General features: G+C 44.6%; 47 protein-coding genes (2 of these 47 running past the window's edge). 42 read left to right on the forward strand and 5 right to left on the reverse strand.

Features of this window, described 5'->3' with window-relative positions:
* Together AC50X8_RS13330 and mutT are read left to right on the forward strand one after the other, a co-directional pair.
* Positions 1 to 753, forward strand: the end of a protein-coding gene (locus AC50X8_RS13330; protein ID WP_494880049.1) for a DEAD/DEAH box helicase. It extends 2,406 nt beyond the left edge of the window; 753 of the gene's 3,159 nt are visible here — the last part of the coding sequence; the start codon falls outside the window, past its left edge; the stop codon is at positions 751 to 753.
* Positions 754 to 768: 15 nt separating this feature from the next.
* A complete protein-coding gene (gene mutT / locus AC50X8_RS13335) occupies positions 769 to 1,167 on the forward strand; it encodes an 8-oxo-dGTP diphosphatase MutT (RefSeq protein WP_056034467.1) in 399 nt (132 codons plus the stop codon).
* Between the two features lie 77 nt (positions 1,168 to 1,244).
* Here the strand turns inward: mutT and AC50X8_RS13340 are convergent, their stop codons facing one another.
* On the reverse strand, positions 1,245 to 1,853 hold the full coding sequence (locus tag AC50X8_RS13340) for a transglutaminase-like domain-containing protein (protein WP_494880050.1): 609 nt from the start codon (positions 1,851 to 1,853) through the stop codon (positions 1,245 to 1,247).
* A gap of 528 nt (positions 1,854 to 2,381) precedes the next feature.
* Here AC50X8_RS13340 and AC50X8_RS13345 point away from each other — a divergent pair.
* The 28 genes from AC50X8_RS13345 to AC50X8_RS13480 all read left to right on the forward strand — a co-directional run bounded on the left by AC50X8_RS13345 (position 2,382) and on the right by AC50X8_RS13480 (position 39,458).
* Positions 2,382 to 3,326: an ABC transporter permease gene (locus tag AC50X8_RS13345; RefSeq protein WP_494880051.1), complete on the forward strand. Its 945-nt coding sequence runs from the start codon at positions 2,382 to 2,384 to the stop codon at positions 3,324 to 3,326.
* A 15-nt stretch (positions 3,327 to 3,341) separates the two neighbouring features.
* On the forward strand, positions 3,342 to 4,214 hold the full coding sequence (locus tag AC50X8_RS13350; RefSeq protein WP_494880052.1) for a carbohydrate ABC transporter permease: 873 nt from the start codon (positions 3,342 to 3,344) through the stop codon (positions 4,212 to 4,214).
* Positions 4,215 to 4,291: 77 nt separating this feature from the next.
* On the forward strand, positions 4,292 to 5,971 hold the full coding sequence (locus AC50X8_RS13355) for an ABC transporter substrate-binding protein (protein ID WP_494880053.1): 1,680 nt from the start codon (positions 4,292 to 4,294) through the stop codon (positions 5,969 to 5,971).
* A gap of 210 nt (positions 5,972 to 6,181) precedes the next feature.
* Positions 6,182 to 9,673 (forward strand): glycoside hydrolase family 2 TIM barrel-domain containing protein, encoded by a 3,492-nt coding sequence (locus tag AC50X8_RS13360; protein WP_494880054.1) that lies wholly within the window; start codon positions 6,182 to 6,184, stop codon positions 9,671 to 9,673.
* A 141-nt stretch (positions 9,674 to 9,814) separates the two neighbouring features.
* Positions 9,815 to 10,522: a DNA alkylation repair protein gene (locus AC50X8_RS13365; protein ID WP_494880055.1), complete on the forward strand. Its 708-nt coding sequence runs from the start codon at positions 9,815 to 9,817 to the stop codon at positions 10,520 to 10,522.
* 242 nt (positions 10,523 to 10,764) lie between these two features.
* Positions 10,765 to 11,343, forward strand: a complete 579-nt coding sequence (locus AC50X8_RS13370) for a DUF4256 domain-containing protein (RefSeq protein WP_494859035.1) — start codon at positions 10,765 to 10,767, stop codon at positions 11,341 to 11,343.
* Between the two features lie 65 nt (positions 11,344 to 11,408).
* On the forward strand, positions 11,409 to 11,591 hold the full coding sequence (locus tag AC50X8_RS13375; RefSeq protein WP_494880214.1) for a hypothetical protein: 183 nt from the start codon (positions 11,409 to 11,411) through the stop codon (positions 11,589 to 11,591).
* 430 nt (positions 11,592 to 12,021) lie between these two features.
* The gene (locus AC50X8_RS13380; protein ID WP_056034496.1) at positions 12,022 to 12,591 is read left to right on the forward strand and encodes an SF0329 family protein; all 570 of its coding nucleotides are present in this window, start codon (positions 12,022 to 12,024) and stop codon (positions 12,589 to 12,591) included.
* A gap of 103 nt (positions 12,592 to 12,694) precedes the next feature.
* Positions 12,695 to 13,843: a response regulator gene (locus AC50X8_RS13385; RefSeq protein ID WP_494859039.1), complete on the forward strand. Its 1,149-nt coding sequence runs from the start codon at positions 12,695 to 12,697 to the stop codon at positions 13,841 to 13,843.
* Between the two features lie 56 nt (positions 13,844 to 13,899).
* Positions 13,900 to 16,917, forward strand: a complete 3,018-nt coding sequence (locus AC50X8_RS13390) for an ATP-binding protein (RefSeq protein ID WP_494880215.1) — start codon at positions 13,900 to 13,902, stop codon at positions 16,915 to 16,917.
* Positions 16,918 to 17,184: 267 nt separating this feature from the next.
* Positions 17,185 to 21,723 carry an S-layer homology domain-containing protein gene (locus AC50X8_RS13395; protein WP_494880056.1) on the forward strand — a complete coding sequence of 1,513 codons (4,539 nt, stop codon included), beginning with the start codon at positions 17,185 to 17,187 and terminating at the stop codon, positions 21,721 to 21,723.
* Positions 21,724 to 22,006: 283 nt separating this feature from the next.
* The gene (locus tag AC50X8_RS13400) at positions 22,007 to 22,240 is read left to right on the forward strand and encodes a GNAT family N-acetyltransferase (protein ID WP_056034505.1); all 234 of its coding nucleotides are present in this window, start codon (positions 22,007 to 22,009) and stop codon (positions 22,238 to 22,240) included.
* 361 nt (positions 22,241 to 22,601) lie between these two features.
* Positions 22,602 to 23,513: a sensor histidine kinase gene (locus AC50X8_RS13405; RefSeq protein ID WP_494880057.1), complete on the forward strand. Its 912-nt coding sequence runs from the start codon at positions 22,602 to 22,604 to the stop codon at positions 23,511 to 23,513.
* A 1-nt stretch (position 23,514) separates the two neighbouring features.
* Positions 23,515 to 24,210: a response regulator transcription factor gene (locus AC50X8_RS13410; protein ID WP_056034511.1), complete on the forward strand. Its 696-nt coding sequence runs from the start codon at positions 23,515 to 23,517 to the stop codon at positions 24,208 to 24,210.
* Between the two features lie 102 nt (positions 24,211 to 24,312).
* Complete coding sequence (locus AC50X8_RS13415; protein WP_494880058.1) at positions 24,313 to 25,239, forward strand: ABC transporter ATP-binding protein; 927 nt, start codon at positions 24,313 to 24,315, stop codon at positions 25,237 to 25,239.
* On the forward strand, positions 25,232 to 25,996 hold the full coding sequence (locus tag AC50X8_RS13420) for an ABC transporter permease (RefSeq protein WP_494880059.1): 765 nt from the start codon (positions 25,232 to 25,234) through the stop codon (positions 25,994 to 25,996). Before AC50X8_RS13415 ends, AC50X8_RS13420 begins: the two co-directional genes overlap by 8 nt.
* Before the next feature lie 258 nt (positions 25,997 to 26,254).
* The gene (locus AC50X8_RS13425) at positions 26,255 to 27,217 is read left to right on the forward strand and encodes a helix-turn-helix transcriptional regulator (RefSeq protein ID WP_494880060.1); all 963 of its coding nucleotides are present in this window, start codon (positions 26,255 to 26,257) and stop codon (positions 27,215 to 27,217) included.
* Between the two features lie 117 nt (positions 27,218 to 27,334).
* On the forward strand, positions 27,335 to 27,961 hold the full coding sequence (locus AC50X8_RS13430) for a type 1 glutamine amidotransferase family protein (RefSeq protein ID WP_056034523.1): 627 nt from the start codon (positions 27,335 to 27,337) through the stop codon (positions 27,959 to 27,961).
* Between the two features lie 71 nt (positions 27,962 to 28,032).
* On the forward strand, positions 28,033 to 28,437 hold the full coding sequence (locus AC50X8_RS13435) for a DUF3224 domain-containing protein (protein ID WP_056034526.1): 405 nt from the start codon (positions 28,033 to 28,035) through the stop codon (positions 28,435 to 28,437).
* A gap of 140 nt (positions 28,438 to 28,577) precedes the next feature.
* Positions 28,578 to 28,982 carry an SMI1/KNR4 family protein gene (locus AC50X8_RS13440; RefSeq protein WP_056034528.1) on the forward strand — a complete coding sequence of 135 codons (405 nt, stop codon included), beginning with the start codon at positions 28,578 to 28,580 and terminating at the stop codon, positions 28,980 to 28,982.
* Between the two features lie 228 nt (positions 28,983 to 29,210).
* Positions 29,211 to 29,924, forward strand: a complete 714-nt coding sequence (locus AC50X8_RS13445) for a DUF7832 domain-containing protein (RefSeq protein WP_056034532.1) — start codon at positions 29,211 to 29,213, stop codon at positions 29,922 to 29,924.
* A 346-nt stretch (positions 29,925 to 30,270) separates the two neighbouring features.
* Positions 30,271 to 30,912 (forward strand): endo-1,4-beta-xylanase XynA, encoded by a 642-nt coding sequence (locus tag AC50X8_RS13450; RefSeq protein WP_056034536.1) that lies wholly within the window; start codon positions 30,271 to 30,273, stop codon positions 30,910 to 30,912.
* A gap of 126 nt (positions 30,913 to 31,038) precedes the next feature.
* Positions 31,039 to 31,947: a formylglycine-generating enzyme family protein gene (locus tag AC50X8_RS13455; RefSeq protein ID WP_494880061.1), complete on the forward strand. Its 909-nt coding sequence runs from the start codon at positions 31,039 to 31,041 to the stop codon at positions 31,945 to 31,947.
* 343 nt (positions 31,948 to 32,290) lie between these two features.
* The gene (locus AC50X8_RS13460) at positions 32,291 to 33,856 is read left to right on the forward strand and encodes a response regulator (RefSeq protein WP_494880062.1); all 1,566 of its coding nucleotides are present in this window, start codon (positions 32,291 to 32,293) and stop codon (positions 33,854 to 33,856) included.
* Positions 33,857 to 33,916: 60 nt separating this feature from the next.
* On the forward strand, positions 33,917 to 35,623 hold the full coding sequence (locus tag AC50X8_RS13465; RefSeq protein ID WP_494880063.1) for a sensor histidine kinase: 1,707 nt from the start codon (positions 33,917 to 33,919) through the stop codon (positions 35,621 to 35,623).
* A gap of 102 nt (positions 35,624 to 35,725) precedes the next feature.
* Complete coding sequence (locus tag AC50X8_RS13470) at positions 35,726 to 37,429, forward strand: type 2 periplasmic-binding domain-containing protein (protein WP_056034550.1); 1,704 nt, start codon at positions 35,726 to 35,728, stop codon at positions 37,427 to 37,429.
* Between the two features lie 93 nt (positions 37,430 to 37,522).
* Positions 37,523 to 38,497 (forward strand): ABC transporter permease, encoded by a 975-nt coding sequence (locus AC50X8_RS13475; protein ID WP_235533132.1) that lies wholly within the window; start codon positions 37,523 to 37,525, stop codon positions 38,495 to 38,497.
* 16 nt (positions 38,498 to 38,513) lie between these two features.
* Positions 38,514 to 39,458, forward strand: coding sequence for a carbohydrate ABC transporter permease (locus tag AC50X8_RS13480; RefSeq protein WP_442952529.1), 945 nt, complete (start codon positions 38,514 to 38,516; stop codon positions 39,456 to 39,458).
* 116 nt (positions 39,459 to 39,574) lie between these two features.
* Here AC50X8_RS13480 and AC50X8_RS13485 read toward each other — a convergent pair whose 3' ends face one another.
* Positions 39,575 to 40,141 (reverse strand): TetR/AcrR family transcriptional regulator, encoded by a 567-nt coding sequence (locus AC50X8_RS13485; protein ID WP_494880064.1) that lies wholly within the window; start codon positions 40,139 to 40,141, stop codon positions 39,575 to 39,577.
* A 210-nt stretch (positions 40,142 to 40,351) separates the two neighbouring features.
* On the opposite strand from AC50X8_RS13485, the gene lpdA reads away from it, so the two are divergent.
* The 5 genes from lpdA (at position 40,352) to AC50X8_RS13510 (ending at position 45,077) form a co-directional block, all read left to right on the forward strand.
* Positions 40,352 to 41,752, forward strand: a complete 1,401-nt coding sequence (gene lpdA, locus AC50X8_RS13490; RefSeq protein ID WP_494880065.1) for a dihydrolipoyl dehydrogenase — start codon at positions 40,352 to 40,354, stop codon at positions 41,750 to 41,752.
* A gap of 36 nt (positions 41,753 to 41,788) precedes the next feature.
* Positions 41,789 to 42,421, forward strand: a complete 633-nt coding sequence (locus AC50X8_RS13495; protein ID WP_494880066.1) for a biotin/lipoyl-containing protein — start codon at positions 41,789 to 41,791, stop codon at positions 42,419 to 42,421.
* The gene (locus tag AC50X8_RS13500; RefSeq protein ID WP_494880067.1) at positions 42,405 to 43,577 is read left to right on the forward strand and encodes an ABC transporter permease; all 1,173 of its coding nucleotides are present in this window, start codon (positions 42,405 to 42,407) and stop codon (positions 43,575 to 43,577) included. The genes AC50X8_RS13495 and AC50X8_RS13500 overlap by 17 nt, the downstream gene beginning before the upstream one ends.
* Before the next feature lie 370 nt (positions 43,578 to 43,947).
* A complete protein-coding gene (locus AC50X8_RS13505) occupies positions 43,948 to 44,634 on the forward strand; it encodes a nuclease-related domain-containing protein (RefSeq protein ID WP_056034565.1) in 687 nt (228 codons plus the stop codon).
* A gap of 80 nt (positions 44,635 to 44,714) precedes the next feature.
* Positions 44,715 to 45,077: a hypothetical protein gene (locus tag AC50X8_RS13510; protein WP_056034568.1), complete on the forward strand. Its 363-nt coding sequence runs from the start codon at positions 44,715 to 44,717 to the stop codon at positions 45,075 to 45,077.
* 222 nt (positions 45,078 to 45,299) lie between these two features.
* Here the strand turns inward: AC50X8_RS13510 and AC50X8_RS13515 are convergent, their stop codons facing one another.
* Genes AC50X8_RS13515 through AC50X8_RS13525 form a run of 3 tightly spaced genes read right to left on the reverse strand, consistent with a single transcriptional unit; the run spans position 45,300 to position 46,573 of the window.
* Complete coding sequence (locus AC50X8_RS13515; protein ID WP_056034575.1) at positions 45,300 to 45,695, reverse strand: hypothetical protein; 396 nt, start codon at positions 45,693 to 45,695, stop codon at positions 45,300 to 45,302.
* A 43-nt stretch (positions 45,696 to 45,738) separates the two neighbouring features.
* Positions 45,739 to 46,134, reverse strand: a complete 396-nt coding sequence (locus AC50X8_RS13520) for a hypothetical protein (protein ID WP_494880068.1) — start codon at positions 46,132 to 46,134, stop codon at positions 45,739 to 45,741.
* Between the two features lie 43 nt (positions 46,135 to 46,177).
* Positions 46,178 to 46,573: a hypothetical protein gene (locus AC50X8_RS13525; protein ID WP_494859079.1), complete on the reverse strand. Its 396-nt coding sequence runs from the start codon at positions 46,571 to 46,573 to the stop codon at positions 46,178 to 46,180.
* Positions 46,574 to 46,880: 307 nt separating this feature from the next.
* Here AC50X8_RS13525 and AC50X8_RS13530 point away from each other — a divergent pair, with 307 nt between their 5' ends.
* The 7 genes from AC50X8_RS13530 to AC50X8_RS13560 all read left to right on the forward strand — a co-directional run.
* The gene (locus AC50X8_RS13530; RefSeq protein WP_494880069.1) at positions 46,881 to 48,041 is read left to right on the forward strand and encodes a leucine-rich repeat domain-containing protein; all 1,161 of its coding nucleotides are present in this window, start codon (positions 46,881 to 46,883) and stop codon (positions 48,039 to 48,041) included.
* Between the two features lie 162 nt (positions 48,042 to 48,203).
* Complete coding sequence (locus tag AC50X8_RS13535; RefSeq protein ID WP_494880070.1) at positions 48,204 to 49,760, forward strand: glycosyltransferase family 39 protein; 1,557 nt, start codon at positions 48,204 to 48,206, stop codon at positions 49,758 to 49,760.
* A 30-nt stretch (positions 49,761 to 49,790) separates the two neighbouring features.
* Positions 49,791 to 49,931, forward strand: a complete 141-nt coding sequence (locus tag AC50X8_RS13540) for a hypothetical protein (protein WP_155973113.1) — start codon at positions 49,791 to 49,793, stop codon at positions 49,929 to 49,931.
* Positions 49,915 to 50,181: a hypothetical protein gene (locus tag AC50X8_RS13545; protein WP_494880071.1), complete on the forward strand. Its 267-nt coding sequence runs from the start codon at positions 49,915 to 49,917 to the stop codon at positions 50,179 to 50,181. Before AC50X8_RS13540 ends, AC50X8_RS13545 begins: the two co-directional genes overlap by 17 nt.
* Positions 50,182 to 50,410: 229 nt before the next feature.
* Positions 50,411 to 54,928, forward strand: coding sequence for an Ig-like domain-containing protein (locus AC50X8_RS13550; protein ID WP_494880072.1), 4,518 nt, complete (start codon positions 50,411 to 50,413; stop codon positions 54,926 to 54,928).
* A gap of 409 nt (positions 54,929 to 55,337) precedes the next feature.
* Positions 55,338 to 57,413: an AAA family ATPase gene (locus AC50X8_RS13555; protein ID WP_494880073.1), complete on the forward strand. Its 2,076-nt coding sequence runs from the start codon at positions 55,338 to 55,340 to the stop codon at positions 57,411 to 57,413.
* On the forward strand, positions 57,398 to 57,671 hold the start of the coding sequence (locus AC50X8_RS13560; RefSeq protein ID WP_494880074.1) for a UvrD-helicase domain-containing protein. It continues 1,685 nt past the right edge of the window; only the first 274 of its 1,959 coding nucleotides appear in the window; it begins with the start codon at positions 57,398 to 57,400; its stop codon lies beyond the right edge, outside the window. The genes AC50X8_RS13555 and AC50X8_RS13560 overlap by 16 nt, the downstream gene beginning before the upstream one ends.

A 57,671-nucleotide genomic window follows, 5' to 3' on the forward strand; every position in this document is an offset into this window, starting at 1 on the left:
CCTGCCTTGCTAAGCCTTAACTCGCGTAGGCTATTAAAATTCCTCATTGCGTTCCTATCCGGTGAAAAAAGCGTGGCTACAGACGAAGAGCAGCTTATGCTGAATCTTTTCTACTACACGTTCTACTCATCTGAGCCGAACAAACAAGGCTTTACAAGTATGGAGCAGGGTATTCAATTCATTATTTCCTGCCCAGCCTTCCGGGAAGAAATCATTGATATTTTATCCTATAATGAGAAGCATATAAACTTTGTTGACGAGTCCAATGCTTTTCCATACGCGTGTCCATTGGATTTGCATTGCAGGTATTCGACCAATCAAATATTAGCCGCTTTTGGGGTTTGGAACGAAGATAAGGCGCCAAGCTTCCGTGAAGGCGTGAAGTATTTGGAGGACAAGAGCACGGATATTTTCTTTATTACGCTCAATAAATCAGATAAGGATTTCTCGCCGTCCACCCTGTACGAAGACTATGCGATCAACGAGCGATTGTTCCATTGGCAGACACAGAGCCGCATCTCGGAGGAGACGAAAACCGCTCAAAGATATATTCATCATAAGCAGCTTGGCCATCGCATTGCCTTATTCGTTCGGGAATACAAGGAAGAGCATAACTTTACGTCGCCGTTTATGTTTCTAGGGGAAGCGGAGTATGTTAGACATGAAGGAAATAAGCCAATGAGCTTTGTGTGGCGCTTGAAGAAGGAAATGCCTCCTGCCTTAGTGCCGGCAGCGAATAAAGCTATTGTTTAGGAGGATGTGATTGGAATGCTCGAGGTGGCTGCGGCAATTATAAGCAATGAACAGAATCAGCTCTTAATCGCTCGGCGCAAAAAAGGAAAATCGCAGGAAGGTCTATGGGAGTTTCCTGGCGGGAAAATCGAGCAGGGAGAATCGGCGCAGTCCTGTCTCCGCAGAGAGCTGTTGGAAGAGATGCAGATTGAAATCCTTCCTCAGGAATGGTTTGGTGTGAACGACCATTATTATGGTACTACTCATATCCGGCTAATCGCGTATAAAGCCAAGTACGTGAGCGGTGAAATTATTTTAGTCGATCATGATGACTATTGCTGGGTTCGTCGTGAGGAGCTGAAAGGGTATAGCTTCGCGCCAGCCGATATTAAGTTTGTTGAGATGCTGGAGCAAGGGATGAATGGAATGGCTTAATGTTGATTCTTGAACAAAAATATGACCGCGATTTAGGTATAGGCGGTCATATTTTTGTTGCTGTATAGAAGCTGCTCCTACAAGCTTGAAGGCAAATCATGTAGATACATGGTAGTACAATCTGTATTTTGAAGTAATGAGTTGATTGTTTTTGTGTTGGGCTTCGTGTAAATTACCGGATAATCGATTTCATCGTATATTTCACGTATTGGAAAAGCCAATTTTTCTTCTTCTAGTGAGAACTGAGCATCTACCCCCAATTTATTCCCACGTGCATCTAAACGAATCCATTTTCCAATTGACCTAAGAAAAACAGCGTTTAACGCATGGATAACGTGACCCGTATCAGGTGTATCTCCCAAGGTTAGACGTTGGTAACAGAATCCACCCGGTATTCCTTGGCACCTTAATAATGCACACAAAAGGTTCGATTTTGCATAACAAATTCCTTCTTTGAAGAAAAGGACTTCGGATGCTCTGCATGTAATGCGAGAACTTTGAATATCCACTGAATGAGAGATGTGATCACGAACAAATTCAAAGGCCGTTTTAACATAATCCATTTCATTTAATGATTGACTATATAGTTCCGCCGCTAAAGCTTTTATCGAAAAATGACCATAATCAACCTCTGTAGTTTCTTCTAAATAATCATCCAGATTACTGGATTCGCATGTAAATGTCATTCTATTTCCCCTCAAATGTTTATTTGTATTATGATTTTATAATTATGCATTATATTGAATGTTTATTCAATATAAGTTTTCCTTTGAAGTTAGGTAAACAGAATAAAAGACGACTTCCAAACACCCGGAAGTCGTCTTTTTCCATGTCACAACTCCAAAATTCGGGAAACGGTCAATCCGTTTCAAATTGTAAATCGTCTATTTTCCGTAATTGGGCATCCTTTTTGGTTATTGAACATTGAGGATCGGGGGCGGTTTCGATAAATTGATGGAGTGACCGAACGGGGAGCACATAAGCTTCGGAGGTTCATAATGTGCAGGTGAAGATAGCGAGCTGCAAGGTACACACGCCATCCATTGTTGCTCCAATTAGTGAAAGCGGTTACGAAGCTGAAAAGATCATTCGAACGGTTCGCCGAATAACGTTTCGGGGGTTTGCGTTTAGGGAGGGCAGATAGACGATCAGCATCAAGCTGTATAAAGATTCATTTTCATAACATACAAAGTAGAAATTCTCATAAGGAAGGGATGACGCTAGTGGCAGCTCATGCACGAGCCAAGGCTGTAGATACAACGCCGCTTTGGAAACATGTGAAAAAGGAATGGAAGCTGTATTCGTTCCTTATTATACCGGTAATCTACTTCCTCATTTTCAAGTATGCGCCGATGCTTGGGAACATTATTGCCTTCCGGAAGTATAGGGGCGGGCCGAATATTTTGGGCTCGGAATGGGTGGGGTTCACTTATTTCGAAATGTTTATGAAGGACCCAACGTTCTGGAGAGCCTTCTTCAATGACTTGAATCTCAGCGTGAGCTATCTGCTCGTCAAATTTCCGATTACGTTGATATTCGCGCTGCTGCTGAACGAATTGCGGAGGGTCAAGTGGAAGAAGTTTGTGCAGACGGTATCGTATCTTCCCCATTTTATATCGATGGTCATCGTGGCGGGGATGGTGAAGGAGATCGTTTCCTTAACGGGACCGATCAACAGCGTATTGAACTCGTTTGGCTTTGAACAAATTTCATTTATCTCCTTGCCCGAATGGTTTCCGGCAATCTACGTCACCTCTGGCGTCTGGCAAAGTCTAGGCTGGGGAACGATCCTGTATTTGGCGGCAATGACGGGCATTAATCCGGCACTTTACGAAGCGGCGAAAATCGATGGTGCCAGCCGTTTAAGACTCGCGATGCACGTCACGATTCCTGGCATTTTGCCAACCATTATGGTGCTCTTGATTTTGGATATCGGCAGCATTCTAGGGTCGAATTTCGAGAAAATCTTGCTTTTGTACAATCCGCTAACCTATGAAACGGCGGACGTCATCTCCACCTATGTTTACCGAATGGGTATTACCGGCGGCAACTTTAGTTATGCGACGGCGGTAGGGCTGTTCGAAGGCATCATTGGTTTAATTTTAGTGACGACCGCAAATGCAGTATCGAAGCGGACGACGAAATCCAGCTTGTGGTAGAAAGGAGCCGTTCAAGTGAAACGAACCTCGGGCTTTAGCACTTTTAACATCTTAAACGGACTATTTATGATTCTGGTTGTCATTTTTACCTTATATCCATTCGTCTATCTCGTGGCCCAGTCCTTCAGCTCGGAAGCTGCTATTTATGCGGGTAAGGTGACGATCTTTCCGGTGGAATTTACGACCAAAACCTATGAGGTCATCTTGAGCAAGCCTGACTTCTTCCGTTACTACTGGAATACGATTGTTTATTCGGCCATTGGAACGTTTATCGCGGTGGCTGCAACGGCTGTTATGTCTTATCCGCTTTCAAAAGAAAAGCTGCGCCTTAATAAATTTTTTATACCGTTCGTGCTGTTTACGATGTATTTTGGCGGCGGTCTCATCCCTAACTATATTCTGATTGCAAAAACGTTAGAAATGAGAGATACGATCTGGGCCATCGTCATTCCAGGGGCGATCAGCGCGTTCAATGTCATCTTGATGAAAACTTTCTTCGCTGGCTTGCCCGGCGAATTGGAGGAGGCGGGGCGCGTCGATGGCTTAGGCGTGTTTGGAATTTTCACTAGAATTATTCTTCCGTTGTCCAAGCCTATTCTAGTCACTATTATGCTGTTCGTCATCGTCGGTATGTGGAACAACTGGTTCGGACCATCCCTCTATTTGCAGTCGAAGGAAAAATGGCCGATTGCCTTGTATTTGAAGCAAATTATCGACAACGCGGTCAGTCCGACTGAAATCGGGGCTACGTCCGAGCAGACAAGCCAAATCGCGGCAAGCGTCAAATCAACAGCTATGGTTCTGACCTCGCTGCCTATTATTTGCATCTATCCGTTTGTACAGCGGTATTTTGTGCAGGGGATGATGATTGGGGCTGTTAAAGGTTAAGCGATATAATGGGGAGCGCTTCAGGCGTTTCCGTTATATATAAAAAAAAGCTCGAACCAATAAGGGGAGGCAAAACGATGAAATTTGGTAAATCAGTTGTAATGGGATTGCTGGCGCTGCTGCTCGTGTTTATGACGGCATGCACGTCTGGAAGCGAAGGGACTTCGGGCGGCAATAACAAGCCCGCAGCCTCGAACGCGGCAGGCACGACCGAATCAGCAGCAGGCGAAGCTAAGGATTATACCTTTGGGGAAGACCAGACGTTCCACTCCAATGAAGCGGTGTCCTACTCCATGATGTACAGCGACCATGAGAATTACCCTTATAAAAAGGACTGGAGACTGTGGAGCGCGATTCAGGAAAAAACGAATGTGACCTTCGATTTGTCGATTACAGCTAGAACCGAATATGAAAATCAGAAGTCTTTGCTGGTAAATAGTGGCGATGCGCCTTATATTATTCCTAAGACGTATGATGAATCCGCTTTCGTGGCAACAGGCCAAATTGTACCCGTCAGCGATTGGGTGCAATACATGCCGAACTATATGAAAGCCGTGAAAGACTGGGGAATGGAAGAGGATTTGAAAGCCAAGCTGAAGGAAGACGGAAAATATTACGTCCTTCCAGGCATGTGGGAGATCGCTGGCGGCGGTTATTCCTATATTATACGTAAAGACGTGTTCGAAGCGGCGGGAGTTGACGTCGAGGGCCAGCAAGGAAATTGGACGTACGAGGATTTCTACGCAGCAATGAAGAAGGTTAAAGAGCATACGGGTGCAAAATACGTCATCTCCGATCAATTCAAGGGCGAATCGGCTCTGGGCATTACCGGCGTGCAATATGGCGTTACTGGAGGATGGGCATTGTCTAACGGTCTGAGCTATGACCACGACAAGCAGCAGTTCTCATTTGCCGATAGCTCGGATGACTTTAAAGAGTATCTTGGTTATTTTAATAAGCTGGTTACCGAGGGCATTATGGACCCTGAAACCTTTACACAAGAAGACGATGTGGCAAAAGCGAAATTTTTCAAAGGCGACACTTACGTGATAAGTGGGATCTATCAGGTATTGGCTGATTTTAAGAGCAAAATGCAGGATCCGAACAGCGAATTATATATGATTACCCAGCCCGGCGGGCCAAAAGGACAGCTCCAGGTTGAGACCTCCCGTCTGGAGAACGGCATTATGATCAGTCAGAACGCGCTTGATGATTTGGGCGAGGAAGGTTTTATTAAAATGCTTCGTTTCATAGACTGGTTCTGGTACTCCAATGAAGGACAAATGCTCAGCCTATGGGGCGTAGAAGGCGAGACGTATACGCTTGATGCGGAAGGAAATGTCGTGCTGAATCCAGACATTTATTACAACGGGATGAATGAAGGCGCAGCTAAGCAGCTGAACGTCGATTACGGCTTTGCTGGTGGGATGTTCGCCTATGGCGGCTCTGAGAAGCTGAGAATGTCCAAGATGACCGAAGGTGAGCAGGACTTCGTGAAGCGTGTTCAGGATACACGAGAGCAGCGCAAGCTGGCACCACCGATCATGGCCACTACGGAGGAAAATGAACAAATGAAATTAATCTCGACGCCGCTTATGGATTACGTCAAGACGATGACATTAAAGTTTATCCTTGGCCAAGAAAGCTTTGACAAGTGGGACAATTATAAGGCTCAGGTTGAAGCGAATGGCAGCACGCGCTATACGGATATGGCAAATGATATTTTCCAGAAGACGAAAAGCGTATTAGGTTATTAATTGCTAAAAATAAAGGGCTCGGTGTGCAGTCTTCCTAAGGAGGCTGCACCTAGCCCTTTTTTAAAAATATAGGAAAGGGTATCATTTCTTTATCCTATCGCTATATTTCTCGGAATGAAACGCGCCGCGCCTCCAAGGACGGCGACAGCCGTTTCGCCTTGAGCTATTACCATGTCTATCTCAAAACCTATGAAAGTGAGCTGTTCGACCATGAATATGAAAACACTTTTCAACGATGGATGGGAATTTGCCAAAAGCGCTCTGGACGTTGCCGAGCATGCCGGGCTCGACTTCGAACCGGTGGATCTTCCTCATGATTGGTTGATTTATAATACATTGGCACTTTACGAGAATAGTATTGGCTGGTATCGCAAGACGTTTATAAGGTCGCGGAGTGATCGTGAGCTCTTGCTCTGCTTTGACGGTGTGTACATGGATTCTACCGTATACGTAAACGGCCAGCCTGTAGGCGAATGGAAAAACGGCTATGCTTCCTTTGAACACAATATCTCGGCTGCGGTCATCGATGGGGAAAATGAAATTGTCGTGAAGGTGGTGCACCAGAGCCCGAACAGCCGCTGGTATTCGGGAGCGGGCATCTACCGCAACGTCTGGCTCAAGGAGCGGGGCAACAATCACATTGTGACGGGCGGTGTTTATGTTGCAACCAAGCTGCAAGATGGCGGCAGCGGTGGCAGCTGGCTGGTGGAAGTGGACACAGACGTACATATTGAAGAAGATGTGCTGCTGTCGCATGATATCCTCTTCCAAGGAAGGACGGTCGCAGCCACTTCGGAGCGGATAGAAGCTGGACGCGGCGTTGTTACGAAAAATAGCCAAACGTTAACCGTAAATGATCCTCTCTTATGGAGCACGGACGAACCGAATTTGTATCAGATCGTCACGCGAATGCAGCGACAATTGCCGGAATTGGGCGGGGAAGAGCGCTACGAAGATGAAGGTGAAGGTGAAGAATTGGAGATGCTCACACAGCCTCTGGGCTTCAGAAGCATCATCCTTGATCCGCAGCAGGGGCTTCAGGTCAACGGGAAAAAGCTGAAAGTGAATGGGGTTTGCGAGCATCATGACTTTGGTGCGTTAGGAGCAGCATTCAACATCTATGCGCTGCGAAGAAGATTTGAGCTGCTGAAGGAAATGGGCGTGAACGCGATTCGCACAGCGCATAATATGCCAGCTCCTGAGCTGATGGATTTGGCGGATGAGATGGGATTATTCGTCGTAACGGAAGCGTTCGATATGTGGGAGCGATCCAAGACGGCTTACGATAACGCAAGATTTTTCAAGGATTGGGCGTATGCAGATGTAAAAAGCTGGGTGCTCCGGGACCGGAATCATCCAAGCCTGCTCATGTGGAGCATCGGGAACGAGATTTACGATACGCATGCGGACGAGCGAGGACAGGAAATAACCAGAATGCTCATGGACTATGTATTGGAGTTCGATCCGAAGCAGAATGCCCGGGTTACGATTGGCTCGAATTATATGCCTTGGGAAAATGCGCAGAAATGCGCCGATATCGTAAAGGTTGCTGGCTATAATTATGCGGAAAAATATTATCACAAGCATCATGAGGAGCATCCGGATTGGATCATCTACGGCAGCGAGACCGCATCGGTCGTCCAGAGCAGGGGGATTTATCATTTCCCATTCGAAAAATCAATCCTTGCCGACGATGATGAGCAATGCTCGGCCCTGGGGAACAGCTCGACAAGCTGGGGAGCCAAGTCGGCGGAGGCTTGTATTTTGGCGGAGCGGGATACGCCGTTTTCGCTTGGCCAGTTTTTGTGGACTGGATTCGATTATATCGGGGAGCCAACACCTTATCATACGAAAAACGCTTATTTCGGCCAGATCGATACGGCTACCTTCCCGAAGGATTCCTATTATATCTATCAGGCCGCTTGGACAGATTATAAAACGAAGCCGATGGTGCATCTCTTCCCCTATTGGGATTTTAATGCGGGGCAAATGATTGATGTCAGGGTTTGTTCGAATGCCCCGAAGATTGAATTGCAGTTTAATGGGGATACGATTGGAGCTTACGATATTGATCACGAGCATGGAACGGAGCTTGTTGGCTGGTGGAAGGTGCCTTATGCGGAAGGGGAAATGAAGGCCATCGCTTATGACGAGCAGGGCAACGTGATCGCGACCGATGTTCGGACATCGTTTGGGGATGCGACAAAGCTTCGTCTTGAGGCTGATAAAGCGGTGCTGACGGCGAACGGTACAGATTTGGTTTTTGTGGAAATTGGTATGCTGGATGATCAGGGGCATTCGGTAGACAATGCGAACAATCGTGTTCACGTAGAGGTGACTGGCGCAGGCCGCCTGCTGGGGCTTGATAATGGCGACAGCACGGATTTTGATCCGTATAAGGGAACAAGCAGAAGATTATTCAGCGGCAAGCTGATGGCAATCATCGGGTCGACGCTTGAGCCAGGGAAAATCCGAATCGAGGTGTCCTCCAAGGGGATGCAAGCTCAGGTGGCGGAATTCGAGTCGTACCCTGCAAGCGAGATGAACGATGTGAACGATGTAAGCTTGAAAGGTATTTCAGCAAATACGAGCAATCAAGAGCTAGCATGCGTGACGGGAACGGATGAAGAAACGCCGCTTCGTAAAATCGAAATGATTAGCGACTCTGGTCAAATTATAGATGAATCGACCAAGGAAATTGTTGTTCGAGCTAAGCTATGGCCGGAAAATACGTCGTATCGAGACGTGGAATGGCGTGCCGTAACGGACGAAGGGATTGATTCAAATATTGCCAAGGTCGAAGCGAATGGGCTTGAGGCGAAAATATCCGCTATCGGCGACGGTGCCTTCCGTCTTCGTTGTACGAGTAAGAACGGCACGGACAAGACGAAGCTGATTTCCCAGCTGGAGTTTAAGGCAGCAGGTCTCGGAACTGCTTACAAGGATCCATATGGCTTCATCTCGGCTGGGCTTTACGATTACAGTAAAGGCGAGGTTGGGAACGGCAACGAAAGAGGTGTAGCGACAAGCCGGGATGGCGAGACGCAAGTAGGCTTCCACGATATCGACTTCGGCCCTTATGGCTCCGATACCATTACGATGTCGATCTTCGCCTTGTCCAGCGAGGAGTATGCGCTGCAAATTTGGGAAGGGATGCCCGGTGTGGAGGGAAGCAGCTTAGTTGCCGACGTCATTTATCAGAAGCCGTCCAAGTGGAACGTCTATCAGGAAGAAACCTATCGTCTGACCAAGAGGCTTCGCGGCATTACGTCGATTTGCTTCGTGCTTCGCCAGAAGGTGCATATTAAAGGATTTTCTTTTGAACGCCAGAATAGGGCTTTCGAACAAAATGCGGCAGCCTCCTGCGATCGGGTTTATGGCGATACCTTTACCTTCGCAGATGAGCGTGTGGAAGGCATCGGCAATAATGTTTCACTCGAATTTGCCCATATGGATTTTGCGGGTGAGGGCGTTTCGAAGCTAGTCATCAATGGGAGCTCGCCAATTGACAAAAATACGATCCATATTCGATTCGCTGGCGAGAACGGCGAAAGCAATCAGCTCGTCGAATTCGAGAAATCGGAGGGATACGAAGAGCGGACATTTGAATTGGAGCAGATAACAGGTCTGCAAAAAGTGACCTTCATCTTCCTGCCGGGCAGCAGCTTCGACTTTGGCTGGTTTCGCTTTTTGCATCTATAATAGAGGAAGCACGAATAAAACTTCATTTCAGTCATTGGACTAGCTGCGTTCCATATTAAAACAGGGGTATAGCGGGGATGCTGAATAGGAAGAGACGATAGCGTAGCAAACTTTACTATAGAGCAGAAGGCAGGGATTCGGATGAATGTAGAAGAGGTTATGCAGGAGCTTGAAGCTCTCGGCAAGGAGCGCACCAAAAAAATATATGTTTCCAATGGAGCTCATGAGCCGTTGTTTGGCGTGGCGACAGGTGCGATGAAGACGATTGCCCGGAAAACGAAAAAAAATCAGCCGCTGGCCGAGCAGCTTTATGCGACCGGAAATTACGACGCAATGTATTTTGCCGGCGTTATTGCGGAGCCTAAGGCGATGACGGAGGCTGACTTCGATCGCTGGCTGGACGCTGCCTATTTCTTTATGCTGTCTGATTACGTCGTAGCGGTAACGCTGGCGGAAACGGATATTGCACAAGAGGTGGCCGATAAATGGATTTCAAGCGGCGAGGAGCTGCGCATGTCGGCAGGCTGGAGCTGCTATTGCTGGCTGCTTGGCAGCCGCCCGGACAGTGAATTTTCCGAGAACAAGCTGGCTGGGATGCTGGCAACGGTCCGCGATACGATTCACGATGCTCCTGAGCGCACCAAATATGCCATGAATTATTTCGTCTATACGACAGCGGTATCCTATGAGCCGCTGCATGCCAAGGCGGTCGAAACCGCCGCAGCTATCGGGCCTGTGGAGGTGACGGATGCGAAGTCCAAGAGCAAGCAGCTCGACGCAGCTGGCAATATTCAGAAGGCTGTCGATAAAGGGCAGATCGGCTTCAAGCGCAAATACGTAAGGTGCTGATAAAGCACGGCTTGTCTCAGGTCTCAACGGAAAAGCGAGAGTTGAGGCCTTGATGCGAAACGGGAGGAGAGGCAGGAAATCGCGCATCGAATGACAAATGAAAGGAAGAAGCACATGTAAGGGCGGAGGCATAACAACAGGATTGCCCAATTAAAAATTCGCATCCTCCTATTACGAAAATCCTTGATGTCTCGGCCAAAGCTGATGCGCAAGCTCGATATGGGTTGAAGGGAGAAATGAAGATGACAACGAGTCCAAACAGCCCTGCAAAGGAGCTATCTACGGAGCAGCGTGAGGAATTACTTAAAGCCTTGAAAGCCCGTTTTGATAAAAATAGGGATCGGCATAAAGATCTTGAATGGGCTAATGTACAAGCAAAGCTTGAAGCTCAAACCGAAAAGCTATGGTCGCTTCATGAAATGGAGAGGACCGGTGGTGAACCGGATGTTGTTGATTATGACAAAGAGACGGGCGAGTTCATTTTTTATGATTGTTCGGCGGAAAGTCCTAAAGGTCGAAGAAGCATTTGCTACGATCGTGAAGCTCTGGAGTCACGCAAAGAGCATAAGCCGCAAAATAGTGCGATGGAAATGGCAGGAGACATGGGTATTGAGCTTCTAACAGAAGAACAGTATCGGCAGCTGCAGGAGCTTGGAAAATTCGATTTAAAAACGTCCAGTTGGGTGAAAACACCCGCTAATATTAGAGAGCTCGGCGGTGCTGTTTTTTGTGATCGTCGCTATAACACGATTTTCTTGTATCACAATGGAGCAGAATCCTATTATGGCGCTAGAGGGTTCCGGGGCTGGTTAAGGGTCTAGCCTTGCAGGTGAAGGGCGATTGTTTTTTACATTAGACAGCAAGGAATAGGTTGACCTCTCTCCACATTAAGCCAGTTGCTTTTAATGATCTAGAGAAACTTATTAAGCTCACAGGAGATCGCGCTAAGCTGGATGCAAAAGCTAACGACACATATATTGTATATAAAACATCGGAAGGCCAAATTGTTAAGGAATACAACAATGGAGATATTGTCCCGATTGCGAATTTGGATGCCTCTCATGGATGAACAGAAACCGATTAGGTATGTATTTGCCGGTAATAAAAAAGATACTTAAAGTGAGAAGAACACCTGTACTCTATGGGCTGTTCTTCTTTTAATTTAGTAGGGAAGTGTGAACATTTACTCGCGTATAAATAGATGTCTAAATGATTGCTTGCTATTATGATTAGAGTTGAAAATTAAGTGGCAGGCATCAGGCTTGACTTGCTTTGTAATTTTCTCCTGCCTTGGCAACTTTAAATTCTTCCGTCAACATTAGGATGGTTTGCAAGGCAAACCACGTTGATAGCAAGAATTATGTTAATCTCCTCCCGTAGCAGTGGAGGTTTTTTTATTTGAACATAGAGGATTGAGGATTGCTTATTGTATGATAGATGATAGAAAGACTGCCACTGCCTTAAGAGGCAGTTATTAATAGAGAACATAGGAGGATTACATGTCCTGGAGCAAAATGAAACAAAATCTGGAGAGTTTTCTCTGTCCAGCGTTAAATGGAAGGGTCGAATACCGTTCAACCAGCTATCGATATTTGCCTGATAAAGCAGGTCTTTGTTATATTGCGGTAGATAAAAAGAACGTGCTTAATATGAGTGATACAACTAACCCAATCAGATGGTATCAGACGGAGCTGGAAATTAAAAATGATTCAGCTATCCAAATTCCGATCAGCCATGAAGAAATGGAAGCAGTCAGAAAAGATACCAAGGGCACCGTCCCGGAGGATCGTCTAATCGTAATTGCGAGAAGCAGAAAAATAACAGAATATGCAAAGGAGCTTATGTCGGCACAAGCCTCACTAAGTAAATCAAATTTTATCGTTGCAGCTAATAAGTTTTTATCCACTTCTATAGAGGAAAGCATAGAGAGCCATGATATTTTATTGAATGTTTTAGCTTTGGTGGACAGACGCGTTGGAAAAAAACGAATGTTAAACATGACCGATAAAATAAAGCTAAAGCATCCCATTGTGCAGTATTTTTATGAACTACGGCTTAGTACATTTTAAAAATATATAACTCATTCAACTCCATCTTTATTGTGCCTATTTGAGTTAGTGTTCTCCGTGCAGAAAAGGATATTTGCAAAAATGTTTAAGGAGACAAGAACCGATGATTCGTGTAATGCTCATTGATGATGAAGAAGATGCGCTGGATTTGTTGGGCATTTTGCTCGGACAAATCGGGAGTGTTCAGGTAGCAGGAAGATATATCAATCCGCTTCAAGCAATTGAGGCTTTAAGTTATACTCCCGTAGATGCCGTCTTCCTAGATAATCAGATGCCTGGAATGAAGGGCACGGAAGCTGCCAGAATAATCAGGAGCATGTTCCCGCATATGCCGATCGTATTCACAACGGCATATGCAGAATATGCGGTCGAAGCATTTGAAATTCAATCGACCGACTATCTATTGAAGCCATTTACAATAGAAAGATTGCAGAATGCGGTTGCGCGCATTAAACAATCTTTATCCGAGTCCGTTTTTCAGGCACGCCAAAGAGCAAGCATGACCCCAACCGTCAAATGTCTGGGAGGCTTCCAGCTAGTATTGCCGGGTGACACGAACAAGGGGCTGACATGGAAAACGAAGAAGGAACGGGAGCTCTGCGCGTTTTTGATCCATTATGCCGGAAAGACTGTGAATACCGCATCGATCATTGAGGCCATATGGCCGGGCTACGATCTGAATAAGGCGAAAACTTATTTGTATACGTGCCTGTCCTATTTACGGAAAAGCTTGGCGGAACATCATATTCCGATACATATTACGAAAGCGGATCAAGGGTTCGGCGCTGCATTGGACGGGGTAACGGTCGATGTAATCGAATTTGAGCAGTTGCTGAGCAGCACATTGGCTGAAGCGGAAATGGATGAAAGGTCTTACGATAAAATGAACCAGATGTACAAAGGCGAATATATGGAAGCCTGCGATTTCGGTTGGGCCACCGCCAGACAGCTCGAGATCAAGGCCTCGTATGTCCGCGTGCTTCGTAAATGGCATGCGTATTTTCAAAGTCAGGGCAATCGTACGCATGCGGTGGACAGCTTGCAAAACCTATTGTCGCTGGCCCCTGATTCCGAGATTGACGGACGTGAGCTGATCAAGCTGCATCTGAAGATTGGCAATCGGAATGAGGCGTATCGTGTCTGCCTGCAATTGGAACAAGCGGTGCGCCTGCAATTGGGAGCTGAGCTGGAGGAAGAGACATTGCGGTTAATTGAGAAAACGAAAGACAAGACAGAGCGGCAAGCAGAATGAGAAAAAAAGTTTCCGCGGCCCTCATCACCTTATCTCTATTGCTTGCAACCTACGTGATGTTGTTGACTTACTCCTCTATGTATCAGAAGCCTATGCCAGCGGCCGTAAATGGGGTCATGGACTTGACCGCATGGAAATTCGAGGAGGATGGGGTCGTTCGGCTGGACGGACAGTGGGGATTTTATCCGAATCAATTGCTCACTCCTCAGCCTGCTCTCCCTTCTGCCGCTACGGGGGATTTGTCACCGGCGCTGATTCAGGTTCCTGGATCATGGTCAAAGCAGATGGACACCCTTGGCATGGCGACCTATCGCTTGCAGCTTCAGATGGATGATGCAGGTGCAGTCTACGGCTTGAAAACAGCGTCGATCCTAATTTCCAGTCGGCTCATTGTTAACGGCGAAATCGTCGGATCAAGCGGGAATCCCGCTGAGCAAGAGCATTACAAAGCACTTAATAAACCATATGTAAGCTATTTCACACTGCAGCCAGGGTGGAATGAAATTCTGGTACAGGTAGCCAACTACGAATTCCGGGTTGGCAGCGGGATCGGTGAATCCCTTCTCTTAGGCAAGGCTGAGCAAATTGCCGAACTTCGCGATCAGGCGACTGCTCATGATTGGGTTTCGTTAACTGCCTTCCTGATTATTGGATTGTATTTTATTGGATTGTTTTCGCAGAGAAGAGGCGATTTGTCACTTGCAGTATTTGGCGCAGTGTGCCTATGTATCGCCATATTTACAAGTATCAGCGGCGAAAGAGTGCTATTCAATGCGGTTGGCCCATTGCCGTTCTGGCTTTATTTCCGTATTCAAATGGTCGCGTCTGTTGGTGGTAGTCTAGGATTTTTCCTTTATATATATATTGCGTTCCGGCCCTACTGCTTTAAATGGCTCAATCAAGGCGGGCTGGTTCTCGGGGTGATCCTTGCCTTGCTTAATATGGGCTTCGCCTCTCAGCTTTCAACAGGACCTTTTCGCCAATTGACGTCGCTTTATGTTACGATTTCGTTGCTGTACGCCACGTATGTATTCGTATATACGGCACTACACAAAGTAGCGGGCAGCGGGTATTTAGCCGTAGCGGCAATGGCATTGAATGCGCTAGTGCTGAACCAGAATATGAATATTTATTTTGGCGTGCCGATCTATTTGCTTCCTCCGATTGAGCCTTTTCTTGTTTTGCTGATGCTCGCCTTGCTGATGTCGCTCCGTTTCTCGAACGCTTTCCAAAAAATTGAGGAGCTGTCCGGGCAATTGCTGCAAGCGGACAAGCAAAAGGATGATTTTCTCGCTCGAACCTCGCATGAATTCAAGACACCGCTTCACGGTGTAATGAATATTTCTCACTCCATGTTAAGCGATGCCGTGCATCCGCCAAATGCGGAACAACGGGAAAAGCTTCAGTTGATTACCGACATTACAAGGAAGCTTTCGCAGCTCGTTTATGACATCTTGGACTTATCCAAGCTGAAGCAGGGTGAAATGAGAGTGGTTCCGGTACCGCTCGACGTTCGTTCGGTAGCGGAGGTGCAAGTGCGCTTTTATTCCTATTTGTGCACGGAAAACCAGATTGGGCTTGTGAACCATGTGCCGGCGCAGCTGCCTTCTGCTTTTGCCGATGAAATCCGCTTGAGTCAAATTATCGGAAATTTGCTGGATAATGCGATTAAGCATACAAAAAACGGGGAGATCATCATTACCGGAAGAGAGCGGGGAGGAAGGCTCGAAATTTCGGTGCAGGATACAGGAGAAGGCATTGAGCCGCAGGACCTTCCATTTATTTTTGAACCATTCAAATCACTTGAGGGAGCACAGCATCGCGGCTTTGGATTAGGGCTGCCAATTGCGAAGCAGCTGGTCGAGCTGCAACAAGGAACTATTGCGGTTGTTTCCACGCCGGGAGTCGGTTCGACCTTTACATTCACGCTTCCGATTGCCGAAGAGCGGGGAGAAGCAACATGGCCCTCATCCAAGTCAAATCCCCAGGCTATGCTCAAGGAACCCGATTATTCCTTCGTTACGCCGTACTATTCCAATCTGAGCGGGAAGCATACGGTACTAATCGTCGACGATCAGTATGTGAACTTAAAAGTTTTAATAGACGCCCTTCAAGCTCTCGACTATCACGTCATCGCGGTCAAGAACGGGTATGAGGCGCTGGAACAGCTGGATCAATCGGGCAGAATCGATCTCGTTATTCTTGATTTAATGATGCCAGGCATGTCTGGCTATGAAGTGTGCCAGGAGATTCGCAAACGATATTCGCTGCTGGAGCTGCCCGTTCTAATGGTGACGGCAGCTTATCAGCCTCAAGATAAGGTGGCAGCCTTCCAAGCGGGGGCGAACGATTATTTGCCGAAGCCGTTTGATCTCGAGGAGCTTAAGGCAAGAATCGGCAGCTTGCTCGCCATGAAGGAATCGCTGGGCCGGGCAGTTAACCTCGAAGTGGCGTTTTTACAATCGCAGATCAAACCGCATTTTTTATATAATGTGCTGAATAGTATTGTGGCATCAAGCTATACGGATGTGGAGCGCGCGCGGAAGATGATTGTTGATCTGGCCGATTACTTGCGAGGCAGCTTTCGGTTCAGCAACGCGGAGGAACGCATAGGTTTTTCAGAAGAGTTTAGTCTCATTCGGACGTATGTGGAGATTGAACGAGCTCGCTTCAAAGAGCGTATTCGCTTCGAATATGTAATTGAGGAAGCTGCCTATAGCTTGCAAATGCCGCCGCTTTTGTTGCAGCCGCTTGTAGAAAATGCAATCCGTCATGGCATTGGCGATCGAATTGAAGGCGGCACAGTGACAGTGACGGTGGAAAAGTTGGATGGGAATTGGCACTTTGTTGTAGCCGATGATGGAGCAGGGATCGCGCCTGAACGATTGAAGAGGCTGCTTGAACGAGCCGAGCCGGATGAGTCGCAGGGGGTCGGCTTGCGGAATATTAACAAGCGCTTGAAATATGAATACGGGATTTCGTTAGAACTGGAAAGCGAACTAGGTCGCGGCACGAAAGTCATCATATGCATCCCTGCCTCGCGGGTAAACAGGCTGTTCCGCTTAACGCTATAGGATCTCGCAACAGGCTCTCATCGTTTTACGATGAGGCCTGTTTTTTTAAATATAAGCCCAGTATAAATTCTACACTTATACTGGGCTTATTTCATCGCGAAACATCAGCTTTGCCGCCAGAGGACGGCGACAGCCGTTTACGCTTGATGTAGAAAATTGTCGATTTTTAAGGTTTTTTTAAGGTGATTTCCTATATGCTGAGCTAGATAATGTGGGCTATGTGACAGAATGAAAATGCGGAGAGGAAGATGAAGATTGGTCCCAGTAATGAATAAGCGTAGAAATAACGATAAAATCCGAAAAACGGTACATCTTTTACTTGCCGTTATGCTTTTAATGCCGCTTCTAGCAAGCGGAGGTACGGCTTGGGCAGCAGCCGGCTGGTCGCCGGTGGATGGCGGCGGTACGAATGGCTTGAACGTGAACCCTGTAAGAGATGGCAACTACACTGCATTAGCTGTATTCAATAACGAAGTATATGAAGCATGGCAGGAAACGAATGGAACGGCGAGCCAAATACGTGTTAAGAAATATAACGGCACGAGCTGGACGAGCGTCGACGGTAACGGGGCAAATGGAGTGAATGTAGATCCTTCCAAAGCGGCGATTACCCCTGCTATGGCTGTTTTTGAGGATGAATTATATGTCGCGTGGGTTGAAAGAAACTCAGTCTCCAGCATTAATCAAATAAAGGTGAAGAAATATAATGGCGCGAGCTGGACGAGCGTTGATGATGGCTCAAATGGGATAAACGTCAATGCCTCAAGAGGAGCATCAAACCCTATATTGCTTGTACACGACAATGATTTGTATGCAGCGTGGAGTGAGGTTAACGACAACAACGCAAGTCAAATCCGAATAAAGAAGTATGACGGCACTGCTTGGACAAGCGCTGACGGCGGCGGTATGAACGGTTTGAACGTAAATACTTCAATGAGCGCGGCTGCCCCTAAAATGGCTGAATACAATGGTTCTTTATATTTGGCGTGGTATGAAACCAACGGAAGCGCTGTTCAAGTTCGGGCCAAAAAATATGATGGGGCGAATTGGACGTCCATTGACGGCGGTGGCACGACCGGTTTGAATGTGAATGTGGCAAAAACCGGAGCCAATACTTCATTGGCTGTATTCAACAATGCCTTATATTTGGCGTGGGACGAAATAGCCGAAACGACGGATAATCAAATTCGAGTCAAGAAATACGACGGAAGCACTTGGACGAGTGTGGACGGCAACGGGATGTACGGTATAAACAAGCAGACTGATTACAGAGCAAACTATGTTGTGTTAACGGCACTCGATAACGCTTTATATGCAGTGTGGCAGGAGTACAATGGAACGGCTTTTCAAATCCGGGTCAAAAAGTATGACGGTACGAGTTGGACGAGCGCAGATGGAAACGGAGTCAATGGTTTGAACGTAAATGTCTCGAGAGCTGCACAATATCCTGCGGCAGCAGCGTTAAACAATGTTTTATATGTTGGGTGGCAGGAGACGAACGGAACGGCTGTTCAAATTCGGACGTCCAGTTATGTGCCACCTGTGCCTCCGACAATTAATAGCGTAACTGTAAGTCCAAGCACTGCAAGCGTTGTGCAAGGAGGAAGCAGACAGCTCACGGCTACGGTGGATGCAGCAGGTGGAGCAGCGACGACGGTGACTTGGACGAGCAGCGACTCGAGCAAGGTCATGGTGAACAGCACGGGGAATGTAACCGTAGCAGCGGATGCCCCGCCGGGTGATTACACAATCACAGCAACGTCGACGGTGGATAGCAGCAAAAAAGGAACGTCGACGATTACCGTCACAGTGGCGCCGGCTATCAATAGCGTAAGCGTGAGTCCAAGCACTGCAAGTGTTGTGCAAGGAGGAAGCAGACAGCTTACGGCTGCGGTGGATGCAGTAGGAGGAGCAGCGACGACGGTGACTTGGACGAGCAGCGATGCGAGCAAGGTGACGGTGAACAGCACGGGGAATGTAACCGTAGCAGCGAATGCAGCGCCCGGTGATTACACAATAACGGCAACGTCGACGGTGAATAGCAGTAAAAAAGGAACGTCGACAATTACCGTAACGGCGGCACCAGCAGTTAACAGCGTAAGCGTGAGTCCAAGCACTGCAAGCGTTGTGCAAGGAGAGAGCAAGCAGCTCACAGCATCAGTAGATGCAGTGGGAGGAGCAGCGACGACGGTTACTTGGACAAGCAATGACGCGAGTAACAAGGTGGAAGTAGACAGCACAGGGAATGTAACCGTCGCATCGGACGCCGCGCTAGGCGATTACACGATCACGGCAACGTCAACGATAGATAACAGCAAGACAGGAACATCGACGATTACCGTCACAGTAGCGCAAGCCATCAACAGCGTAACCGTGAGTCCAAGCACCGCAAGCGTCGTACAAGGAGGAAGCGAGCAGCTAACAGCTACGGTAGATGCAGTAGGAGGAGCGGCGACGACGGTCACTTGGATAAGCGATGACGTGAACAACAAGGTGTCGGTAGACAGCACGGGGAATGTAACCGTCGCACAGGATGCCACGCCTGGCGATTACACAATCACGGCAACATCAACGATAGATAACAGCAAAACAGGAACATCGACGATTACCGTCACAGCAGCAGCTTCCTATTCAATCGCTGCAATCACGGATCAAACGTTAGCTGCACTAGTTCAGGGATACGAATCAGGTACCCAAGAGACTAAAACCATTCCAGTCATGAATACTGGAACTGGAGATTTATTGAACCTGTCGACAGCGCTTAGTGGCGCAAACGCTGATGATTTTGTAGTGACACAGCCAGATTCTACTTTAACAAGCAGCGCATCAACAAGCTTTGACATTCATGCGAAAGATGGCTTGCCAGCAGGCACCTACACGGCAACGGTAACCGTAACTGCAGATCATATGACACCTGTAATATTTAACGTTACGCAAGTTGTGAACTTGCCGAATGCTCCCGAAAATCCGCAAAATCTTGTGGCCGTCGGCGGCGACCGTCAAGTTACGTTGAACTGGGGTGCAGTATCGGATGCAGTCCAATACCGTGTTTACATGGCAACGGATCCTAACCCAAATAACCTCGTTGAAGTGGCGATTGTCACATCACCTACTTACAGCGCACAAAATTTGGTCAACGGTACGACCTATTACTTTGTAGTAAAATCAGAAAACGTAGGCGGCTTGAGCGGGGGGTCGAACCAAACAAGCGCGACTTCATCAACCATCCCGGGAGTGCCAGCTAACGTATCCGCAGTAGCGGGCAACGGACAAGCTGTCGTAACCTTTACGGCTCCTGCTGATAATGGCGGAAGTGCGATTACAGGATATGAAGTGACCGCTTCACCGGGAAATATCAGCGTGATCGGAGGAGCAAGTCCAATTACGCTCACAGGCTTGACGAATGGAACAAGCTACACCTTTACGGTAAAAGCGATTAATGATGCGGGCAGGAGCGCTGCTTCTGCGGAATCGAATACAGTCATTCCAACAGCATCAAATACGCCATCTCAGCCTTCTGCTCCATCGACATCGGGAAATACGAACACTGCAAACAACGGTGTGAATATTCTGGTTAACGGGAAAGTTGAGAATGCGGGTACCGCTACGGTTACAAAGCGAAACAATCAAACCGAAATAACGGTGATTGTGGATCAGAAAAAACTGGATGAGAGACTTGCTGCGGAAGGGCAGCATGCCATAGTCACGATTCCGATTGACCAAAAATCCGACATCTTCGTTGGAGAGCTGAATGGCCAAATGGTGAAAAACATGGAGGACAAACAAGCTGTTCTGGTGTTCAAAACCGAAAATGCAACATACACGCTTCCAGCAGGCCAAATCAATATCGATGCTATATCCAAGCAGGTTGGCGAATTAATAGCCTTGCAAGACATTAAAGTGCAGATTGAAATTGCCATCCCGACAACGGATACGTTGAAGCTTGTGGAGAACGCAGCAGCCAAAGGCCAATTCACCCTTGTCGGCCAGCCGCTGAGCTTTACGGTGAGAGCTGCATATGGAGATAAGATCTTCGAAGTAACGATTTTTGACGCTTATGTGGAGAGAACGATTGCGATTCCGGATGGCGTTGATCCGGGCAAGATTACGACAGGAGTTGTCGTTGAGCCGGATGGCTCCGTACGCCATGTGCCGACTAAAATCCGAAATATGAACGGGAAATATGAGGCTCAAATCAATAGCTTGACCAACAGCGAGTATGCGGTCGTATGGCATCCGCTCGAATTTAGCGATATGATAAATCATTGGGCGAAAAATGCCGTTAACGACATGGGGTCCCGGATGGTTGTCGACGGAACGGGCAACGGGATGTTCAGTCCTGATCTGGAAATTACCCGCGCCGAATTTGCAGCGATCATCGTTCGCGGATTAGGACTCAAGCTGGAAAATGGAGCAACACCATTCTCGGATGTGTTGTCGTCCGATTGGTATAGCAGCGCGGTCAATACGGCGTATTCATACCGGCTTATTAGCGGCTTTGAAGACGGCACGTTCCGGCCGAATGACAAAATTACGAGAGAACAAGCAATGGTTATTCTATCCAAGGCGATGGCGATAACTGACCTGAAGGACACGCGGCTCGAGCAATCGGCAGATAATGCCCTTCGTCCGTTTGAAGATGCAGCGAAAGTGGCCGCATGGGCACAAAGCAGCGTTGCGGACAATGTGCAGGCTGGCCTTGTATTTGGAAGAAACGGGGCTTTACTTGCTCCGAAGGGGAACATGACCCGAGCCGAGGTTGCAACTATCATCCAGAGATTATTGCAAAAATCGGATCTGATTTAAGCAGCCATTCCTTAGAATATCCTGCCATCTATCAAGCTTCCTGCTGGATGATGGCAGGATTTCTTATTTTTCTGGAGCAAATACAAGTCATTCTGCCAATAAACTATGTTAGGAATCATGGTATGATTACGGGATGTAGACAAATAAATGGGAGATGTATGAGTGGATGATCCCTCTTTTTTCATGCACTTGATTCCTATACAATAAATATGTTTAGTTCTAAGCACTTTGTTTCAGGGTGTTATGAAGTTCGGTTAAAAAGCGTAAAAGCGAGGAGAATACGATGCAGATCCATGTCTCCTACGAGCATCGAAGTAAGGGAATAGGAAAGAAGCTGTTTGAGCGATGCGCTGACAAGGCTAGAGCAATGGGAGCGCGGAAACTGTATATTTCGGCGCATTCATCAGAGGAGTCCCAATTGTTCTACACGAATGTCGGATGCATCGATGCCGTAGAGATTGATAAGAAGTTAGCCGAATACGAGCCTTATGACCGTCAAATGGAATATGTCCTCTAGCAAACCAGATATCAATCGCGAACTAAGGTACAGTGACTGACACTCAAGTCATGTGGAGTGCTGTGTGTTGTTGGTAAGAATTTAGCAGCTAAGAGCCACATTTTCCTGCAAGTTGAAGCCCGGCAGTATACTGTCTGGGCTACATGTACTGTATAAACTATTATTATGTGGTTTATTGCTTTAATGGTACCTTCTTGAGACAATAACTAGTGTATAAATTTGAATGTTGTCGAAATAGACCGTTATTGAAGGATATAATTATAAATTATTGAATATAGTCTTCAAGTACAAATTTCCAAGAGTTAGAGAGTTGAAATACAGGAGAACGAGATGGTTCAAGTGTCAGAAAGGAAGTGATTCTATGTTTTATATTGTTTTAATCGTCATACTGGCTGCTTTAATCATTCAATCCGTTTACCTTGTGTATTACAAAAACCAAATTAAGGATATCGGCAACCAATTATCTTTTATATCAGACCATCATTCATTCAAAATGATACAAACACAAATTAAGCCAAAAGAAATTCATCGGTTAATCGATTTATGTAATGCAATGCTTCGTGATCAACGAAAGTTGAAGCAAGATTTTATCGAACAAAAGGAAGAAATTCACGCGACCATTATGAGCTTGTCCCACGATATACGAACCCCGCTGACTTCACTTGACGGCTATCTGCAATTGGCGGAACGATCCGAGTATCTTAAAGAAAAAACAGAGTATGTTAGTCTGGCACAGACTAGAATGAAACAGATTATTACACTTGTTGACGAGCTGTTCCTATATACGAAACTGAAAAACCCAGATTACATCTTGGAGCCTGAGCCAGTTGATGTGATAAAAGTGTTAAATAAACGTCTGTTTACCTTTATCGACGATTTTTTGCGATGTGGCTATGAACCAAACATCTGCATGGTGGAAGCACCGCTATTTATAGTGGGAAATGAAAGTGCGTTGGAAAGAGTATTTGAGAATGTGATCAAAAATTACTTTATGCACAGTGAAGGTGCTCTAAGCATTCGTTATGAGGAGAAGCAGGACGAGGTTTTGTTTCATTTTTCCAATGTACTGAAGCGAAATCATCTGCTGAGCCTTGACAACATATTTACTCGCTTTTACAAAGCAGATCCGTCGCGTACGAACCAATCTTCAGGACTGGGACTTTTTATCGTGAAATCACTGATGGAGAAAATGAATGGTTATGTGCAAGCTGACCTGAACGATGAGCAGTTTTGCATCAGCTTAGCTTTTAAGAAAATCGTAAAGGAGAGTTGACGTGTACAATGACACGAACCACCCCAAAATTCTAATTGTCGAGGACGACGTGCATATCAACAATATTATTTATGATGTGCTTCGAAAAGAGAAGTTTCAATGCACGCAAGCGTATTCTGGCAGTGAGGGAATCATGAACGTCACTCATCACGAGTATCAGCTTATTATTTTGGACCTCATGCTTCCTGGCTTCTCGGGGGAAGATTTTATGCATCGGCTAAGAATAGAATTAAGCTCTGACACACCAGTTATAGTTCTATCGGCCAAGGACAAATTGGATAATAAATTAAATCTGTTTAAGTTGGGAGCCGCTGATTATGTTACGAAACCGTTTGAGGTGGAGGAATTGCTTGCCCGAGTCAATGTACATGTCAAACGAACCTCCCGAACGGATTCTGCCACTCGCTATCGACATAAAAATCTACTTTTAGATAGCGGAACGATGAACGCTAGCGTCAATCAAGCTGATTTGAAACTTACAAGACAGGAATACAAGATCCTTGAGCTGCTGCTTAAGAATCCTACCCGAGTGTTTACAAAGCAGGATCTGTATGAGCTTGCATGGGAAGATATATACATAGGTGAGGACAAAACCATTACCGTTCACATTAGCAATATTCGCAATAAAATCAAAAGGGTTGACGAGGAGGCTTATATTGACACCATTTGGGGCATTGGTTTCAGGCTGGCACCATAGGGAGTGCCTTAAACCGGCCCTAATCTTCTTTGAACTTTCTTAATCTTTTATTGACGATATGTTAGCTTCTTTTTGTTATTTTATTGACAAGGAGGTGCGAATATGGCTGAAGCAATTATTGAAGTAAGTCAATTAACCAAACAATTTAAAGGGAAAACAGCAGTGCGTAAGGTAGAGTTTAAAATAGGCAAAGGTGAAATCTTCGGTTTGATAGGCCAAAATGGAGCAGGAAAATCCACCTTGCTAAAGATGATTGCTGGATTGATATCCCCGACTTCAGGAGAAATTAAATTATTTGATCGTCCAGTGAAGGATAATCACCCTTATTTTGAACGAATAGGCGTACTCATTGAAAATCCAGGGTTATATCCCCATCATACTGCCTATGAAAATTTGGAATTAATCGCGATCTCTTATGGATTGACTAATCGGAAAGAGCATATTAACAAGCTGCTGAAGCTTGTCGGATTGGAAGATTCGAACAAGACCAAGGTGAAAAATTATTCAATGGGCATGAAGCAAAGGCTTGGAATTGCAGCTGCATTAATTGGAAGCCCAGATGTCTTGATTTTGGATGAACCGATCAACGGTTTGGACCCGCAAGGAATTGCTGAGATTAGAAACATGATTTTGGAATTGAATAAAACGGGAATGACCATCATTATTTCAAGTCACATTTTGGAAGAGTTGTCGAAAGTAGCGACGCAATATGCAATCGTACATCAAGGAGGAATCATCGAACACCATTCAAGGGAGCAACTGCTGCTTCAATGCGAAGATCGTATTGAAATAGAAGTGGATAAAGCAAGCTCGGCTGTTCCCATCTTAGAACAAAAATTGCATATTAATCATTACAAAGTCATTAGTGAGCGTGTGGTGTATGTATATGATGCTCATCTTGAGAACCAACATATCATCAAGACCTTAGTTGAAAGCGGCATAACTGTTCATTCGATTATCAAGCATAAACAAAGCCTAGAACAATATTTTTTGGCGCGGATAGAAAGTGAGGGTGGGAGCCGTGATTAATATTCTCAAAATGGACTTTCACCGTTTTAAATCAAATAAAATGATTTATATATTACTGTTAATTTTTTTTGCTTTTCAAATATTCGGTATATTTATGTTGGGGAAATACGAGCAGCCCGGAGAAAGTGGGGTTATGCTGATCAGCTCGATGAACGAAAGTCAGTTCATCCAAGTCATGATGTCTCAAATCCCATTGTGGCCGCTGATTTATATTGCTGTATTCGTTGTTTACTTCTATATGAGTGAACATAACTCTGGGTTTTATAAAAATTACATTTCGATGAAGCGTGCGCGGATGTACACTGTTATTTCAAAAATATTAATTGCAGGCCTATTCACTTTGCTTACATTTATTGTCATGATCGCTGCGGATATGATCGGAAGATCAATTTTCTTTAACCATGCAATGATTGGAGATGGGGGTTATTTTGCGAAATTGTTGATCGGCCAATTTTTACTTCATTGGGCATTTTCAATTGTAATCTTATGCATCTCCATTATTAGTAAAAGCTTGATTGCTAGTATTGTAGTTGGATTTGTTCTATCGTTGAATGTTTTTGGAATGATTGTAACTGTCTTGGAATCCATCATTGATGACGTTCATTTGTCCTCTTTCTTAATAGTTAATACGATCTTAAGCGCAAGAGATTTTGATAATATAAATGATCTTGTTCATGTAGCTAGCGTGTCGATTGTTTTTATAGTTATATTTTCATTTATAGCCATCAAATATAAGATCAAAGAGGATCTGAAATAGTATTTAGGGCTGTGCAACTAACAATGATGGGAGGACGAACTGGTTGGTTACACTCCCCAAGAAAAAAATGAATACTTGAAGTTAGAATAAGCACGGGGGCTTAGATTAGTTGGCGCTTCGATTCCGCCTAGCTCCACCATACTTTTAATTAAGAAACGGACAGAGGTGCAGTTTTTTGATTGGGTTGTGGTACTCCGCACATGTGGGGTGCATGGTAAGACTATTTTGAGATTTATATAGAAACTGAGGGTTCCTGTTATGCCAAAAAACGATAATATGCTGGCCATTCTCTGGATGCTGAATTCGGGCGTGAAAATGACTGCAAAACAAATATCCGAGAAGCTGGAAATAAATATAAGGACCGTTTATCGGTATATAGATGCATTATGTGCTAGTGGAGTGCCGATCATATCCGACACAGGTCATAATGGCGGGTATCGCTTGCTCAATCAATTTATCAGATCCCCTCTGCTATTTGATATGGAAGAGAAAAAGGCGCTCCTTCATGCGGCTGCTTTTGCCAAAGAAGCCGGATACCCTTTAAGCGAGGCATTAGGCAATGCGACCTCCAAATTGAGAATGTATTCAAATGAGGAGCAGGAAAGTATGCTTAGCCGCCAGTTAGCCGGTTTTGAAGTGATAAACCGCAGCGGATACCCTTCGGTTCAGCCGATATTGGCGGAATTGGAGCAGGCTGTAGCAAATGAATACGCTGTAGAAATCGATTATCGCACAGGCCGTGAAGATCAACCTAAGAACAGGGTGATAGCCCCCTATGGAATGGTTAACTGGAACCATAAATGGTATACGGTTGGATTTTGCCATCTAAGGAAGGAGATTCGCAGCTTCCGGGCAGATCGGATTGTGCAAATCAAGCGGACTCCCCTTCTTTTTAAGCGTCCCGAAGCTTTTTCGGCCCGTGAATTTTTTATGCAAAATCTATTGCCGGATTTAGTGGGTAAGGCTGGGTTGATTTCTTTAATGATTGAAGGCAGATCAGAGGCATTGGATGACTTATGCTTGCATTGGTTTTTGGGGCATCATCTGCAAGAGCGGACAGCCAATCAAGCCATCTTCTTACTTGAGGAAACATCCATTCAGACACATGTCCCTTATTTTCTGCTATCCTATGCGAAATCCATTAAAGTCATCGAACCACAGAGTTTGAAGGACAGGCTTGTTGCTGTTGCGTCGGAGTTAATGGAATATTATCGGCTTTAATAGCTTCACTGACAGCAGCTGTCAGTGAAGCTATTTTATAATGAGGATAATCATGGATTGCCGATGCATGGATGGGTGGTATTCCTTGATGACTTGTAAAATAAGGGGAACTTGCAAATGACGAATACGGTCTATCTTTATGTGTTTGACACGATGTCAGACTGGGAAATCGGTTATTTAACTGCCGAACTGAACTCGGGAAGATATTATAAAAAAGGGCTGGCTCCATCCAAAATCATTACTGTGGGAATGGACAAGACGCCTGTAACGACAATGGGCGGATTGAAAATACGGCCAGACATCAGACTGGATGAGTGCAGCATCGAAAGCACGGATACATTGATTTTACCCGGTGGAGATACTTGGACAGAAACCTTTCACCAACCCATTTTAGAAACGGCGGAAAGGTGTTTAAAGGCAGGGACATTAGTGGCAGCGATTTGTGGGGCTACAATCGGGCTTGCCCAGACGGGGCTGTTGGATTCACGCTGGCATACAAGCAATGATTTGGAGTATCTTAAAATGATCTGTCCCAATTATACGGGCGAAAAATATTACAATATGGAGCCAGCTGTAACGGATGGAAAACTGATCACAGCATCTGGTATAGCACCATTGGAGTTTTCTGTACATGTCTTGAGAGCGCTCGATGTGTTTTCATCAGAAACATTAGATGCCTGGTATAGTCTAAATAAGACGCAGGAATCCAAGTATTTCTATGAGTTGATGAATGCCATTCTGTGAAGATATAAGAATTGTCTTGTCTCAATTTCAAACTAATTTTAATGATCCTATTTTGAGGAAAGAGTGATGATATGAAAACAGCCATTTTTACTGTAACAAAGTGGGAGGAACAACCCATTGAAAATAATCTTAGCAACTTCCCCGTTAATACTGCAAAAGTTGAATACGAAATTAAAGGTATTTTGGAAGGGAAAGCAACTTTAGAATATTTGCTGTATTACTTAGATAGTCATATGGAGGATGCTGAAAAGGCCAAATCCAAAATTGCGGGGTTCCTGCACTTTGAAGGTCATTACGATGGACATTATGGAACGTTTACAGCTTGTGAAAACGGTATGTTTGATAACGGTACTCTTGATAGCCCCGCTCAAATCATTAACGGCACAGGAGAGCTGGAAAAATTAATCGGAAGCTATAACTATCATTTTCTCGGTCACACGAGTGAATTGGTATTAGATTTCGAATTAACAAAATAGTAATCGGGGAACTTCCTGGACAGGAGGTTCTTTTTTTCATTTTCCGACTTATTTATATATTAATTTGGTGGGAATTGGTATGCTTATTTTACAACATGGATTCATAAATAAAACTAATTATAGGGGGTAGCTATAAGCCTATGAGATATAACAACATTAAGAGTCTAATTAGAGATAATGCCTCAAGTCATAGCTTTGAAGCTTTATCTGAAGCTGAAATAAAAAGAGAGCTAGAAGTAGAAGGCATCCCCGAAGATTATATTGCGTTCCTAAGGGAAGTTGGCTATGGGACAGTTAACCGTAACGATTTTAATTTTTATAGCGGTTTGGTTGAGGTGGACGAAATTTTAGGCCATCTTTACGACGAGGACTCGCATCCAGAACTGAAGGATGTGTTATTGTTTGGGGATAATTTTGCTGGAGATGCCGTAGGTTTTTTAATAACGGATAATTGGGCTATTGTTGAAATATGGCATGATGATAATTTATCCATCAATCCAAGAGAGGAAGCCACCTTCGAGGAATTCGTCATCACCATATTTTAAAAAATAGGAGAGATAGGAAATCGGCACATATTGGACGCTCCAAAGAGAAGAAATTTGGAACATATTTGAGAATCAAGGGTATTTAGAAGGCTCTGAAAAACATGCCATGTTTCCACAGGAATAGATGTTTTCAGGGGGTTGCAGGTAGGATTGATATAGGAAGAGTCAATAAGGTTGAGCATTTTGTGACAAGGAAGCAACCTGAAATATGATGAGGTGATCGATAAGGTGAGCAAGATCGAGCTGGTTTTAACCAAACAGGGAAAGACGTTTAAAGACTATCGGCATTTAACGATTACGGAAGGAATAGAAGTTTATATTCTTAATATCATTAAAGGCCGGCTGTATCCCGACAAGAAGACGATGAACCCGACATACGAGCCGTATCCCGTCAAACAGGAAGCGATCGATCGACTGAACGAATTGGCTGATGAACTGAGGGATAAAGGTTTTGTGGAAGAACCGCGAGATATTTTATTTCAGATCGCAGAAAAAGAAAAATACGTCTACGACAAAGCGAAATGGCATTACGATGGCGATTTTCCGCAAGAGTTGGAGCACCACCAAGCTTACGTTCCGTCGGGCATGTTCATAGCTTGGATAATCAAAAATGATCTGCTCAGCAAACGAAGCCGCAAAGAAGATGCAGCGGAAATTGAGCTTGTCAAAAGGGATGAGATGACCGGAGCTCAATTTTATCGTAAAAACTGGGATGGCGTGCTTAGCTCGAACGAATTGTCGGATGAGGCAGATGCGTTTGCCCGCGAATATCTTAATATCCAAAACGACATCTATACGGCCGTTGATTTCACAAATGGATTGGCGGCCGGCTTGCCGACAATCTACCATGTAGAAGATTCGATTGAAAACTATCACATCATCGAGCCGATCATTACGGAGCGTTATCAGGACTGGAAACGTCGCAAAAAATCGGGAGGCTAGTAATGTAGTTTTACGGTGCAAAAGGAGGGCATTAAAGTGCCGACTCCTTTTTTTTTTGATACAAAACGCATATAGCCATGGCGACCGAGAAAAGCAAGGCAACGGGCATGGAGGTCAGATCTGTAATCGGCGACACAGCCTGCTCAGTTAATAATAAGCTTAGAAAATGAAGGGAAAACCTATAATTTACAATGTATTAATGTATGCGCTTACTTGCTATAATTTACCTTAAGAAGGAGGTGATAGTAAGATGATGGCGAGACATGACACAGGATAAGTGTTGTGCTGCATAGAGAAGAAACCATAACACATAGGCAAATAACGATAAAAAATGAGGAGGTATCTTATGTTCAAATTAAAGCTGAATAAGAAAATTTTGACGGTATGCCTTGCAGCTTCTATGAGCTTGGGCTTGTTTTCGGCAACCTCAAGTGCAGCGACAGACTATTGGCAAAATTGGACTGATGGCGGCGGAACAGTAAATGCTGTCAATGGATCCGGCGGCAATTATAGTGTTACATGGTCAAATGTCGGGAATTTCGTTGTTGGAAAAGGCTGGATTAACGGATCGCCAAACCGGACAGTTAACTATAATGCCGGCGTCTGGGCGCCGTCTGGCAATGGATATTTGACTCTCTACGGGTGGACAAGAAACTCGCTAATTGAATATTACGTCGTTGACAGTTGGGGCACGTATCGTCCTACCGGAACGTATAAAGGAACCGTGTCCAGCGACGGAGGCACATATGACATTTATACGACTATGCGATACAACGCGCCATCCATCGACGGTACACAAACCTTCCCTCAGTATTGGAGTGTCCGCCAGTCGAAGAGAGCAACTGGGGTCAACTCCGCGATCACGTTCAGCAACCACGTTAATGCATGGCAAAGTAAAGGAATGTATCTGGGGAGCAGTTGGACTTACCAGGTATTTGCGACAGAGGGGTATCAAAGCAGCGGCAGCTCTAATGTAACGGTGTGGTAACAGGCATCATTTCATTATAAATATTGCTTGCTAAGGCCTGCCGGTCTCACAGCTGGCGGCCTTATCTATTTCAACAATAGATATTTGCCTGCATCCTTTTCCTATTCGTTTAAAGGAGAAATAGTAATGAGAAAACGATTTATTTTCCTTTTGCCAGCAATATTATTGGTAGTCATTGCTTGCTCGCAAGAAATGCCTGAAAAGACCGAGAAGGCTGAGAAGACCGAAAACAATGAAAATAATGAAAACAATAAAAACAATAAAAACAATGATAATCTTGTCTTTGTAGAAGGTGGGATTTTTGTGAATACGAAGTCCAACTTTTATGGAAAAAGTGTAACTATATCGAGCTTTTATATCGACAAATATGAGGTAACTCAAAAAGAGTGGGTTGAGGTTATGGGAAGCAACCCCTCGGGCTTCAAGGGCGACAATTTACCGGTAGAAATGGTAAGTTGGTATGATGTTGTTGAATACTGTAATAAACGAAGTATAAAAGAGGGCCTGAAACCGTATTACGAGATAGACAAAAATAAAAAAGATCCGAATAATAAGAGTGATCACGATAATCTAAAATGGACAGTAACGATCAATGAGGGAGCGAGTGGTTACCGATTGCCGACGGAAGCGGAGTGGGAATACGCCGCAGGTGGAGGCCAGGTGAGCAACAGTTACACCTACAGCGGGAGCAATAATATAGATGAAGTAGCTTGGTATTGGAAAAACGCTGGAGACAAATACTTATCAGGAGAATGGAACTGGACTATTATAGAAAGCAACAAAAATAAAACAAAATCTGTCGGTGCCCATAAACCCAATGAGCTAGGCCTTTACGATATGTCAGGTAATGTAAGGGAATGGTGCTGGAACTGGTACGGAGATGGGGACTTGGATAGCGAGAGTGGTTCTTTCCGGGTTGTAAAGGGCGGCGGTTGGATCGGCGACGTCAGAAACAACGAGTTATCTTATCGGGGAAAGTTTGAGGCAAATGGGATTGGCCCGGATCAGGGTTTTCGTGTGAGCCGGGCCCAATAAAATCGGAAAGTGGATACCATATATTAGGCAGAATCAGGCCGAAGTTCGCAAGTGTATAGAGCCTGGCAAGCCACGATTTTTGAAGCAAAGGGAAGGAAAGATGACCCTTTGCTTTCCTTTGCTTCTCTTATGTAAAGACTATGTGCTCCTAGTACGCTCTGATATAATAACCCCAGTCTTGCTTTATGTTCTGCTCATTCTGTACATATATGAAAATGTTCCGACCTATAGAGGAAGATTTTGAGCAAGTAGTCGATGGAAAACTCACGATATTCTTTTTGAAAATTATATTCTATAGTTAGTATCTAATTGGAATGAGCTTCAGTAAGGGAGTGAGATTACGATGTACGGAATCATTATTGTCGACGATGAATTATTTGTCCGCAAGGGCTTGATTGAAATGGTGGATTGGGCAAGCAGTGGTTTTGAGGTGATAGGTGAGGCAGACAACGGAGAAGACGCTCTGGATCTTATCTGCAAGAAGCAGCCGCATCTTGTCATTACGGATATCCGTATGCCAATTTTAGACGGAATCGGGCTAATTCAAGCCGTAACGGAGGCGAAGCTTGAAACCGAATTTATTATTATCAGCGGTTATAATGACTTCCGTTACGCCCAGCAGGCGGTTCGGTACGATGTACTGGATTATGTGCTTAAGCCTATTAATGAGAACGAAATTGTGAAAGCGCTTCATAAATATCGCGACAAGTTTTCTGCACAGAAACAGCTAAAAGAGAGGCTTATTATTCACGAGGAAGAGAAACTGATTGAGACGCTCATTCGTGGTGAAGCCAAGGACGATGCTCTTGAGGTCTGGGAAAAGCAATGGACTGGAATGGGAGCGAAGGAGTTTATGTACGTATTGCTGGAAATTAATAATGTGTTTCCGTGGGGAGACAGGCTTATGCCTCCTAAGGCAGAATTCAAAAATGCAATCCAGCAATCGGTTCAGCAGCTTTGTTCGGAAACCCCGATTGTGCACGAGCATCGGCGCGCATTCGGATTTATTATACCTGATCTCTACTTAAGAGGACATAATGGTGATGCCCGGAGCTTCATGGCAGATTGTCTGCTTCAGCTCAGTAATCTGTTCTCCTTAGACCTTCAAGCCTATGTGGGCAGAACGGTAAGCTCCTTCATGCTATTGAAGCATTCTTACGTCAGCGCTAAGGAGACCGTGCAATATAAATACTTCAGGCACACCCAGCGAATCCTGCTGCATTCCGATATTGCCGATAAGGATCTCCGTTATGTCCATATCAAGGACGAGGTGTACCGTACAATCATTGAAGCCATTGAAGAGAACAACGAGCAAAAGCTTGTTTTGGTTATCGACCGGATGTTTGCGGAGTTTGCAGAAAAGGCTGTATCGCAGGAAGCTATAAAAGCGGCCACGATTCAATGTGTCCACAGTGTGCTGAATACGATTAGAAGTATGGAAGGCGATGAAAAGCGGCTGGCAAGTCTTATGCCTATCATGAACTGGCAGGATCATAACATCACATTTAGCGAGCTCCGGGCCTTGTTTGAAGCCTTTGCGCTGGAGGCTGCCAGGTTGATTCAGAGTCTCTATCAAAGCTATGGAAGTGGCGGGCTTTATAAGATTAAGTGTTATGTAGATAAAAATTTTCATGAAAATCTCAATCTGAAAAGTATGGCTAATCAGTTTTACATGAGTTCTGCCTATCTCGGACAAATATTCAAAAAAAACTATGGGATGTATTTCAATGACTACTTGCTCCAGCTGCGTATTACGGAAGCCAAGAAGCTTCTAAGACAGACCGACATGCGGATCTATGAAATTGCCGAGCAGGTGGGCTTCAAAAATGCGGATTATTTCGTGACCCAATTTGAAAAGCTGGGACAGATGACCCCTACGGAATATAGAAGCCGAATCGGCAAGCGCTAAAGCGAGGAGGGGGAAGGGGAAGCTATGCATTTTCTGAATAATATCCGGTTGAGGAACAAAATGTTTTTGGTATATTTCCTTGGTGTCATTGCTCCAATCATTCTGACGAATGCGATTTTTTATAATATCATTACCGAGAATGTAAAAGAACAAAGAATCAATGATATTGACCGTGCCGTGGAGCAAATTAAAAATGAGTTCCAGTTAATGGTTGATCAAGGTGTAGGGTTATCCTCCTTTTTTTATGCGGATTACAAAACCAATGAAGTGTTAAATATGAATTTCACGCATACGGAAGACTATGTAGAGGCCTATGATCTCTATTTAAGATCGATTCTGAACAATTACTCTCCGTTCTCTTCTTCTCTTCAGAACAAAACGATATATGTAGACAATCCCACGCTTTTGAATTCAGGAAATATCGGCATATTATCCGATGAGGTTCGTGAAGAAGCATGGTATAAGCTTTGGCTGAAGGATGCGTCATCCCAGCCTGTATTCGTTCGCATCGAAGACCCGGAGGGCCAATTTCAATCTTTTTCGCTGCTCCGGCGAATGGATTATTTTGCGGATCGGATGGCCAAGGAGAAGCTCATTAAACTTGATTTCAAGACGATTGATATCATGGAGATTTTTTCTAATTTGAATGTAAAGGGAGATATGTACCTGCTGAGTCCAGGAGACCGAATAGAATACACAACCAACCGGGCAATCGACTGGCAGGCGAATACCAAGCATCTGTACAGCTCCCTGAAATCGGATAATCTCATTCAATTTGAGAAGGGATATGGCAGCATCAGTTATCTGCGCGGCTGGAAGGTCGTGGGTACCATTAATGAGCATGAGATTATTAAGGAGGAGTTGAAGTCACGCTATTTCATTGTTTGGTCCGGATGCGTGATGATGATTTTTCCTACTATAATCATCTTAATTATTACAAGGTCTATTAACGTACGGATTATTGAAATCCTAAAGCATATGAAGAAAGTAAAAACACAGAATTTTCAGATGATCAATTATGGGGAAGCCCGTGATGAAATCGGTCAGCTGACACTCGAATTCAACAATATGATTATGCAGATTAAGACATTAATTAACGATGTGTATATGACGGCTATCCAGAAAAAATCACTTGAGCTGGAACGGCGGAAGGCGCAGCTGAATGCTCTTCAAAGTCAGATTAATCCCCATTTCCTGTTCAATGCGCTGGAGACGATACGGATGCGAAGTCTGCTTAAGCATGAGAAGGAGACAGCCAAAATGATTCAAAGTATGGCGATGATTTTACGCAGCTCTTTAACCTGGAATAAGGAATGGGTAACGGTGGAGGAGGAACTGGGTTTTATCATGTGTTTTTTAGAAATACAGAAATATCGTTTCGAAGACAAATTGAAATACCATGTCGAGGTGGAGCCTGAAGCCCGTGCCTGTGTAATCCCGAAGATGGTGTTTCTTCCCTTTGTGGAGAACGCTAGCATTCATGGGATTGAACCGCTGAAAAAAGGCGGGGGAATTGATATCCGGATTGGAATTGAGGAGGATTTTGTCGTTTTCTCAGTCAAAGACAACGGAATCGGCATGAACGGGAAGCTGGTCAGCAGGCTGTATGACTACCTTAAGGCGGAAGAACTTATTGGCGACCGGATTGGGATACAGAATGTAATTTACAGGGGCAAAATGCTTTATGGCGACCGAATTGTATTTGAAGTACACAGCCGCCCTGGTGAAGGAACACGAATCGTGCTGAAAATTCCATCGAATCCATAGTTTTCAAAGAATAAACCATAATTTAAAGGGTAACGATGAAATGAAAACGCTTTTATACTAAGGGAGTAACACACCATTCATATAAAAGGGGGAGTAAAAGCAATGAACAAAATCAATAGAATTTGGCTTCTCTGTTTAACAGCAGTATTATCATTATCTGTGATTACAGCTTGCTCTGGCAACAATAATACGAAGGAGAATACAGGAACGGCGGAGCAGAGTGGCAATGCAACTACAGGAGCCAAGCAGGATAAAGTAACATTTAAAATTTTCAACGGGGTAGCCGGTTCGAAGGATGGCAATACCAATCAAACTACAATCGGCAAGCTCCTTGAGGATCAAACCGGCGTGAATTTCAAGCTGGAGTTTGTAGTCGGCGACTTAAATACAAAGATTGGAACGATGATTGCCGCTAACGATTACCCTGATGTGCTAATCCCGGATGCAGCAATAGAAGAAGTGCTGAATGCAGGCGCTTTTATACCGCTCGATGATCTCATTGAGCAATACGGTCCGAATATCAAGCGGGTTTATGGAAAATCGCTGAATCAAATGAAAGCTAAAGATGGAAAAATCTATTTCCTCCCTATTGCTGCGCAAGTGAACGATTTTATTCCCGAGCCGGAAGCCGGAGCAGCTTTCTGGGTGCAGCGTCGTGTGCTGGAGGAAGCCGGATATCCCAAGATCAAAACTTTGGATCAGTACGTCGAGCTAATCACGAATTACCGAGATAAGCATAAGGACGAAAATTTGACTGGATTAGTATCACTTACACATGACTGGCGTTTTTTTGCCACCTCCAATCCGCCTATGCACCTTATGGGTTACCCGAATGACGGCAACGTTACTGTAGATACCAGCACTTGGGAAGCAAAAACGTATGCTGGTTCTGACGCTACTAAGAGGTGGTTGAAAGAATTAAATAAACTGAATGCAAATGGACTTTTTGACAAAGCGTCCTTTGTGGACAACTACGACCAGTATATCGCCAAATTAACTTCCCATAAGGTACTCGGCTTTTTCGATTACCGCTGGCAGGTAGATAATGCGCTTAATGTCCTGAAGGATGCGGCAAGAAAGGATCCTTCCCTGGACGGATATAATTACTTCCCGCTGCCCATTACCTTTGATGAAAATACCCCGGATGCTTATCTGGACCCTCCGGGCGGACTAGTAACCAACCGCGGAATCGGGATTACGGTCAGCGCCAAGGACCCGGTCCGAATCATCCAGTACTTTGACAATATGCTCACAGAAGAGAATCAGACGCTGTTGTCATGGGGAATCAAGGGCGAAACCTATGAAGTAAATGAAGAAGGCCGCTACTATCGTACTCAAGAGCAAATTGACAAAATTGATGAGACGTTCAGAGAGAGCTTTGGCTTCAAATATTACAGCTGGAACTGGCCAATGTATAATGCTACCTCTACACTGGCTAACGGAAATGCGCGAAATGTTGCCAGCCAGCCAGAGGTTTTCCAAATGACACTGACGGAGAAGGATAAATTCATTCTGGAGAAGTATGGGGTGCAAACCTATAGCCAGTTGTACGCTGAGCCGATCAGCCGTCCTTACTTTCCTGCCTGGGGATTTGCGAAGGAGCAAAACTCACCGGAACAGCTATGGGAAGCAAGCAAGGATGAAATGACGAAGAAATACTTCCCGAAAATGGTAATGGCAACTCCGGATAAATTTGATGCTGTATGGGAGGAGTATATGAAGGAATTCGGCAAGCTGGACACTGCGGGCTATGAGAAATGGACAACGGAGCAAGTGAAGCAGAAGGTTGCGATGGCGAACCAGTAATCCCTTTTATGAGAAAGGCCAGACTGCATCGGTTGAGGCTGGCCTTTCTGAATGTTTGCTTTACCCGTGTGGTTTTGGAAGGAGAGAATACAGGTGGACAAAAATACGGTATTGGCCATTTCCCAATCCAAGGGAAATAAATACGAGAACCGAATCAGGCATTTCTTTAAAAAGCTGTTTCAACAGCGTGCCCTCGCCATCATGTCTGTTCCCTTTTTAATATGGCTGATTATATTTAAATATTTACCGCTATGGGGCTGGACCATCGCTTTCCAGGATTATAAGCCGGCTAAAAAATTTATGGATCAAGCGTGGATTGGGTTTGAGCATTTTAAATTTTTGTTTGGGGATGACCGATTTCTCAGAGTTCTCCGCAATACGCTGGCTATGAGCTCGATTAATTTGATTTTTGGCTTCATCACAGCGATTACACTTGCTTTGCTGCTAAATGAAATACGCAATATCGCCTTTAAACGCGTCGTTCAGACCGTGAGTTATTTGCCACACTTTATATCCTGGGTGGTAGCAGCGAGCATTATCCAAACGACCTTGTCGCCGGACGGAACAATCAACCAATTGTTAGTCGGGTTGGGATTTATTGATCGCGGCAATGAAATTTTGTTCTTAGGCATTCCAGAGTATTTCTGGACCATCTTCGGAGCAAGCTCTATCTGGAAAGACATAGGATGGAATACAATTGTGTATCTGGCGGCAATGACGACGATTGATCCTACGCAATATGAAGCTGCAGAGATTGACGGTGCGAATCGATTCAAGAAAATGATCTATATTACATTGCCTGGTATTAAATCTGTTGTAATCATACTGCTAATTATGAATATCGGTTATTTGCTGGAGTCGGGATTCGAACCACAGTATTTGCTGGGCAACGGCATGAATGTTGACTATTCCGAGAACATAGATATATTCGTGCTGAAATACGGGATTGCGCAGAGCAATTTCTCTCTTTCTATTGCAGCAGGCATGTTCAAAACCGTGGTCAGCTTCATCCTATTGTTTATAGCGAATAACGCCGCGAAACGCATGGGAGAAGCCAGGCTGTATTAGAAAAGGAGGAGCACGAATGGAAATCGTAGCTGTCAAAAAGAATAAACGGATTAAGCATCGAATGAGCTCTTCCACCGGTGACCGCTTGTTTGTCATTTGCAACTACAGCTTCATGATTTTTTTGATGATTATTACTCTCTATCCATTTTTGAACGTACTTGCGGTTTCTCTCAACAGTGCACAGGATTCAATAAAAGGCGGAATATACCTGCTGCCACGAGAGTGGACAATCGCTAACTATAGCTACATTTTTAGAGAGGCGACTATTTTTCATGCGACTCTCATATCAGTCCTGCGAACGGTCATAGGAACTGTCGTAACCGTCTTCTGCTCGGCCATGCTGGCTTTTACGCTCAGCAGACAGGAATATGTGCTCCGCAAATTCATCACGGTGGCCTTTATTATGACTATGTATTTTAACGGCGGCCTAATTCCAAATTATCTCCTAATGAGAGATATGGGGATGATTGGAAGCTTCTGGGTATACATTCTTCCGGGAATCATTGGCGTGTTCAACCTGATCATCATTCGTTCCTTTATTGAGAATCTTCCGGAAAGCATCCTTGAATCGGGAAAAATTGACGGTGCAGGAGATTACAGAACCTTTTTCAGTATTATTTTACCGTTAACGGTACCCGTGCTTGCAACGGTAGCTTTATTTTCCGGGGTATACCAATGGAATTCGTGGTTCGACGTATTTCTATATAATTCATCAGACAGCAATTTAAGCACCTTGCAATATGAACTGCAGAAAATTCTGCAAAACTCCAATACGACCACCGGAACATCGAGCATGGATGGGATGATTCAAGGAGCCAGCGGAGCACAGCAAAATATGGTTACGCCTATGGCCGTTCGTGCTACGATGACGATTGTTGCCTCGGTGCCGATTATTATGGTGTATCCTTTCCTGCAGAAATATTTTGTCAAAGGCATGATGGTAGGCGGGGTAAAAGGGTAAGCTCCCAATTGGAGTCTAAGTGCTTCCGTGCGCCTCAATGCCGGGAGCAACTACTTGAACAAAAAAACACGCCATTTATGGGCGTGTTTTTTTTGTGCTTAGCAGCTTGGACAAGTCTAGGCCATAACCAACGCTTTGGCATACTGTTTGCCTGCCGAGAGAAGGCTGTCGCTCATTTCAGGATTGTGAACAGAACGTGCAAGAGCAAGGGAGCCGACCATAGTGCTCAGCAGGGCGCTGCCTTTGGTTAGGTCGATTTCCGCCAGATTGGAGATAAAAGCAATCATCCGCTCCAATTCAATGGTGAATACTTGCCGAATCTCTTCGGAAGAACGGGATATTTCGCTGGAAAGGGCAGGAAGAATGCAGCCCATCTCCGTTTTGTCGCGATGGTACGGACTTAAATAATAATCAATGACCGTATTGATTTTGGGATTTTGAAGCTCCTGATCAGCGATGTTCTGCAGCAGTGCGATCGTATCGCTAATGGCATACTGGCACGCTTCGGCGACCAGCTGCTCTTTATTGTCAAAATGCGAATAAAACCCTCCATGGGTCAATCCGGCCCCCTTCATAATGAACGGAACACTTACATCGTGGATACCATTGGTGCGAAAAGCCTGGGCAGCACTTTCAACGATCTTATTCCTTACTTTAAGCTTATGGCCTTTGGGATACGGCATTGTAATCACCCCATAACATCATCATTAACTTCATCATGCCATCCTTTAAAATATTATAATCGTCATAATTAAGCCTGTCAATTTAGCGATAAGCTAGCGGTTAGCTCCAAAAAGGCTAAACGCGGCTGTTGACGTTTTTAAAATATGATGATTATAATATATTACGATCATCATATTTAGAGAGGCAACTTCAATAGGAGGTATCACGATATGAGTAAGCTTGAATCGGTAGAAACGTTAGTCATTGGATCAGGTCCGGGAGGTTATGTGGCGGCGCTACGCTGTTCACAGCTTGGAATGAAGACGGCAATTGTTGAACGCAGTCAGCTTGGGGGAGTATGCACGCATGTTGGCTGCATTCCATCCAAAGCGTTGATCGCAGAATCACATCGCCATGATTTGCTCCAAGAGTTCTATCATGCAGATGCGGCAGCGTCATTTAAGAATGCTCAGCTTTTCAAGCAGGGAATTGTGAACAAGCAGGCAGGCGGAGTTAGTTATCTATTAAAGACTGCCGATGTGAGCATTTTGGAGGGGGAAGCTCGTTTCGTTGATGAACATACAGCACTTATCAAACAAGCTGGACAGGAGCAGCTCATCTCTTTCAAGTACGCCATACTGGCAACGGGGTCTCGTCCGATTGAGCTGCAAGCCTTTCCGTTCGGCGGGCGTATGCTGTCTTCCACAGAGGCTCTTTCACTCCCAGAGGTTCCTGCTAGCTTAGTGGTCATCGGCGGTGGATATATCGGGATTGAGCTTGGGCAGATGTATGCCAAATTTGGCACAAAGGTGACGATTTTGGAGGGAGGAGAACAAGTGCTGCCGGGATTCGAGGCGGAGCTTGCTGCCCCTGTTGTCAAGCAGTTGAAGGCTGATGGGATAAATATCGTAACGGGTGCGACGGCGGGGAAAATGGTACAGAATTCCGCGAGCATTACGCTTCATTATTCTAAAAATCAAGAGCAGCATCAGGTTACAGCGGAATATGCATTAGTCACTGTCGGCAGAAAACCAAATACAGACGGCGAGTTAGGGCTGAATCGCATCGGCCTGCCAGTGACAAGCAGAGGACTGATCAGTACGGATAAACAGTGCAGAACGGCTATCCCGCATATTTTTGCAATTGGAGATATTACGGCTGGTCCGGCGCTCGCACACAAGGCTTCCTATGAAGCGAAAGTTGCGGCCGAAGCGATTGCAGGCTATGCCTCCGAGGTCGATTATAAAGCGATTCCGCTCGTCGTCTTTTCCAATCCAGAGCTGGCTAGTGTGGGCTTAAGTGAAACGGAGGCAAAGGCAAAAGCCATCCCGATTGTTGTCGGTAAAGCCCCTTTCGCAATCAACGGAAGAGCATTGGCATTGAAGGAAACGGAAGGTTTCGTCAAAGTGGTGGCGGACCCGATTTCAGGAATCGTCATTGGTGCGCAAATCGTTGGAGTGGAGGCATCCACCCTTATATCGGAGCTTGCCCTTGCGATCGAGATGGGGGCAGCCGTGGAAGACTTGGCTATGACGATTCACCCCCATCCTACATTGGGAGAAGTGATTATGGAGGCTGCCGAAAACGCGGTCACAAAAATGAGGATGAGGAAAAAAGAGCAGCAGATTTAACCGCATATCGACAATTGGAATGGGAGAGATACAACAATGAAAATAAAAGCAGGTTTTTATATCGGGATTGCGATGGTGCTTATCGTGGGAGGTTCGCTTCTTGCGATGAAAGGAAAGGATGCTGTCAGTCAGGCTGAGAGCAGGAAGCAAGGTGTGCTTGAGGCGGAGCAAACGACCCTATTTTATGACAAGAGTCCAGGGATGATTGTAAAGGTTAATGCAGCTGTAGGCGATTCCGTAAAACAGGGAGATGTGCTCTTTAAGGTTAAATCAGCTGGCGAAGGGGAAATCGATGTGCTTGCGCCGGATGACGGATTGATCAGCAGAGTCGCTGTAAAGCCGGGGGAACAGCTGGCACAAGGCATGCCAGTTGCGATTTTGCAAAAGAATACCTTCTATACAGATCTATACATTCAGGAAAGTGAAATGGATAAGCTTGAGGTCAATAAAAGGGTAGAGGTTCATTTTCCATATGTGGAGCGTCAAGTTCAGATCGATGGTGTTGTAGCTTCCATTGCAGCTGCGCCTCAATTTGCCAACCTGCGTATGAGTCGTGAGAAAGGGCAAGCTGATTTAAGCATGTTCCTTGTTCGAATAGCTATGGAATCAAATGCTGATTTGCTTCCGGGCATGACCGCGGAGGTGAGACTTGATGAATTCGCTGATTGACGAGTGGAAGCACGTAGCGGGCAGCAAGTATGCTCGCATGATCTTTATCGGTCCGATAATTGCGGCCATCTTTTTTGGATTAATGTTTTCGCAGAACCAGATCAGTGAATCGCCTATTGTCGTCATTGATGAGGATCACAGTGCATATTCCCGGCAGATCATTTCCAAAATAAATGCTTCCCCATACATGAAAGTCACTAACGTGTACGCCAGCCGTATGGCCCCAGAAGCATTGCTGGCTAATGAGCAGGCTGTAGCGGTCATCATGCTTCCCAAACAGTTGGAGCAGCGTCAGCTGCAGGGAATATCAACGAATATCGGCATTTTAATGGATAATACGATGCCCTCAGGGCTGACTGGCATCCGAACCGCGATTCAGGAAGTCATCGTAACGGAAAATACGACCGTTTCCATGACCCGTCTGCTGCAAAAAGGGATGGATGCCGAAACGTCCAAAGGGCTCGTCTCACCGTTGTCCCTTCAGCAGCGTATGCTGTTTAATCCGACCACAAGCTATGTCGGCTTTATGGTGCTTGGCTTTGTAAATATAGTCGTTTTAATGATTACAACAAGTGCTGCTGGCTCGATTGTACCTCGCCTGCGTCAGGAGGGAAAGCTCTTCGAAAGCGGGAAGTCGCCTTTGCAGCTGTGGATGCGCAGTGTACCTTACGCTGTTCTGAGCTCCCTATCCCTGCTCCTGTGCTATGGATTATTAAAACAGGTGGGGGCCATGCGGTTTGAAGCGGAGCCCTATGTTTTTATCATCCCCTTGCTTGTTTATGCCTTTGCTTTGTCACTCGTGGGAATGTTGATTGGCTATTCTGCCAAAGACCAGTCCAAAATCAGTTTACGAACCAGCTTGGTGTTGTATCCATCGTTTCTTGCTACGGGAATTCAGCTGATTCCGCTTGCGTTTCCAGAGCCTTTTCAAATTTTCGCATGGGCATTGCCTTTGAACTGGCTTAACCGCCTCATCCGCGGGATGGCTTTTCGCGAGGGGGAGCTAACAGCCTACGGTCAGGAATTGGGGGCGCTGCTGATCATTATCGGCGTTGTGTCCTTGTTAATTGGATTACTTGTAATGCAGGAAGCTGGGAAAACAGATTCCAGCCGGGAATCGAGGATGACTTCAGATGTTGTGCCGAGCAGAGGTTAATCAATTAGGGCGCAGCTAGTGGAGCAGGACAATAAAATAGGGATGTATTGAAGTAAATCGTAAAGAGGGGTATCGAGCCTCTCTTTTTTTGCTCCTAATACAAGCTTGCATCTGAACTCGCTAAAAAGCTTAGACCGCTTCCATGGACATTACGAGTCACTCTAGGCGTTCTCCAGTTTTCTTATTGAGAATCTCTCACAGTATAAGGAGGCAAACAAAACTTTGTATAGGCAAGATGATATAATACATATAAATGGAATTTTAAAAATGGGATTAGCGCTTCGAAATAAAGTGATGTACATATCTTGGATATCGATGATTTAAAGCCTAAAGTCAATTTCCGAGAGTCATATATAAGAGGAGCTGTACAATGTTAAATAAGTTTTTGGCTTTTTTTAAAAAGAAGTCGTCTGAAAAGCCCGTTGTACCTAGAAAATCGTCTAAACCACCGCAGCGAAAAAAGATAGAAGCGACTCGTATTGGCGAATTAGGCGAGCATAAAATAAATATTCAATTGGATCAGTTGCCAAAAGACTGCAAGTATTTAAGTGATTTGCTAATCTCTAATCCTAAGTCACGCTCAGGTTATTCCCAGGTGGATCATCTCGTTATTTCTCCCTATGGACTATTCGTCATTGAAACGAAAAACTATAACGGGGAGATTAAGGGCGGGCGGAATGATACGCACTGGAGCGTGAGCAATCGTTTCAAAATGTATAATCCTCTTAGACAAAACTACGGGCATATGAAAGCATTGGAATCGCATTTAGAGGAATATGGAACATTGAGATATATTTCAGTGATTTCTTTTACCATGAGATGTCGATTCAGCATTGATCCCGAGCTGCGCAAAATTCATTCTGACGAGCTGATTGTATATGATGTGGAATTATCTGAGTTTATTAACCGGAAATTAAATCGACTAAAAGCCGAGAATCCGACAGCGAATGTGACGAAGGAAAGCGTACAAACTATCTACGAGAAAGTAAGAAGGTTAAACATTACCGATTTAAATAGTAGGGCAGAGCATATTGAAAAGGTGAAGAAAAGTACTTAAGAGATTCATTATAAATAATCAGAGGTATTCTATGAAGCAAGGTCTTTATGAGCAAATCATGAATAACAGGAGCGTGATTAATGGGCATTAATAAAAAAGGTAGAAGAAAGATTGTATGTAACGCCAGATTATTTTATTGGTATGTCCAGCCGGACTATGACGATTGTGGGCAAATAAAGCTAAATATCGTTTCAGATGATAAAAAGTGGATCGTTTCATATGAAGTCGGTCAGTCCAAGAATCCCAAAACACCCCACATCGTTATTAAGGGACGGGAATTTGAAGGATTAGATAGATCCGGTTGGCAAGGCTGGATGAGGGTACAGACTCCAATCTGGGAGGATACGATTATCACACCAGAATTAGTAAAGACAATTATTGAATGGTGTTTTCACAAGAAGGAGCGATTAATCGTTGTTGATTGGAAGGGGGAAATCATTTAGAGCCTAAATGATAGACTTGAGTCCAGAGGATACGAGCAACACCTTAAAAAAGGAGAGGTTTGATATAGCTCTATTTACAATGGTATTTAGAGAACATGGAGTGGGAAACAAGAACACGCAGGTACCCAATGGTATCCGCGTGTTCTTGTTCATTTGTATGACTCCATATTTTACAATGACAAAGTCAAGCATAATTAGAAATGATGACGATGTCCAATCCTATTATTTGAAGGTAATGCTATAGGATACGGACGGATAGGCTGTTGTCGATCCTGGAACGCGCTCTACTACTGTGATTAGAGTGCCAGGGTTATAGTAGGCCGAACCGCTGTTGTAATAGGTGCTGTTAACGATGGTCGTTCCTAGATCGAGCGTCGTATTGTTGTAGCTCCAGTAGTAATGCAGTTGAAGTGCATTAGGAACGGCTGTAGTGACGGTGACACTTGTACCTGTAGTTTTAGCATTAGGGAGGATGTAGGCATAGGATTGAGTAGCAGCAAGGGTATTATAATAGAGACCGCCGTAGCCGACGATAGCAGGATTAGCCGCTGCCGTCATGCTGAACATAAGAGACATTGCCAAAACGAGAACAAATAGTTTTGTGCTCCGTTTTTTCATAAATAGTCCGTCCTCTCCCAAAATGGATGGCTAACTTGTGCGATTAGTTGAAAGTAATAGAGTAATATACGGAAGGAATAGCAGTCGTCGATCCTGGAACGCGCTCTACTACTGTTATCAGAGTGCCAGGGCTGTAGTAGCCCGAGCCGCCATTGTAATTTGTGCTGTTTACGATGGATGTGCCAAGGTCCTGTGTTGTATTGTTGTAGCTCCAGTAGTAATGCAATTGAATGGCATTTGCTGCCGTTGCCGTAACCTTAACGCTTGAACCAGATGTTTTAGCATTAGGGAGAATGTAGGTATAGCTTTGACCAGCTGTGAGCGTATAGGAATTGGTAATTCCATAGGCGATGATAGTAGGGTTGGCCGATGCCGTCATGCTGAACATAAGAGACATTGCCAAAACAAGTACGAATAATTTTGCGCTTCGTTTTTTCATAAATGGTCCGTCCTCTCAAAAAATGGATGGTTAACTTATGCGATTAATTGAAAGTAATGGAGTAAGATACGGAAGGTAAAGGAGTCGTTGATCCTGGAACGCGCTCTACTACTGTAGTCAAAGTGCCAGGGCTGTAGTAGGCCGCACCGCCATTGTAATTTGTGCTGTTTACGACGTATGTGCCAAGGTCCAATGTTGTATTGTTGTAGGTCCAGTAGTAATGCAGTTGAATGGCATTTGCTGCCGATGCTGTTACCTTAACGCTTGTACCAGATGTTTTAGCATTAGAAAGAAAATAGGCAGAGGTTTGCCCAGCTGTGAGCGTATCGGAATAGGTCATTCCATAGGCTACGACATTAGCACTGGCCGATGCCGTCATGCTGAACATAAGAGACATTGCCAAAACAAGTACGAATAATTTTGCGCTTAGTTTTTTCATAAAAGGTCCGTCCTCTCAAAAAAGGATTATTTTAAAGCTTAAGTTAGATACAAACTAAGCCTTTCGAAGCGGTCCGCATCAATCCCCTCTCACTTAATGTTAGCGCTAACATTTCTAACCATTCCAATATATCCTATTAAAATACCGTTGTAAATGGTAGAGAAGAAGGAGCAAATGACGGGTTTTGTCGAGTTTTGGGAATGGAAATATCCAAATTTATGCTATGATAGATTTAGTCTGTCTATTGGAGTTTTGGCAGCCACTAATCGACTACATTCATTAGGATTTTGCCTCAAGGAGGAGCGCTATGAATATTACAGAAGATTTTATAGATGAACGATTCAAAACATATATTTTAGAAAATTATTGTGAAAATCGCGAATGGATTCAGACGAGCGATGTGGAGCAAATCGTATCGCTGCAGCTCGCAAGCCAAACATATTCAAGTCTGAAGGGCATTGAACATTTTACGTCTCTTGAAGAGCTGGATTGCTCATACAATAACCTGATGGAGCTAGATATCAGCAGCAATCTAAATCTGAGAAAGCTTAACTGCAACAAAAATGAGATTCATGCCTTGAATTTGACGAGCAATAGGAAGCTGGAAGTTCTGGATTGCGGGTTCAACCGAATTCGGGAGCTGGATATTAGCCGCAACGCCATGCTCGTCAAGCTGGACTGTTATTGGAATATCCTCTCGGAATTGCAAATCAATCAGAACACGAAGCTAGAGGAGCTAAACTGCGGCTACAATGCCCTTTTTAATATAAATTTGGATCAAAATATACAGCTTTCACGCCTTGATTGCGGAAACAATTATTTAATAAGCTTGAACGTAAAGGACTGTCCGAGCCTGCTTGAAATTCGCTGCAACAACAATCATCTTACGGAATTGGATGTAACCCACAATCCAGCGCTGCAAAGCTTAAGATGCTTTAATAATCATATTAAAGACTTGGATATTAGCCATAATGCGCTTTTAGCCGAGCTTTATTGCTCGGAAAATAAAATCTCGAAGCTGGATACGAGCCATAATCCAATGCTTGCGCGGCTGGATTATTCGAGCAATCTCATTGTCGAGCCCGATCACACGATCAAAGGAGTTGGAACCTTCGTATACGACGTCTCGCTTACATCCTATTCCACCACGCTTCTATATAAGGAGAAAGAGCTTGCCATAAGTGTGGCTGTCGCCACCAAAGCGGACATGAAACGGCTGTCGCCCATTATAAAAAAAGCGTGGGAGCATTTAGAGGAGCTATGTGATAGCACGCTGGGTTTGATTGCCGGCATGCATCCTGATGAGGATGTGAATGAGCTCATTTTGTCCGGGCTGGAGTTTGCCGGAGACCGCACTTTTCGTTTAGGCTACGATGCTGGCGACAGTCCAGCGGGGCAGCTATACATTTACGCGGCTTTTAATCATAAGCTTGAAATGGAAAGCGAGCTCATCTATGAAGTTTATTAATAACGATTATTCGAATTCGAAACACAAATCAAATTCCATACACCTGCCAAACAAGACGCCCCGGGAGCTTGCCCCTGGAGCGTCTTTATTTTGTCTATTCATGAGATTTTCAGATTAGGGACTTATAATGCTTCTATATTCATGCTGTAAAGGAGGTTGTCCATGGTTAAGGGCATTCAAAAAATATTGTATGTGATGCTTGCTTGTTTTATCGGACTTTTTATCGCGTCGTCGTTTTTTGTGAGGGCGGAATATCATTTTTACGAATACGGCGATACGCCACACTTGGGAAAGCAGCAGCTGGTTTTATTTATTTTGATCATCGGGACAGTCCTCGCCTTAAGCATCTTTCTATACAAGCTTTGCTTGAAGCTGAACAATTACAGCTGGAAAATCGTTATTCCTGCCACGCTGCTGCTTTCGTGTGCGCTCCAAATCGCGATCATTTTCCTGTTTCCCCGCCTGCCTACGGATGATTCCGAGACGGTGCTTTCTCTGGCGATGAATATGCTGTATCAAAAGGATTATTCCACCTTTCAGACCGGCGGATATCTGTATATGTTTCCGTTTAACTTTTCCATCGTCCTATACTTAAAAACACTGCTGCAGCTATTTCCAGATAATTATTTGGTCATCAAAATCTTTAACATTATGTTTACGCTCGTTACTACACTAATGATTTACTTGCTCTATAGAGAGCTGAATAGCAAGTACAAGGAAAATGACTATGGCGTTCTAGTGTTTGGCGCGACCTATATTCCGGCACTGTTTATGAGCAATTTTATTTATAACGATGTGATCGCTACCGCTTTTCTGACCAGCGCTTTGTATTTCTCTGTGAGGTTTATCCGAACCAGATCGATTAAGACGATCATCCTCGCTGCCATTTTGCTGGCCATTGGCAACTATTTCAGAAGCATCGGCGTTATTTTTCTGATCGCTGTGCTGCTTAGCCTTATTTTCAACATAAGGAAAATCGGAGTGAAGAAGGCTATCGCCTCGATGCTCCTAATGGCGGCGCTGTTTAATGTTCCGGCCTGGACGCAAAATGCGGTATTGCAAGGGGCGAATGTCGTAGATGAATCGGTCAACGAAAATTCTGCGCCAATCTACATGTGGCTGAATATGGGCATTAACAAAAACACATTTGGGTTTTGGGATAGCCGGCAAAGCTACAATATTTATCAAAGAGACGCGGGCTATAATAAGGCGGACAGTGTAGAGCTGTTTAAGGAGTCGATTAGCAATAAGCTCTCCGAGGCGAGTATAGGCGATTTAACAAAAATGTATTTTAAAAAGATCGTTTGGACGTGGACGGAAGGAACGTACCAGATGGAGCGGTACGGCATGGGCAACGATGGCTCGTCCGATACAGGAGGGAGAAGGAGCTTTAATCTGGAGCGCTACAGCTATACGACATGGGCGACGGACTTGTTTAAAGCTGATTCAAATTATAGAACGGCGCTGCTTTGGATGCTGTATGTGATGAGCTTTCTAATGTATGTCGGGATTTTCATCCGATTGCTTGGTGGAATTAAAGGCAAGCGATTCGAAGAAACCTCTTTAATTCTCGTCATTTTAGGATTCATCGGGTTTTATTTGTTATGGGAAATCAAGTCCCGATATATCTACCCCGTGTATCCATTGCTGATTGTGTTATCCTACATGGGCTTTAAGGATTTTTATGAGTATGGGTGGAAAAAATATTTCCTCCGATAACGATTATACGCTGGAAGAGGTGAGCTAGAGATGCGCAGTACAAGATATGGCTTTGCTTTAATTATCGTTATGCTCAGCTGCTCCCTGGTGCTTGCCTCATGCGAGGCCATTACCGCTCAAGCGATAACCCAATCGGACGCAGGCTCCAGGGGAAATGGCGGGCGTCAATAGCGATCATACGACTCCAGAAACGCGTTGGGCAAAACGCCAAGCTGCTAAAGCTGTACGTCGTTATGCAGGTTGTATGAGTAATGGTAAATGGTACAGAAAAGTTTATTGTTCTTGGAACATAAGCGATTACAAATTTTATCAAACAAGAAAACAAGCAATTAGGGAATGGGAAAAAAATGAACGATACCAGTCGAAATTTTCACTCGTAGAAATTATTTACGATTGGGAAAAGTTCTATAGAAGAAAATAATGGGGGAGATTTGGCCTGGGAAGCGCCAATAATAAAATATCCCCCATTAAACAAAAACCGCGAAAGCCTAGTGCTCCGCGGTTTTTCGCATTTTATCCCTAAATTCTTTTATTATTCTTTTATTGGATCTTAGTATAATTATATGGATACGCTAAGGCGTCGCTATTAAGATGCTGATTTCTTGGCGCGTTCATTAACAAACAGAAAAAAGCAATCGGGAGGCCATAAAATGGATAAAAGAGTATGGAACAGAGCGGCGGTTATGCTTATCGTCATCAGTATGCTCTCAGGCATGCTGCTGACGACGGGGATGCCCCAAGTCGTGTATGCGGCCGAAGATACGGTGAATTTCTCAGGGGGAGACGGCACGCTTGCGAATCCCTATAAAGTGTCAAGCGCGGCGGAATTAAGCAACGTCAATATTCCGGGAGCAGGAGCTTATTTTCAGCAGACAGGGGATATTCACTTGACTGGAAATTGGACGCCGCTCGGGGCCTTTCGCGGTATTTATGACGGCAATGGTTTTGGCATTTATAATCTGAATATGAATTCAGCAGATATCTTTGTGGGCTTGTTTTCAGAATTAGGTAGCGGGGCTTTACTGAAAAATATGACGCTGGCCGATTTCAATATTACGGCTACAGGAAATAATGCGCATGTCGGAGGTTTGGTCGGCTACACCGCATCGAGTGCAACCGTTACTGATAGCAAGGCAAGCGGTCTCCTTTCTTTCACCGATCCTACCTCGGTAGGGGGTCTGGTTGGTAATAACGCAGGGACGATCATCAATAGCTCAAGCAACAGCGTCATTACTAGTGGCGCTGATATCTTTAGTGCGGGCGGCCTGGTCGGTGTGAATGCTGGATCAATCATGGGCAGCAGCGCCAGCGGCTCTGTAAATGCAAATCATCTTCAGGCTTATGCTGGCGGTCTCGTTGGCATGAACGCGGGAACCGTTAGCGATAGCGAAAGCAGCAGTACGGTAACGACGGGAGATGCATCTTCAGCAGGCGGTCTGATTGGCTCCAATACATCAAGCGGAACCATTAATAACAGCTTCGGTTCCGGTAATGCCAGCGGCAAAAATAGCTCGGTTGCCGGGGGGCTAGTCGGCAGAAATGCAGGCAATATCAACGGCAGCTACAGTACAGGCAATACAGACACCGATACAGATGGAATGGCCGGAGGTTTGGTTGGCTATAAGTCAGGTGGATCGATTAACAATAGCTACAGCACAGGAAGTGCCAGCGGCGATAACTCGGTCTTTGTAGGCGGACTCGTTGGGATGAATATGGGAGATGTCAGCAACAGCTATAGCGCGGGTATTGCAAGTGGCGGGAGGGATGCCACTGGCGGTCTTATTGGCTACAATCCTAGCGGCAATGTTACAAACAGTTATTACTATAATTTAAGTGCTGCTACATCGGCCGGAGGCTCAGCTAAAAATGACGGAGAGCTTATGCAGCAGGCGACCTACTCCGCTTGGGACTTCAACAATATATGGAGAGTAGTGGAAGGGTACACTTATCCTTCTCTCCAGTGGCAGTCTTATACGCCGAAAGAATCCACAGCTTTGGATTATGTGAATTTAACCTGGGATTTGATTAAGGGAACCAATAGCTCGGAAAATAATGTGACAGCGGATCTAAATCTTCCGACAAATGGCGCCGCGGGTTCAACTATTCTATGGAGCGCATCGGCAAGCGGACTCATTAATCCGGGCACAGGCCAAGTGACAAGGGCAACCGATGATGATCATGCCGTTACTTTGACAGCTACAATCAGCAAATCGGGAGGGCAAACCCGGATAAAGTCCTTCAACTTGACCGTTATAGAGGCGCCTAACAATAAGCCTAATCGCAAGGCGGATGTAAATGCGGCGGACACTGCCAAAGTAGCGCTAAACACGCCTTATACGCTTGATCTCTCGACGATCTTTGAAGATGTGGACAGCGACCCGCTAAGCTATAACGTAGCGGTGAACGGCGCAGCAGCGGTAGCAGCAAGCGCAGCCTACTCCTACACGCCAAATACGGCAGGTCCAGTAACGCTTGTTTTCACGGCAAGTGATGGCGAAGATATTTCGGACGATACGTATACGATGGAGTTGGCGGTGAATCAAGCGCCTGTTCGACAGGCGGCTGTAGCTGCAGCGACAACTGCGACTGTATCGTTAAATGCAGCGTATACGCTTGATCTAGCCGCTATTTTTGAAGATGCAGACGCGGATGCATTAACCTACGACGTATCCATAGATGGCGCTGCGGCAGTAACAGCAGCAGAGAATTATACGTATACGCCGGCAGCGGCAGGTCAAATTACGCTCGTTTTTACCGCTAATGATGGCATGAGCGATTCATCGGACACGTATACGGTAGAGCTGACGGTGAACACGCTGCCTGTCCGCCAGCCGGATAAGGATGCGACAGTCGAAGCGACGGTGACAGTAAATGCGCCGTTTACGCTCGATCTAGCCACTATTTTTGCAGATGCCGACGGAAATGGATTGACGTACAAGGTATCGGTGGATGGTTCGGCGGCGGTAGCAGCGGCTGAAAATTACACGTACACGCCGACAACAGCAGGCCAAGTAATGCTTCTTTTTACAGCGAACGATGGAACGAACGATTCGGTGGACACCTACACGGTGAAGCTCACGGCTAATACGGTGCCTGTCCGCCAAGCAGATGTAGCTGCAACGACAGCAGCCATTGTGACGGTGAATACGCCGTATACACTTAATCTTGCCAGCATTTTTGAGGATGCGGATGGTGATGGCTTGACGTACAAGGTGTCGGTGGATGGTGCGGCGGCAGTAGCTGCGTCAGAGAATTACATGTATACGCCGACAGCGGGAGGCGAATACACGCTTGTTTTTACGGCGAACGACGGAGTGATAGATTCTGTAGATACCTATACGGTGGAGCTTACAGCTAATACGATGCCAGTACGTCAGTCGAGCGTTGGAGCGACGTCTAATGCCGTTATAACGCTGAACGAGTCCTATACGCTCGATCTAGCTGCTATTTTTGAAGATGCAGACGGCGATGGAATAACGTACAAGGTATCCATAGATGGAGCAGCCGCTGTTGCTGCAACGGAAAATTATATGTACACGCCGACAAAAGCAGGCCAAGTAACGCTTCTCTTTACAGCGAACGATGGAACAATCGATTCGGTGGACACCTATACGGTGGAGCTGACGGTCAACACGGTGCCTGTCCGCCAAGCAGATGTGGATGCGACAGCAACCGCAATTGTGACAGTGAATACGCCATATACACTTGATCTTGCTAACATTTTTGAAGATGCAGATGGCGATGGCTTGACGTACAAGGTGTCGGTGGATGGTATGGCGGCAGTAGCGGCAACCGAGAATTACACGTACACGCCAACATTGGCAGGGACTGTGACGCTGGTCTTCACAGCCAACGATGGATTTACAGATTCAGCGGACACTTATACCGTGACACTGACGGTAAACCAACCAAGCAATGGTAGTGGCGGTAATAGTGGCAATGGTAACGGTGGAGGAAGCGGGAACGGTGGAGGCAGTACGGTGCCACCGGCATACTCTTTAACCGTTACAGGAAGCGGGGGAACGACGCTTCCAACGCTGCCGGTCAAGGTTGATACAGCAGCAGGGCGCGCAGTCATTTCCATTGGCGAGCTGGCGAAACAGATATTCACCGGCAGCGAGACGACGGTTATGACTGTGCCCATTATCCCTGCTATACAATCTTACACGCTCGAAGTGCCAGCAGATTCACTGTCCATGGCGCAAGCCGCTGGTGAACTCATTTTCATAACTCGTGTAGGCAGTATAGCCATTCCAGCTAACATGCTGCATGGCATGGCAGAAACGAATGGGAAAATCGCAAGCCTTACGATCGGCGTTGGCGATAAGAAAGGATTGTCCGCTAAAGGGGCTGAAGCGATTGGCGACCGCCCGCTAATTGAGCTTACATTGGCGCTGAATGGCGTAACGACGCCGTGGAACAATCCAGCTGCGCCAGTTAAAATCACGATCCCTTACGCACCAACGGCTGAAGAATTGAAAAATCCAGAGCATATCGTCATTTGGTATATGGATGGCAGTGGCGACGCCATCGCTGTTCCAAGCGGACGCTATGATGCGGTGAGCGGAACGGTAACCTTTGAAACGTCGCATTTTAGCTCCTACGCAGTGGCTTATGTTCACAAAACCTTTGCAGACTTAGGCAAAGTGGAATGGGCTAGGCACTCAATTGAGGTGATGGCCTCCAAGGGGATCATTGGCGGCACATCGGCTGAGACCTATATGCCTGCCGCCAACATCACTCGGGCCGATTACCTAGTTCTGCTGGTGAAGACGTTAGGGCTGACAGCCGAGTTTAAAGAAAACTTCGCTGATGCAGATTCGGACGCCTACTATTATGAAGCGCTGGGCATTGCCAAGCAGCTAGGCTTAGCAACAGGATCAGGCAGCAATGAATTCCATCCACAGGATAGCATCTCGCGGCAGGATATGATCGTACTGACGGCCCGGGCGTTGGAGAAGTTCAGAGGGCTGGAAGCAGCAGCAGATGTCTCCGTGCTGGAGCCTTATAGCGACAGAGAGGATATAGCTGCCTATGCGGAATCAAGCCTCACGCTTCTTGTGGAAGAAGGTTTAATCTCCGGTTCTGGACGTAAGCTTAATCCCGGGGCGCTAACAACCCGCGCGGAAGCAGCGGTATTCCTTTACCGGATTTATAACCAATACTAATCGGTTTTGATGCCCATATAAGTGCTATATTTTGGATATGCGGCAGCAATTAGCTTAAGGGGTAGCAGTTAATAATCATATTAGTGAACAAAAACCGCGAAAGCTTGATGCTGCGCGGTTTTTGTTTGTAAACGTTCTGTTTTTTATTATTATTTTATTGCTGTGATTGAACTATATGATATTGGAAGCAATTATAACCCTGATGTTATAATGCTTTACATCATTTTCCGCATTCACTTTATATATATCATTGTCGAAAATTGAATGCAGATTGTGGCGAAATATAAGAGGAATTGGAAAATAAATGTGGAATATAGAGGATTATATGTATTATATTTTTTTTGAGTTCTCCATAGTTTGAAACAAAAAGCACGTTAATTAAACAAAATAAGGTGTTGGAGGGGCTAAGATGATATTAAGAGAGATAACAATTCAGAATTATAGAAAGTTTATAAACGCTTCACTTTCATTAACGGATGACATTACTCTCTTAGCTGGTGCAAATAATAGCGGAAAAACATCTTTGGTTGAGTTAATTGCAGGTATTTTGGGAGTGGGGAAAACATCATTTAATGTTTCCGATATTCCCGTGGAACTATCTAAAGAATGGTTGGATAAAGCCTACCCAATATTCTGCAGATGTTTTGATAAAGACTTGGATAAAGAAACTACAATAAAGGAATTAGTCAACAAGTTATATTCTCTTGATCCTCTTAATACAGAATCAGAAGTTGTTATTCCAACTACTGAAGTTAAGTTTAGAATTGATTATGATATAGTTGATGATATAAGGAATTTCGCGGATTATATAATGGATTTCGACCCTAATAAGCGTTCCTTTTATTTCGTTTATTCCTTTGAAGTATCGTCGACGTCTTTTGGACAGGCACTTGAACACGATTATGAAAAACTGAAAAGCAGATATAATACGATTACAAACAAAAGTATTGAAGATACGAAAGTAAAATTCCTAAAAGAAAAATTACTATATACATATGCAGCAGGTATTATTGAAAAGTGCTACTTCACTGATAGTCAGTTTCAAAATCGAAATGAGATGGGTCCTTTAGATTTCCGAAAACTGTTCAGTTATCAGAATATTATTGCGGGAAGACCACTTGATGATCATAATAATGGGAAATCTAAAAGTATAAGCAGAACTTTAATAGATATAGTATATCACGATGATAAATGGAAATCCTTATTGGCTACTTTGCCAGACAATATTCTTATGCCGATAGAGGCGGCAAAGATACCTGAAATCGTCCGTAAAGTTTCGGTAGATGGGCTTAGTGAAGCAATACACACAATTTCTCAAGCAAATGGTAGAAATACAGGTAGCATGGTAATTGATCTTGATATTTCTGAAGATGCAATCAGTTCTCTTATTAATCAAATAACAAATGCTAAATATCAAATTGAAGATCATTTTTTAAGTGAAGCATCACAAGGTTTAGGATACAGCAACATGATATTTATAATCCTTCAACTTGAGGCCTATAAACGAAATATTGACCCATTGCTCGTAAATATTTTCATTATAGAAGAGCCAGAATCACATATGCATCCTCAAATGCAGAACGTTTTCGGTAAGTATCTCCGAACTTACTATAAGGAAAAAAAGATACAAGGCATTATAACAACCCATTCGAGCGAGATGGTCAGGGTCACCGATATGATAAACCTTAGAGTAGCGCGCCCAACTGGCACTTTTACTAGTAAAATATTTGATTTTTCTTTGTTTAAAGAAAGTATAAGTGATGATCCTATTTTAGAGAATTTTTACGATTGGTTTTACGAAATTGGATTTTCTGATATTGTATTCGCTGATCGAGTAATTCTCTATGAAGGGGATACCGAAAGGATGCTAATACGAAAATTATCCACATTAAAAGAATTTCAAGTATTAAATCAACTGTATATAGCGTTCGTCCAAGTTGGAGGTGCATACGCACATAATTATAAAAACTTAATAGAGTTTTTGAAAATTAAAACTCTTATTTTAACGGATCTTGATTATTCTAAATCTGCGAACACTGAGGATATCATTAAGAATTCAAAAATTACAAATACCACAATTAATAATTTTTATAAAATAGGTATGCAAGTTGATTCTCCTACAGTAACAGATCTGTACCAGTGGAAAATAAATAAAGGAAATATATTGTTTGACGGTTATGCTTATTTAAACTATCAAGGAGAATCAGATAGTTTTGCTCGTACACTAGAAGAAGCGATGCTTGCAAAACATTATAAGATATTAGCATTTAAGAGGAAGAAACGTGAAACTTGGCTTCAATTAAGGAACAAGGATAATTTAAAATATACTATTCCTCAAAAATCTGGTTTTTATAGTTTGAGAGATATTGTCGATCATAGTTCAAAGGGAAAGACGGACTTTATGTATTCTGTTATTCTTAATAATTTAACAGAGGAGATGCTTCCAGACTATATCAAGGAGGGGCTAACATGGCTGATGGAGTAGTTGATAATATCTATCTTGTAAATGCACCCGCTGGTAGTGGTAAAACGACAAAAATTAAATCAATGATTGTGAATCATTCTATCGAGCATCCCAATGATAATATCTTATGTATCACATACACGAATAGAGCCGCAGATGAGCTTAAGAAAGATATAAACACTAAAAAGGTTTATATCGGTACAATTCATGCTTTTGTTCATAGATTTATCAGTTTGTATTTTTCGCATTCACAAGTTATTAGTCTGTATTTTGAAATTT

This window comes from Paenibacillus sp. JT22N15 (assembly GCF_059383755.1).

Coding starts and splice junctions, on each gene's coding strand:
- AC50X8_RS13545 (WP_494880071.1), top strand. CDS start 49,915: ATGGCGGGCGTCAATAGCGATCATACGACTCCAGAAACGCGTTGGGCA.
- AC50X8_RS13470 (WP_056034550.1), top strand. CDS start 35,726: ATGAACAAAATCAATAGAATTTGGCTTCTCTGTTTAACAGCAGTATTA.
- AC50X8_RS13465 (WP_494880063.1), top strand. CDS start 33,917: ATGTTTTTGGTATATTTCCTTGGTGTCATTGCTCCAATCATTCTGACG.
- AC50X8_RS13525 (WP_494859079.1), bottom strand. CDS start 46,573: ATGAAAAAACTAAGCGCAAAATTATTCGTACTTGTTTTGGCAATGTCT.
- AC50X8_RS13370 (WP_494859035.1), top strand. CDS start 10,765: ATGACAACGAGTCCAAACAGCCCTGCAAAGGAGCTATCTACGGAGCAG.
- AC50X8_RS13505 (WP_056034565.1), top strand. CDS start 43,948: ATGTTAAATAAGTTTTTGGCTTTTTTTAAAAAGAAGTCGTCTGAAAAG.
- lpdA (WP_494880065.1), top strand. CDS start 40,352: ATGAGTAAGCTTGAATCGGTAGAAACGTTAGTCATTGGATCAGGTCCG.
- AC50X8_RS13395 (WP_494880056.1), top strand. CDS start 17,185: ATGAATAAGCGTAGAAATAACGATAAAATCCGAAAAACGGTACATCTT.
- AC50X8_RS13415 (WP_494880058.1), top strand. CDS start 24,313: ATGGCTGAAGCAATTATTGAAGTAAGTCAATTAACCAAACAATTTAAA.
- AC50X8_RS13520 (WP_494880068.1), bottom strand. CDS start 46,134: ATGAAAAAACGAAGCGCAAAATTATTCGTACTTGTTTTGGCAATGTCT.
- AC50X8_RS13515 (WP_056034575.1), bottom strand. CDS start 45,695: ATGAAAAAACGGAGCACAAAACTATTTGTTCTCGTTTTGGCAATGTCT.
- AC50X8_RS13425 (WP_494880060.1), top strand. CDS start 26,255: ATGCCAAAAAACGATAATATGCTGGCCATTCTCTGGATGCTGAATTCG.
- AC50X8_RS13510 (WP_056034568.1), top strand. CDS start 44,715: ATGGGCATTAATAAAAAAGGTAGAAGAAAGATTGTATGTAACGCCAGA.
- AC50X8_RS13355 (WP_494880053.1), top strand. CDS start 4,292: ATGAAATTTGGTAAATCAGTTGTAATGGGATTGCTGGCGCTGCTGCTC.
- AC50X8_RS13365 (WP_494880055.1), top strand. CDS start 9,815: ATGAATGTAGAAGAGGTTATGCAGGAGCTTGAAGCTCTCGGCAAGGAG.
- AC50X8_RS13535 (WP_494880070.1), top strand. CDS start 48,204: ATGGTTAAGGGCATTCAAAAAATATTGTATGTGATGCTTGCTTGTTTT.
- AC50X8_RS13555 (WP_494880073.1), top strand. CDS start 55,338: ATGATATTAAGAGAGATAACAATTCAGAATTATAGAAAGTTTATAAAC.
- AC50X8_RS13450 (WP_056034536.1), top strand. CDS start 30,271: ATGTTCAAATTAAAGCTGAATAAGAAAATTTTGACGGTATGCCTTGCA.
- AC50X8_RS13500 (WP_494880067.1), top strand. CDS start 42,405: ATGAATTCGCTGATTGACGAGTGGAAGCACGTAGCGGGCAGCAAGTAT.
- AC50X8_RS13390 (WP_494880215.1), top strand. CDS start 13,900: ATGTTGTTGACTTACTCCTCTATGTATCAGAAGCCTATGCCAGCGGCC.
- AC50X8_RS13550 (WP_494880072.1), top strand. CDS start 50,411: ATGGATAAAAGAGTATGGAACAGAGCGGCGGTTATGCTTATCGTCATC.
- AC50X8_RS13380 (WP_056034496.1), top strand. CDS start 12,022: ATGTCCTGGAGCAAAATGAAACAAAATCTGGAGAGTTTTCTCTGTCCA.
- mutT (WP_056034467.1), top strand. CDS start 769: ATGCTCGAGGTGGCTGCGGCAATTATAAGCAATGAACAGAATCAGCTC.
- AC50X8_RS13435 (WP_056034526.1), top strand. CDS start 28,033: ATGAAAACAGCCATTTTTACTGTAACAAAGTGGGAGGAACAACCCATT.
- AC50X8_RS13530 (WP_494880069.1), top strand. CDS start 46,881: ATGAATATTACAGAAGATTTTATAGATGAACGATTCAAAACATATATT.
- AC50X8_RS13360 (WP_494880054.1), top strand. CDS start 6,182: ATGAATATGAAAACACTTTTCAACGATGGATGGGAATTTGCCAAAAGC.
- AC50X8_RS13345 (WP_494880051.1), top strand. CDS start 2,382: ATGACGCTAGTGGCAGCTCATGCACGAGCCAAGGCTGTAGATACAACG.
- AC50X8_RS13540 (WP_155973113.1), top strand. CDS start 49,791: ATGCGCAGTACAAGATATGGCTTTGCTTTAATTATCGTTATGCTCAGC.
- AC50X8_RS13400 (WP_056034505.1), top strand. CDS start 22,007: ATGCAGATCCATGTCTCCTACGAGCATCGAAGTAAGGGAATAGGAAAG.
- AC50X8_RS13405 (WP_494880057.1), top strand. CDS start 22,602: ATGTTTTATATTGTTTTAATCGTCATACTGGCTGCTTTAATCATTCAA.
- AC50X8_RS13480 (WP_442952529.1), top strand. CDS start 38,514: ATGGAAATCGTAGCTGTCAAAAAGAATAAACGGATTAAGCATCGAATG.
- AC50X8_RS13455 (WP_494880061.1), top strand. CDS start 31,039: ATGAGAAAACGATTTATTTTCCTTTTGCCAGCAATATTATTGGTAGTC.
- AC50X8_RS13485 (WP_494880064.1), bottom strand. CDS start 40,141: ATGCCGTATCCCAAAGGCCATAAGCTTAAAGTAAGGAATAAGATCGTT.
- AC50X8_RS13460 (WP_494880062.1), top strand. CDS start 32,291: ATGTACGGAATCATTATTGTCGACGATGAATTATTTGTCCGCAAGGGC.
- AC50X8_RS13385 (WP_494859039.1), top strand. CDS start 12,695: ATGATTCGTGTAATGCTCATTGATGATGAAGAAGATGCGCTGGATTTG.
- AC50X8_RS13340 (WP_494880050.1), bottom strand. CDS start 1,853: ATGACATTTACATGCGAATCCAGTAATCTGGATGATTATTTAGAAGAA.
- AC50X8_RS13495 (WP_494880066.1), top strand. CDS start 41,789: ATGAAAATAAAAGCAGGTTTTTATATCGGGATTGCGATGGTGCTTATC.
- AC50X8_RS13440 (WP_056034528.1), top strand. CDS start 28,578: ATGAGATATAACAACATTAAGAGTCTAATTAGAGATAATGCCTCAAGT.
- AC50X8_RS13430 (WP_056034523.1), top strand. CDS start 27,335: ATGACGAATACGGTCTATCTTTATGTGTTTGACACGATGTCAGACTGG.